Source organism: Sulfitobacter sp. M05 (genome assembly GCF_029285175.1).
Taxonomy (GTDB): Bacteria; Pseudomonadota; Alphaproteobacteria; order Rhodobacterales; family Rhodobacteraceae; genus Sulfitobacter.
In genome coordinates this window covers 512819-569465 of the sequence record NZ_JABEDH010000001.1, presented here as the reverse complement: position 1 = coordinate 569465, position 56647 = coordinate 512819, and the positions used below count along the sequence as shown (strand labels likewise).

Below are 56647 nucleotides of genomic sequence, written 5' to 3'. Positions count from 1 at the left end.
CCTTTCATTAATCCATTCTTCATGCGCCTGCGCCTGGGTCTCAAACTCGGCCAGGCCGGCCTGCGTCAGCCGCAAAACGATGGCACGCCGGTCTCCCGGCACGGCCACCCTTTCGACCAGCCCCTCATCGCTCAGCCGGTCGGCAATGCCCGTGACATTACCGTTAGAGACCCGCAAAACACCGCTCAGCTGGCTCATTTTCAGGCCTTGCGGATGGCGTGACAGGGCTGACATCACATCAAACCGCGGCAATGTCGTTTTGTGGTCACGCCGCAGCGTTTCGCGCAGGTCATTTTCAATTCCACGCACAGTCTTTAGCAGGCGCAGCCAAAGACGTACGCGATCCTTTGCCTCTGTCATATCTCGCCGCCGGAAACCGAAAGGTCATGCCCGTTGATCATCGACGCCTCTTTCGACGCCAGAAACCGCACAGCGGCAACCACTTCATCACAGGTAATCATCCGGCGCATCGGATTGCCGGAGACCAGCATCTTTTCCGCCTTCTCGCGGTCAATATCCATCATCTTCATGACGTTACGCACCGCGCCATCGGCCATTTCTGTGTCTACAAACCCCGGACAGACCGCATTGCAAGTGATGCCGGTTTTTGCCACCTCAATGGCCAAGGATCGCACCAGCCCCAGCACACCATGTTTGGCCGCCGAATAGGCTGCAAGGTTCCCGCCGCCTTTCAGGCTGGCGATTGACGCCATCGCAATCAACCGTCCGCCAGCCGGCATATCAGCAAGGGCAGCACGGAATGTCAGGAACACACCTGTCAGGTTAACCGCCAATGTGTCATTCCAAACCTCAATCGGCATCTTGGCAACCGGCATGGCATGTCCGGATCCCGCATTGGCAACAACAACGTCATAAGGCCGATCAAACATTGCCTTGACCGACTCCTCGTCGGTGACATCGACCTGAACCATGCGCATGTTGCCGCCGGCATTGGTTTCCTCCAGCGCCTCAAGACGGCGCCCTGCAATGGTGACCTCATCGCCCATGGCAGCAAAATCGCGCGCTACGGCCTGCCCGATGCCCGAACCACCTCCCGTAACAAGAACCTGTCTCATACTTTCTCCATTTCCGTCGCCTTATCGGCCAGTCGCCACATCTGATCCCGCCCTGCGGCATAGGGCAAGGGCCATTTCCCCTGCCGGTCGCCAATCGCCGCCGCTTCACGCAGCGTCCAGAACGGATCACTCAGGTGGGGGCGCCCGATACAAACCAAATCGGCCCGCCCTGCCATCAGAATGGAATTCACATGATCGGCCTCATAAATATTGCCCACGGCCATTGTCTTGATCCCGGCCTCGTTGCGGATACGGTCCGAAAACGGGGTCTGGAACATGCGGCCATAAACTGGTTGACCCTCGGTCGAGGTTTGTCCCGCCGAAACATCAATGATATCGGCACCGGCGGCCTCGAACATCTGTGCGATTTTCACAGCCTCCTGCGGGGTCACACCATCATCCCCTGTCCAGTCATTGGCCGAAATCCGCACCGACATCGGCTTGCCCTGCGGCCAGACAGCACGCATCGCGGCAAAGACCTCCAGAGGATAGCGCATCCGGTTTTCCAGACTGCCGCCGTATTCATCCGTGCGGGTGTTGGACAGCGGCGAAATGAAGGACGATATGAAATACCCGTGTGCGGCATGAAGCTCGATCATGTCAAAACCGGCGCGTTCGGCCATTTCCGCAGAAGAGACAAAGGCATCGCGAATCTGGTCCATATCAGCGCGGCTCGCCTCTTGTGGCACGGCATTTTCATCCGACCACGCGATTGCAGAGGCTGAACAGATCGGCCAGTTCCCCTCGGCCAGAGGTTTGTCCATGCCCTCCCAACCGATCCGCGTGGATCCCTTGCGGCCCGCATGGCCAATCTGGCAACAGATTTTCGCGTCAGTTTCCGCATGTACAAAGGATGTCAAACGCTGCCACGCAGCCTCATGTTCAGGCGCGTAAAGCCCCGGACAGCCCGGCGTAATGCGGCCATCCGGCGACACACATGTCATTTCGGTATAGACCAGCCCGGCCCCACCTTTGGCGCGTTCGCCGTAATGGATCAGGTGCCAGTCCGTTGGCGCACCGTCGACCGCCTTGTATTGTGCCATTGGGGAAACAACGATGCGGTTTTCAAGTGTCATATCCCGCAGCTGGAAAGGCGCGAACATCGGCGCACGGGCGGGGCCATCGGTCTGGACACCGGCCTGTTCCATGAACCATTTTTCGGCACCTGCCAGCCATTCTGGATCCCGTTCGCGCAGATTTTCATGGCTGATCCGCTGCGAGCGCGTCAACATGGAATAGTTCAACTGCACCGGGTCAAGATCCAGATAGCGCTCGACATCCTCGAACCATTCAAGCGAGTTGCGCGCAGCGGATTGCAGGCGCAGAACTTCAAGGCGGCGGGCCGCTTCGTATTTCTCGGCCGCCACGGCAATATCGGTTTCCGCGATGGTGTGATCGGCAAGTGAGATCGCCGATTCCAGCGCCAGTTTCGACCCCGACCCGATTGAGAAATGCGCAGTCGCCGCCGCATCCCCCAACAACACGACGTTCTCGTGGTGCCAAGTTTCGCACAGCACCCGCGGGAACTGTATCCAGGCAGAGCCGCGAATGTGGTTTGCGTTTGTCATCAAAGCGTTACCGTCAAGGTGATCCTTGAAAACCTCCTCGCAGATGGCGATTGTTTCCTGCTGACTCAGGTCCGCGAAACCGTAGTTCTCAAAGGTCTGCTGGCTGCATTCCACAATGAAAGTCGCGGTATCATCGTCAAATTGATAGGCATGTACCCAAAGCCATCCCTTGTCCGTCTCCTTGAAGATAAAGGTAAAGGCATCGTTGAATTTCTGATGGGTTCCCAGCCAGATGAACTGGCATTTTCGCACGTCGATGTCAGGCTTGAACGTATCTTGAAACTCCAGCCTGGTTTTCGAATTCAACCCGTCACAGGCGACCACCAGATCATAATCATCCTGATATGTCGATGCGGCCTCCACCTCGGTTTCGAATTGCAGGTCCACCCCCAGCTCGGCCGCCCGTGCCTGGAGGATTTGCAACAGCTTCTTGCGCCCAATGCCACAAAACCCGTGCCCCGTGCTGACGGTTTTCTGACCCTTGTAGATCAGAGCCATGTCATCCCAATAGGCGAAATTCTTGCGAATCTCGGCGGCTGAAACCGGATCGTTCGCCTCAAGATTATCAAGCGTCTCGTCTGACAATACGACGCCCCATCCAAAGGTGTCGTCGGGCTTGTTACGTTCAAGCACCGTCACCTCTGCGGATGGATCGCGCAGCTTTAATGAAATTCCAAAATAAAGGCCCGCAGGCCCGCCGCCCAGACAAATCGCACGCATTTCAGTCTCCCCAATTCCGCAGTCTTGAGATCAGGCTAGGGCCAAAGCAACCATGCTTCAAGTAAAAACATTTTATACGTAAAGGAAATGCTGCACTGCACTATGAAATCGCAAGAAACTGTTTTTAATGCCCAAGCACAGCCCGCCCTGACAGCAGGCATTTGACCAATCGCACGACTGGACAATCAGGCGGCACCGGATAGATTGACCGCGCATCCTTGAAAGGCGCTGGCCTGCCGCTGTCCGGAACTCTTGCGGGGGATAAACAGGCTTGGCCTTGGTCACAAAAGACGGCCCCATAAGGATGCCAGCCCGATAACAAAGACCAATGAAACAAACGGATACAGACAGGGTAAGACCAGAATGAATGTAACACCGGACTGGATCGCGCTAGACTGGGACAGCAATAGCCTGTGTGCCTGGGCAATGGCCGAAGGACGCGCACTGGCCAAAGCACACTCCAGCGACGAAATTGACGGATCAACCCGCGACGGTTTCGAACTGGCCCTGACGGCAGTTCTGGATGGCTGGCAGGTGTCACAACAGACCCCGGTTATCGCTTGCGGTTTGCTCGGCTCCTCTGGTGGCTGGATTGATGTCCCCCGTCACGCTGTGCCCTGCCCGCCTTTGGCTCAAGGGCCGGTTCCCGCCCCAAGCGCGCATTTCAACCTGCATGTCGTTGCCGGCCTGCGGCAAACCACACCCTCGGACATTATGCATGGCGAAGAAACCCGTATCGCCGGTTTCCTTGCGCTGAATCCAGAGTGGGACGGGGTGATCTGCCTGCCAGGTGCGCACACAAAATGGGCCCAGATTTCCGCTGGCGAAGTGGTCAGCTTCCAGACCTATATGAGCGGCACGCTAGCCAGCCTTCTGGCCGCGCATTCGGTGCTGCGCCCGTCGGTTGCGTCCGAAGATTGGGATCAGGGCACCTTTGACACCACCGTCGAGGAAGCCCTGAGTAAGCCCGAGAAACTTGCCGCCCGGCTGTTCACGCTTCACGCCGATCAGCTGTTGGATGATGCCCCCGTCGAAGTTGGGAGGGCGCGGCTGACCGGCCTGTTGATCGGTGCAGAACTGGCTGCCGCGCGCCCTTATTGGCTGGGCACCAACATCGCCATCATCGGGACCGACGCAGCGGCTGCGCCCTATGTCCGTGCCCTGCAAACACAAGGCGCACCGGCCACAGTTGCAAATGCCGAGCCCATGACATTGGCCGGGTTAAACGCAGCCTACCGGCGCTGGAAAGACGAAAACACCCCATCGGCCTGAGAGGCGGAGCAACGCAAGCACCGCTGGCGGCAATCTTGTTTCACTATGTATCCGCAGGTGTAACCGATCTCCACGGGTGGACCCAAGAGTAGCTAAACACGATAAATGCGGCAGTCAGATTTATCTGCCCCAAACCCATGTCGACGATGCCGTGTTGAGCGCTGCACCAAAGAGGCTATCCCGCCGCCTATGCCGTGACGACCGAACTGGCCCCGCAAATCGCGCACGACTTTGGCTGACGTCCCCCCTCGCACCTGTATTTGTCAGGGCGCGATCATGCGGACACCGTCCATCCGTTGAACCGTCATCATGTCCTCGTCGTAAAGCTCGGTCAGTTCATCGACCAGCGCTTCGGTCCAATCGGGCATATCGAGTTCTTCTTCAATCGCATCATCCAAAGCGAATTTGTCAAGAAACGCCCCGATGACCCTGCGCTTTTGCACTTCGGTGATGTCCTGATGCAGATGCATATAGCTGCGCAGCCGCTCCATCCCCTCTTTCGACATGATGCTCGACAAAAGATCAAAGCCGCCAACAATCTTTTGATGATGCTCAACGCCACCGAGTTCGCGAATAATCTGAGCCCAGATCAGTGGCGTATCCTCGCTACACCATACGGTGATGGCGATATTTGGTGCTGCCTCGCGGATGTCAGCAATGGTGTCGGACCAGCGCAGATCCTGCGGGTGGCGCCCGCCCCAAAACGCCGCGGCAGATTGATCAATCGCATTGCCGTAGATGATCGGGATAAAGGTGGCAGGATTGCGCACCGCCAGATAAATCTCGATCTCGTCATCGGGAAACAATGCCGCCATATGCGCCATGCGCCCGGCCGCCGCCGGATAAAGCACGCCTTCCTGAATTGCAGTGCCTGCCGTGCGGAAGAAGTTCGCATCCGACAGGATCAGGCGGTCAGCGGGCGACCCATCCAGCATCACATCCAGCAGGACCTCGCGCGCCTGCGGCGAGGCCGGCGTTTTGCGCATTGCATTCAACGTCTCACGCACCAACCCGCGATAGCTGTTTGGCCCCGGGACGATCACACCGCGTTTGGCAAAGGCCTCTTTGTTGCGCAGGACTGATTTGATCAGCCGCTCCTGCTCGGTAAAATGGGCGCCTGTCTGCAAAACCAGCTGCATAAATCCCTACCCGCTACGTGAAATAATGGCCTGTTGAATACAGGCTCGGGCTTTGGGTGTAAAACATCTAAATCGGATCGAATGGCGCAGAAAAAAACGATTTTAAAAATGATGCATTTTTGGTGTCGAGAGTGCTTGCATCCCAAAACATGATCTACTAAAGAACGCGCACACCTTAGGCAGATGCAAGTCAGTCGGAAGGTCGAGACGTCCCTAGGACGCCTGCCCCTATAGCTCAGCTGGTAGAGCAATTGATTTGTAATCAATAGGTCCGCGGTTCGAGTCCGTGTGGGGGCACCATTTCAAACTTTCCCAGCAGAATTTAAATTTATAAACAATGACTTGCCGGTGATACTGCATGTTTGATGTCCAAAACAGCTTTGCCGTTTCGGACATTGTTAATGGATGCGGATCTGTTTGAACATGCACCGTCCCCCGCGCGGCCACATAGCGCAGACCGGAATGTACTCACAGGCGGGATCATCAATAGGAAACCACGGCGCTAAAGCCGCAGGCAGGGCGCGGCGCTAGACGCAGAGCCGCGCGACGATGCTTTGGGCTGTGACCGTGCCTAGCACGCTGTCCCCTTCCATCACCCGAAGCGCCCCGGTTTCGCCGGTCAGTTGCTGGATCAACGCGGCAACGGGTGTCTCGGCCGCCACCAGAGGGGCCGTTTCATCGCTGGCCGGATCCATCACGTCGCGGGCCGTCAAGACACCCAAGGGGTTCATATTGGACACAAAGTCAGCGACATAATCCGATGCCGGGTTCGAGAAAATCTCGCGCGGGGTGCCCAGCTGCACGATGCGCCCGCCCTCCATAATCGCGATACGCCCCCCCAGTTTGAAGGCCTCGTCCAGATCATGGCTGACAAAAATAATCGTGCGTTTCAGATCCCGCTGGAGTTCCAGCAACTCGTCTTGCAGGCGGGTGCGGATCAACGGGTCCAGTGCGGAAAACGGTTCGTCCATCAGCAAAATTGGCGCTTCGGTCACAAAGGCACGCGCCAGCCCGACACGTTGTTGCATACCACCAGACAGATCGCCCACCTTGCGGTCAGCCCAATCGGACAGACCGACCAGTGCCAGTTGCTTTTCGGCACGGGCATTGCGCTCGGCCTTGGGGGTGTCGGAAAATTCCAGCGCCATCGCCACATTGTCACGTACGCTGCGCCACGGCAGCAGGCCGAATTGCTGAAACACCATCGACACACATTCACGCCGAACCTTGCGCAGATCGGCAGGGCTACATTCCTGCACGTTGGCGGACCATGCGCCGTCGTTGACCACCACATTGCCACGCGCCACCGGGTTCAGGCCGTTAACCGCCCGCAACAAGGTCGATTTGCCAGAGCCGGACAGGCCCATCAGCACAAGGATTTCCCCCTCGGCCACCTCAAGCGAGCAGTTGTGTACGCCAAGCACCTGCCCCGTGGCCGCCTCGATCTCGGGACGGTTCTGGCCCTGATCCATCAGTTCCAGCGCCGCCTTGGGTTTCTCGCCAAAGACGATGGAAACATTATCGAATTTTACAGCCGTGTTCATTTTTGTCCCACCCGCAACATCCGGTCCAACATGATGGCGACCACCACGATAATCAGACCGCTTTCAAATCCCAATCCGGTGTTCACCGAGTTCAACGCACGTACCACCGGCACGCCCAATCCGTCCGCCCCAACAAGGGCGGCAATCACCACCATCGACAGGGACAACATGATCGTCTGGTTCAACCCTGTCATGATCTGGGGCAGCGCATAGGGCAGTTCGATTTTCCACAGGGTCTGGCGCGGCGTTGCGCCAAAGGCCTGCGCCGCTTCCAGCAGAGATTTGGGGGTAGAAGCGATGCCAAGCTGGGTCAGGCGGATCGGGGCTGGCAGCACAAAGATCACCGTGGCAATCAGGCCGGGCACCATACCGATGCCAAAGAACACAATGGCAGGGATCAGATAAACAAATGTTGGCAGTGTCTGCATCAAGTCCAACACAGGCCGCATGAAACGGTAAAGGCGCGGACGATGCGCTGCGGCGATGCCGATCGGAACGCCGACGCCCATACAGACCACACAGGCGGAAAGCACCAGCGTCAAGCTTTCGGTGGTCTCCTCCCAGTAATCCTGATTAAGGATGAACAGAAAACCGATGACAATAAAGGCCACGGTTTTCCAATTGCGCTGAATACCCCAGGTAAGCGCGGCAAAAGCGGCAATCACCAGCAGAGGATGTGGCGTTTGCAGCACCCACAGGATGGCGTCAATCAACCATTCCATCACCTGCGCCAGCCCGTCAAAGAACCACTCGCCCTTGATCTGAAGCCAATCAAACGCCGCCTCCGCGATGTCATCAATCGGTATCTTGTTGTCCGTCAGCCAGTTCATCACGTCCCCCCGAAAACACAATGCCCGCCCCAAGGATCAGGGCGGGCATTTTTTACACTCTGTCGCGATTACTTCAGCGCGGCCGTCGCGGCCATCGCCTCACCACCGTCCTTGGTGGTCACACCGTCAAGCCATCCGCCAAGCACATCGGCGTTTGCCTTGATCCACATGGCAGCGGCCTCTTCGGGATCATTGCCGTCATCCAGAATCGCGCCCATGATTTCGTTTTCCATGGCCAGCGTGAATTCCATGTTACCCAACAGCTTGCCAACATTTGGACATTCGCTGACATATCCCGCACGGGTGTTGGTATGCACTGTCGCACCGCCCAGATCAGGGCCAAAGAAATCATCGCCACCTTCCAGATAGGTCAGGTCGAAATTGGCGTTCATCGGGTGGGGTTCCCAGCCAAGGAAGACAATCGGATCACCTTTACGGCTTAGGCGCTTAACCTGCGCCAACATGCCCTGCTCGGAGGATTCGACCACTTCGAACTCTTTCAGGTCGAACGCGTTGTCATCAATCATCGACTGGATCAGACGGTTGCCGTCATTGCCCGGTTCGATGCCATAGATCTTGCCGTCCAGCGCGTCGGCTTTGGCGGCGATGTCGGCAAATGAAGTGATGCCCATATCCGCAGCGGCTTTATTCACCGCCAGCGTGTATTTTGCGCCAGTCAGGTTGGCGCGCACGGTATCAACAGTGCCGGCCTCGCGATAAGGGGCGATATCGGCCTCCATTGTCGGCATCCAGTTGCCCAGAAAGACATCAATGTCGCCCGCCGCCATTGAGGTATAGGTGACCGGAACGGACAGGATCTTTGTTTCGGTTTCATAGCCCAATGCATCCAGTACAACAGAGGCGGCAGCCGTGGTTGCCGTGATGTCAGTCCAGCCAACATCAGAAAAGGTCACCTTGTCGCATCCAGCTGCGGACAAAGATGTGGCAAAGCCAAGGGCGACGGCTGTCGTGGCCAATAGACGTTTCATAAAATTCTCCCGGATTTTTTATTGATCGTTGCGTCAATAAAAAGCGATTGCGAGAGGCATTGCAACCAATATCATGCTGAAACACTGCTTTCATACGGAAAAGACCGCAAAACATGGCGTCACCCCCTGCCAAAGTGCCGGCCACACTAGATTGAGTTTTCAAATCAAGGTGATAGAATTGCAGTACCTGAAAAATGAAAGACCCGAGACATGAATCTGGCACATACCAGCGGCAACTTTGCATCCTGTGCAGATTGCAACATCAGAAACCGCGCAGTTTGCGCGACCTGTGATTCTGAAGAATTGAGCCGTTTGGAAGACATTAAATACTACCGTAGCTTTGATGCCGGCCAGCAGATCATGTTTCAGGGCGACGAAATGCACTTTGTAGCGTCTGTGGTGACGGGGGCAGCCAAACTGTCGCGGACCCTGCCCGACGGTCGCATCCAGATGCTGGGCCTTTTGCTGCCCTCCGACTTTATCGGCAGGCCTGGGCGTGACCATGTAAGCTATGATGTAGAGGCGATTCAGGACGTCACCCTGTGCTGCTTCCGGCGCAAACCCTTTGAGGCGCTGATCGATGTCACCCCCCATATCGGGCAGCGATTGTTGGTAATGTCGCTCGACGAGCTGGAAGTGGCACGCGAATGGATGATGCTGTTGGGCCGCAAGACCGCCCGCGAAAAGATCAGCTGTTTATTGTCGCTGATCGGGCGGCGGACAGCGTCGCTGCATCTTCAGAAAATTGGTGACGGGTTGTCGTTTGAAATGCCGATGTCACGCGAGGCGATGGGCGAATATCTGGGCCTGACCATCGAAACCGTTAGCCGTCAAATGACCGCACTGCGCAAAGACGGCGTGATCGGAATGACCGGCAGTCGCACCATTACCATCCCCGATCTGACCGTGCTCATGGCCGAAACCGGCGACGATACTGATGGCGGGATGCTGTACTAGGGCCCGCCAATTTCGACCCGCCAGTTTGTGAGATTTTTCGTTGGTCGGAAACCTCTGCGCAAGAATAGGGCCTCTATTCCAAAACGTTTGATTCAAGTTTTACTCGAAACGCTGTATGCCCCCGCCAATGGACGGGGCAATCGCCCTTGCGACTCCCCCGCCCCGGCATTTCGAAAGACCTCCCCTTCTTTCGAAAACCCGCTTGATCCCGAGGCTGCTCCTAATGCGCCATGAAAACGGGCAAGGTGGCGTTCGCTAGGATATTCCGGGTGGTGCCGCCGAAAATGGCCTCACGCAGGCGGGAATGACCGTAGGCCCCCATCACGATCATGCCGCAGCCCAATTCGGTTGCGCGCCGCTCCAGGGTGGACGAAATACTCCCATCGTTTTGATTACAAACCGAAAGTTCACATTTGATACCCTGTCGCGATAGGTATTGCGCTAAGGCCCCGCCGGGGTCGGAACGGTCCGGCGCATCTTTTGGCGGATCAACCATCACCACATGCACATAAGTGGCTTTGGTCAACAAAGGCATCGCCTGACGAACGGCACGCAGGGCCGTATCGCTTTCGTCCCATGACACAAGAACCTTGCTGGGCGGGGCGGCAATCTGCGTGGCGTCCGGAAGCAGCAACAGCGGCACCCCGGATTCAAACAACACAGTCTCGGCCAGCCGGCGGGTGCGGTCCTGATCCGCAGGACCACTCAGACGGTGCTGCACCACCAGATCGCTGAAACGGGTGTGCCGGGCGATTTCCGTGGCATTGCTGGCACCGCTGCCGACGGCGGTTTCAACATGCCAACGAATATCTTCTGCAGACAGCTGCGTGGTCGCCAGCTCCCCTAACTCTTTAGCCCGGGCCAGACTGTCCTCAACGCCAAGGCTTACAGGAATGGGATCAAGCGCTGCACCCATCATGGCGGCCTGATCCACCAACCCGCTGGCAAGGGCCAGAACATGCAAATGCGCATCCAGCGCCCGTGCCGTGCCAATGGCCGCCTCAAGCTGTGCTGGGGCCTGATCAATATCGGTAAGAATCGTTGTGACGGTCTGAATAGACATAGAGTGTCCTCCTGCTTCCGGTTCCATCCTAGATTGCTGCGATACGACGCCAATGTCTTTGACCTTGACCAAGCAAAAACCCTATAGACATTGACTCAGATCAAAGACCGCTGCACCCGTCCTTGGGAAAAGGCACAATAGGTATGAACACCCCGGCTCTGGTTATGGCCGAGGGTGAAAAGAGGGGCACCATTATGACATCTGACTATTTCAAGCTAATCCTGCTGGCGGGGATTACGCTTTTTGCCGCAATAGCCGCCAGTTGGGGCCGCGATGTGGCCTATCAGGTACATGCGTTCCTGATCATGGTCATCGCTGGCGGGATGTTCATCTGGGTGTTGCGGAACACTGACGAAGATCCACGTCCGCAAACCGATGCCAACGGGTATATGGATGACGTGATCCGCGCCGGTGTCATCGCCACCACCTTCTGGGGTGTTGTCGGTTTCCTTGTTGGCACGTTCATCGCCTTTCAGCTGGCCTTTCCGGTTCTGAATTTCGAATGGGCCCAACCCTATGCCAACTTCGGCCGGCTGCGTCCCCTGCACACCTCTGCGGTGATTTTTGCATTTGGCGGCAACGCCCTGATCATGTCCTCTTTCTACGTCGTACAGCGCACCTGCGGTACGCGTCTTTGGGGCGGCAACCTGCGCTGGTTCGTCTTCTGGGGCTACCAGCTGTTTATCGTTCTGGCTGCAACCGGCTATGTTCTGGGCTCGACCCAGTCGAAAGAATACGCCGAACCAGAATGGTATGTGGACATTTGGCTGACCATCATCTGGGTTGCCTATCTGGTGATCTACATGGGCACGCTGATCAAACGCCGCGAAAAGCACATCTATGTGGCCAACTGGTTCTTCCTGGCCTTCATCGTCACCGTGGCGATGCTGCACCTGATCAACAACCTGTCCCTGCCGGTTTCCATCTGGGGGTCAAACTCGATCCAGCTGTTCTCGGGCGTGCAAGACGCCATGACACAGTGGTGGTACGGGCATAACGCCGTTGGCTTCTTCCTGACGGCGGGCTTTTTGGGCATGATGTACTACTTCGTGCCAAAGCAGGCCGAACGTCCGGTGTTTTCCTACAAACTGTCCATCATCCACTTCTGGGCGCTGATCTTCCTGTATATCTGGGCGGGTCCACACCACCTGCACTACACCGCCCTGCCCGACTGGGCCGCGACCCTTGGCATGGTGTTCTCGATCATTCTTTGGATGCCAAGCTGGGGTGGTATGATCAATGGCCTGATGACGCTGAATGGCGCATGGGACAAGTTGCGTACCGATCCGATCATCCGGATGATGGTGATCAGCCTCGCCTTCTATGGCATGTCGACCTTTGAAGGCCCGATGATGTCCATTCGCGCGGTCAACTCCCTGTCGCATTACACCGACTGGACCATTGGCCACGTTCACTCCGGTGTTCTGGGCTGGAACGGCATGATCACCTTTGCCGCACTCTACTTCCTGACACCTAAACTCTGGGGGCGTGCGCAAATGTACTCCATGTCTGCAATCAACTGGCACTTCTGGTTGGCCACCATCGGCATCGTTCTTTATGCCGCAAGCATGTGGGTCACCGGCATCATGGAAGGTTTGATGTGGCGTGAAGTCGACGCACAGGGTTTCCTTGTGAACTCCTTTGCTGACACCGTTGCAGCCAAGTTCCCGATGTACATCGTCCGCGGCCTTGGCGGGGTCATGTACCTGAGTGGTGCGCTGATCATGGTATGGAACCTGTGGATGACCATCCGAGGCGGGAGCCGTGTTGTTGCCCCCGTCGGTGTGCCTGCTGAGTAAGGAAAAACAAATGTCTGATAACGAAAACACATCCCCGCAAAAGGGCTTCCTTGCCAAACACGCCATGATCGAACGCTCAGCAACCTTGCTGATGGTTTTGTCGCTGGTTGTGGTCTCGATTGGTGGGATCGTGGAGATTGCGCCACTGTTCTACCTTGAGAACACCATTGAGGATGTAGAGGGTATGCGCCCCTACACCCCGCTGGAACTGACCGGCCGCGAGATCTATGTGCGCGAGGGCTGCTATGTCTGTCACAGCCAGATGATCCGCCCCATGCGTGACGAGGTTGACCGTTATGGTCACTACTCCCTGGCGGCAGAAAGCATGTATGACCACCCACATCAGTGGGGGTCAAAACGCACTGGTCCCGATGTGGCACGTGTCGGGGGCCGCTACTCTGACACATGGCATGTGGATCACCTGTCCGATCCACAATCCGTTGTGCCGGAATCGATCATGCCGAAATACGCCTTTCTGGCGAAAACCCCGATTGACGGCAAATACGTCGAAGACCTGATCAAGACCCACCGCGCAGTTGGTGTGCCTTACACAGACGAGATGGTCGAAAACGCCCGCGCCGACTTTAAGGCACAGGCCGATCCCGACAGCGACTATGACGGGTTGATCGAACGCTATGGCGAAACCGCGAATGTCAGCAACTTTGACGGCCAGCCCGGGCTGACCGAAATGGATGCGATGGTCGCTTACTTGCAGATGCTGGGCACGCTGGTTGATTTCTCGACCTTCACCCCTGACGCAAGCCGGTAGGAGAATTCGCATGGAAACCTATTCATGGATGCGCGAGTTCGCAGACAGCTGGATGCTTTTGGCGATGACACTGTTCTTTCTGGGTGTCGTCCTCTGGGCCTTTCGCCCGGGCAGCAAAGCCACCCATAGCGACACGGCCAACATCCCGTTTCGTAACGAACAATCGCCCGATAGCCTCAAGAACGGAGACCCGTCATGAGCGACCCAACCGATAAGAAACCCGTCGACGAAGTAACCGGCACCGAAACCACCGGTCACGTCTGGGACGGCATCGAAGAACTGAATAACCCCCTGCCCCGTTGGTGGCTCTGGGCCCTGTATCTGACCATCATCTGGGGCATCGGATATGTGATTGCCTATCCAGCCTGGCCAATGATCAGCAAAGCCACACCCGGATTGCTGGGGTTTTCGACACGCGGTGAAGTTGCCCGCGACATCGATTCCTTCCGCGAGGCAAGTGCCGCCCGTGATGCACAACTGGCATCTGCGGACCTCAGCACGCTGGCGGATGATGTCGAACTGAACCGATATGCGGTATCCTCCGGGGCCGCGGTATTCCGCAACAACTGTTCACAGTGCCACGGGTCCGGTGCTGCCGGTGCCAAAGGGTATCCCAACCTGCTGGACGACGATTGGCTGTGGGGCGGCGATCATGCCTCTATCGCCTATACGGTGCGCCACGGTATCCGTAACGATTCCGACGAAGATGCCCGTTATTCCGAGATGCCCGCCTTTGGCGAACTGTTGGAAGACGGCGAAATTCCCGCACTGGTCGAATATGTCCGCCAACTGGCTGACGAGGAATATGACGCCTCACTGGCCAGCGCCGGTGAACCCTTGTTTGCCGACAATTGCAGTGCCTGCCACGGTGACGCAGGTACCGGGGACCGCGAACAAGGTGCGCCGAACCTGACCGATGCCATCTGGCTTTATGGCGGGGATCGTGAAAGCCTGACCCAGACCATCACCTATTCCCGCTTTGGCGTTATGCCACCATGGGGGACACGCCTGACCGAGGCGCAGGTGCAGGCGGTTGCGGCATATGTCTATCAACTGGGCGGCGGTGAAGCCGACACCCCCAGTAACTAGCACCCCTGCCCCCTTTAAAGGGTTGGTAACGTTGACGAAAAAGGAAGGGGCGCAGTGAGCGCCCCTTTTGCCAAAATCCAATTTGGTTGACCCAGATCAATGCCGCTGCCTGCCGCGGTCTGCATATACGGCACAGCGACACCAGACAGGAGCCTGTGATGGCCGATACCCCGCCTTCCCTCTACGCCGCGCGTGAGCCAATTTTTCCGCGCCGTGTCACCGGCTTTTTCCGTAGTTTCAAATGGTGGATCATGGGGCTGACCCTTGGCATCTACTACCTGCTGCCCTGGGTCCGCTGGGACCGTGGCCCGAACTTGCCCAATCAGGCGGTACTGTCCGACCTCGAACACCGGCGTTTCTTCTTCTTCTGGATCGAAATCTGGCCGCATGAATTCTATTTCGTCGCGGGCCTGTTGATCATGGCCGGGCTGGGGTTGTTCCTGTTCACCTCGGCCCTTGGACGGGTCTGGTGCGGCTATACCTGCCCTCAGACCGTCTGGACCGACCTGTTCCTGCTGGTGGAGCGCTGGGTCGAAGGCGACCGCAACGCGCAGCTGCGGCTGCATAAATCCAAATGGAACTTCAAGAAATGGCGGCTCAGGCTGACCAAATGGGTCGTCTGGCTGGCAATTTCCGTCGCCACCGGCGGTGCTTGGGTCTTTTACTTTACCGATGCGCCGACCCTTGCGGTCAATCTGGTCACGCTGAATGCCCCCGCCGTCGCCTATATGTCCATTGCCGTTCTGACCGCGACGACCTTTATCTTTGGCGGCTTCATGCGCGAACAGGTGTGCATCTATATGTGCCCATGGCCCCGCATTCAGGCGGCGATGATGGACGAAGGCACCCTGACCGTCGGTTATCGCAAATGGCGCGGCGAACCACGTGGCAAGCACAAAAAAGGGGCCAAGGCCGCTGCTGCCGCACAGGCCGCAACTGTTTATGACTTTGCCAACCTGCCCGAAGCGGACCAAGGCAGCGGCGATTGCATCGACTGTATGGCCTGCGTCAACGTCTGCCCGATGGGCATCGACATCCGCGACGGCCAGCAGATGGAATGTATTACCTGTGCCCTGTGTATCGACGCTTGCGATGACATCATGGACAAGATCGGCAAGCCGCGCGGGTTGATCGACTATCTTGCCCTTGAAGACGTGCCCCCGCCCCCGGAATCACCCGAGCGCGCCACGTGGAAACCGCGTCCGATCTGGCAGCATATTCTGAAACCCCGCACGATTCTCTATACTGCGTTGTGGTCCATCATTGGCGCAGGGTTGGTCTTTGCGCTGTTCATCCGGTCCGACATCGAACTGACCGTTTCGCCGGTACGTAACCCGACCTATGTGATGCAAAGCGATGGTTCGATCCGCAACATTTATGACGTGCGCCTACGCAACAAATCAGGTGATGACCGTTTGTTCCACCTGTCATTGACCTCCGAAGAGACCCTGCGCATCGGATTGGAAGGCACTGAAACGTTGAGCGTCGAAGTCCCGGCCAACCAAACCCTGTTGCAACGGGTCTATGTCACCGCGCGGCGCAAGGACGCAGCGGCCTCGACGGATCGCACCGATCTGCGTATTTGGGTAGAAGACCTCAGCACTCAGACCCGCACCAGCGCGGCCACGATCTTTAACGGAAAGGAAAAGTAACATGCAGCGTCCCCTCACAGGTTGGCATGTCTTTGCAATCTTTGCCGGATGCTTCAGCGTCATCATCGCAGTCAACCTGACGCTGGCCTTTCAAGCCGTGGGCACATTTCCCGGGCTGGTGACCAAGAACTCTTACATCGCCAGCCAGAGCTTTGACAAAGACCGCGCCGCACAGGACGGGTTGGGCTGGACCTTGAACACCGATCTGGCCAAAGGTGTGCTGACCCTCGCCATTACCGACGCCGAGGGCGCGCCGGTAAACCCCAAGGTGATGGCCGCCACTTTGGGCCGTGCCACCCATATTGCCGAAGATATGGATCCGGTGTTCACTTGGAACGGCACCGCCCTGACAGCACCTGCCCCCGTCGAAGTGGGATACTGGACACTTTGGCTAGAGCTGGAAGCTGCTGACGGCACCGCATTCCGGCGCCGCATTCCCCTACAGGTACGCGAGCCCGCATTATGAGCCTTGCCGAAAACCCTGGAATCGCGGCCTGTCCGGGATGCATAGCCCAGCCCGCCACCGGGGCAACTGGCGGATCAAACCAGTCTGGCGAAACACTGCACCTGTCCCTGCCGGCCATTCATTGCGCTGGGTGTATTGCCACGGTCGAACGGGGCCTTCTGGCCCGCAGCGATGTTTTCGCGGCCCGGGTGAACCTTAACCGCAAACAGGTTGAAATCACCCATGCGCCGCAAACTGCCCCTGAAACGCTAATTGAACAACTGACCGATCTGGGGATTGAGGCACGACTGCTGGACCGCGACGCCCTAGGCGACACCCGAGACATTCAGGGCCGTGCCCTGCTGTTTCGCATTGCTATCGCGGGCTTTGCGATGATGAACGTCATGTTGATGTCCGTCGCCATCTGGTCAGGGGCAAGCGACGCGACCCGCACCTTGTTTCACTGGCTGTCAGCGGCAATTTCCCTGCCGGCGGTTTTCTATGCCGCACAGCCGTTTTTTCACAATGCATGGACCGCCCTGCGTGTTGGTCGGTTGAACATGGATGTGCCGATCTCACTGGCGCTGATCCTCGCCTCGGGCATGTCGCTTTATGAAACTGCGGCGGGCGGGCATGACGCCTATTTCGACGCCGCCTTGTCGCTGACCTTCTTCCTGCTTTGCGGGCGGTATCTGGACCACCGTTGCCGCAGCACCGCCCGGTCCGCCGCGCGCGAGCTGGCCGCGTTGGAAGTACCACGTGTTTTGCGCGAAACCGCTCAGGGGCGCGAAACGGTGAAACTCAGCGAGGCGGCAATCGGCGATCATATCGTGGTTCTGGCCGGTGCCCGCGCACCTGTTGACGGAACGGTCATTGACGGGGCCAGCACGCTGGACCGCGCCATTCTGACAGGGGAAAGCCTGCCGGTTTCAGCTTCTGTTGGCAGCGATGTAAATGCGGGTGAATTGAACCTGAGCGGCCCGCTTGTCCTGCGGGCGACTGCCGTGGGTGCCGACACCAGCCTGCGCCGCATGGTCACAATGATTGATGCCGCCGAATCCGCTCGCAATCGTTACACTGCGCTGGCTGACCGCGCTGCACAAGTCTATGCCCCAGTGGTACATTTGCTGTCTTTTGCGGCCTTTGCCGGGTGGTTTTTCGCCACAGGCGACGTGCGTTTCTCGTTGAATATCGCTATTGCCACGCTGATCATCACCTGCCCCTGCGCCCTGGGTCTGGCCGTGCCTGCGGTATCCACCGCGGCGGCGGGCAAACTGTTTCGCGCCGGGCTGTTGGTCAAGAACGGCACCGCCCTTGAACGCATCGCCGAGACCGATGTGGTGGTTTTTGACAAGACCGGCACGTTGACCGAGGGCCAGCTTGAGGTTTCGACACTGGCGACATTGGATACAACCACCAAATCTGTTGCCCTTGCCCTGGCGCAAAGCTCGACCCATCCGGTGGCGCAAGCCCTCGCAATGGGGTTGACCAATGCCGATACCTCGCCTGCGGTTTTGACCGGTATTACCGAGCTGCCTGGACGAGGTCTGTGCGCAGAATTTGGCGGACAGAATGTGCTGCTTGGGTCTGCGGATTTCACACAGGCCACGCCGACCGATGCCCCCGGCGCATGGTTGCGCATTGGTTCCGAGGTCGCAATCCACCTGACCCTCAAAGGCAGTCTGCGCGAGGGTGCCCAAGACGTCATCGAAACGCTTTTGGCGAAAGGCACGCAAATCCACCTGATTTCCGGCGACACACCGGCCGCCACCCGTTCTGTTGCCGCCACCCTGGGGATCGCAGAATTCCGTGCGGGGCAAAGTCCGACGGATAAGATTGCCTATCTTGAGGCCCTTGCCGACAAAGGCCACAAGGTGCTGATGGTTGGGGACGGGTTGAACGATACCGGCGCTTTGGCAAGCGCTTATGCCTCGGTTGCGCCTGCCGCTGCTGCGGATGCCGCCCGCGCTGCCTCGGATGTGGTATTGCTGGGCCGCAGCTTGGCCCCCCTGCCCGATCTGATCCACACGGCGCGCAGTGCCAAACGGCGGATTCTGGAAAACTTCGGCATTGCCGCAGGTTATAACGCCTTGGTCATTCCGCTGGCCGTCGCCGGATTTGTGACCCCGTTGTTGGCCGCAATCGCGATGTCCACCTCTTCTATCACTGTCTTGCTGAATGCCATGCGTGTGACACGAAAGGCAGCAAAATGAACATTCTCGCCATCCTGATTCCCGTTTCGCTGACGCTTGGCGGTCTGGGGCTTGTCGCCTTCCTGTGGAGTTTGCGCGCCGAACAATATGACGATCTGGACGGGGCCGCGTGGCGTATCTTAATGGACGATGATGCACCACCACTTGATGTCGATCAAAGACAGGACGCCGAACATCCGAGAAGTTCGTGAAATGATGAATTTTGATACCCTAAAAGCACGCGGATTATTTGACGAACGGCTGCCCCGTTACACCAGCTATCCGCCTGCCCCCGCATTTTCAAAAGAGTGCGGTCCCGCATTTCAGGCCGAAGCCATTGCAGCTCTTGATCCTGACGCCCCGATTTCGCTTTATCTGCATATCCCGTTTTGCGAACGCCTATGCTGGTTTTGCGCTTGTCGCACCCAAGGGGTCCGCAGTCTGACCCCAGTACAGGCCTATCTGCAAACCCTGCGCAGTGAACTGGCGTTGATTGCCAGCTACCAACCCGAAAAACTGCGTCTGAAACAAATGCATTGGGGCGGTGGCACACCAACGATCCTGCCGCCGGACCTGATTGGCGAAGTTGCCGATATGCTAGGTGAAGTGTTTGTGATGGACGAGGACACCACGTTTTCCGTCGAGATCGACCCGACGCTGGTGGACGCCGATAAAATCGCCGCACTGAAGGCCGCAGGCATGACACGGGCCAGTATCGGGGTGCAGGATTTTGCCCCCGTTGTCCAAAAATGTATCGGCCGGCTACAAAGCTTTGAACAGACCCAAGATGCCGTGAACATGCTGCGGGACGCACAGGTGGCCTCGCTGAATGTTGATCTGGTCTACGGGCTGCCCTTCCAGTCCATTGAAGGATTTTCGCAGACATTGCAGCGGGTTAACATGTTGCGACCCGATCGCATTGCGCTGTTCGGCTATGCCCATGTGCCGCATATGGCAAAACGCCAAAGCCTGATCCCCGAAACCGCCCTGCCTGGTGATCGCGCCCGGTTTGCACTGTTTGAAAAGGCGACGGAACTGCTCTGTGCGGATGGGATGGTGGCGATTGGCATCGACCATTTTGCGCGCCCTGATGACAGCATGGCGCGCGCCGCTGCTGATGGTACTTTGCGGCGCAACTTTCAGGGCTACACAGTGGATGGCTGCGATACTTTGCTGGGGCTTGGGGCCTCCTCAATCTCACGGTTCAAAGAAGGGTTTGTTCAGAATGCAGCACAAACCGGGGATTATTCCCGTCAGATCAATTCGGGTACCTTGGCCGGTGTCCGAGGGTATCGTTTGACCCATGAAGATAGGTTGCGGGGGCGGATCATCGAGATGCTTATGTGCGATTTCGCAGTTAATTTCAAAGAGCTGAACTTAAGTGAACTGGATCGTGCCCGGATCACCCCGGCGCTAGATGCGCTGCGGCGGGAATGTGATGGCATGATCAGCGAAACTGCGGATCATCTGAAACTCCCCGCCGAGGCCCGCCCGTTGGTACGCAGGCTGGCGCATTTCTTTGATGCGTCAAACCCCGGTAACGCCGGCTATTCCCGGGTTTCCTAGGGATAGTCGCGCCAGACATTGCCCGTCTTCGTTGGCAAAGAGGCTAAGACTTGCCGCGGCTGCCCGTTTTACGACGATTGCCCCTGCCGCTGAACATCGCTGACTTTTTCCGAAATCACATAGGCCCATTCGGCATTCTGATCGGCCAGTTTTTTCATCTCTTCTGCAACAACGGCAAAACCCCGGCCGGCATCCCCACTGCGGGCCGCTTCAATTCTAGCATTGATGGACAGCATGGTCAGCTGGCGGATCGAGCCGGTAATCTTTCCGGTCAAGCCAATGATCTCAGAGTTAGATTCGCGGCTTTGCATCAGAATGGTTTCCATTTCACTGCGCAATGCCATTTCTTCGGTGGCGCTGACAATAAGACCCTGAAGGTGGGTCAATTCCCCTTTTTCATATAGGCCGCAGCCGCGTTCGCGGACCCAAACATAGGCACCATCTTCATGCAACATGCGGTAGGCCAAATCCCAGGGACCACGCTTTTCAACAGCGGCATCGACAGCTTCAAACAGCCGTTGCTTGTCATCAGGATGTGCAAGATCGGCGAAGGCATGCAACCGATTGCCAATCAGGTCTTCCGGACTATAGCCCAGCAATTCCCTAATGCCCCCCTCGATCACCTGAAGGGTATGTTCACTGTCATGCAGACATCGATAGGCAAACGCCTCAATATTCGAAAAAAGACTATCCAAGACATCGCTCATTACACGCCCTTCCGCCTGCCTTCTTGTCTGCAAGGGGTTAGCAGACGAAAGTTAACAAAGCTCTACCGTCAGAGTTTTCGATGTGATTGGCCGATTGGGGCGAAACCGAACGCACGCGATCGCTCACTATCTAACCATCGGGTGTGTCCCCAAACGGGCATCAGATAGAACGCTATCGCATTTAAACATTTGAAACGCATTGTTTCCAAACAGTTTAGTGGTGCGGGTGAAGGGACTCGAACCCCCACGCCATAGGCGCCAGAACCTAAATCTGGTGCGTCTACCAATTCCGCCACACCCGCACTGTTGCGCGTTCTGCGACGGCAACTTGGCTCCAATAGCAAAGTGTGAAACCTTTGGCGAGACCAAAAAAGGGCAAGACATTAACAAGATTTTCGCATAGGCTTCCCATAACCAGAGCAGGTTATAAAAACGAGAAAGTGACGCCCATGAAACCGAAAACGGTCGGGCGCGTGGGCGGCAATGATCGCCATGCGGGCCAATACTCTCCCTATGCTCCCCTTGATACGGGGCTTATTACCGGTGCCATGTTATTGACGCTGGATGGTGAAATGCCGGTCGAGTTTGTCTCGGTGGGCGACAGATTGATCACCCGGGACACCGGAATTTCCAAGGTTGTACATATCCAGCGCACAACTCGCGCCGTGCATAGCATTTCCGTTGCTGCGGGATCTCTGGGGCACACCCGTCCTGAACGCGATGCACTGCTGGCCGGTGACCAGATGATCCTGATCCGGGACTGGCGGGCGCGTGCATTGTTCAGTTCCGAAAGGGCATTGGTGGCGGCCCGGACCCTTGTGGATGGCGAGTTCATCACTGATCTGGGGATGCAGGAAACCACTCTTTATCAGGTGTTCTGTGACGGGCCGCATATCCTTTATTGCGACGGTCTGGAGCTGAGCACTGCCGATGGCGCCCGCGCACGCGGCGCAGTCTTGCGCGCGGCCTAAAGCGTCCGGCCCTTAACCTGAAGCATCTGGGTCGCCAATGCCCCGAGACCGCAAGGCGTGACTGACTATTGCGGATTCACTTTTCAGGTCTGGCGCCATGCAGCCCCCATTCGCGAAACAGCTTTGGCAATTCCTCCGGCAAGTCTTCTGCGATAAGGCCGGGACCAAAACTGCGCGCGGCCTCCACATGCAGGTAGGTTGCCAGCTCTGCCGCACAGAACAGGCTGCTACCGACCGTTGGCGCGGCCAAGCCGGCAATCAGCCCTGCCAGAACATCCCCCGCTCCGGCAGTTGCAAGCCAAGGAACCGCGCGCGCGGCGCTGGCGGCATGTACTGTTGCGCCCCCTTGCGGGTCTGCAATCACCGTGTCTGGCCCTTTTAGCAAAACCAGACATCCGGCCCGCGCTGCCGCCTGCCGGACGGCGTCAACCTTGGACAGGGACGCCCGCGCCGAACCAGACAGATCAGGGAACAGCCGCTCAAATTCGCCTTCATGGGGCGTCAGGATGGTACGGGCATGGGTGCGCGCAAACAGGGCATCGGGGTTCTGGGCGAAACTGCTCAGGGCATCTGCATCCAGCACCACCACAGGAACCTCTAAATCAAATTCCCCTGCCCGTCTGGCCAAAACCTCCTGCACCAGATCACGGGTGCGCTGTGACACGCCCATGCCCGGCCCCATACAGAAGGCCGTGACGCGATGATCGGCAACCTCGGCCAGCGGTTGGTCAGGTTTGAGTGCCCGCAGCATGATCGCGTTCAACTGGCAGGCATTCTCGATCAGGGCCGATGGCGGGCAAATCACTGTGACCACCCCTGCCCCAGACCGCAACGCGGCGCGCGCCGCCAGACGGGCCGCCCCGCCGCGCCCGACGCCACCGGCAAAAACGGCGACATGACCAAAGTTAAACTTATGGCCGGGCAGATCAGGTTTACCCATCACAGAGCGCAGCCAGCGGCCTGTCATATCCCGTCCATCAATATGCGGGTCTGCCAAACGGGTGCGCTGCGGTGCCGGGGTCTGGCCGACAATCTGTGGTTCCTGCCCGAGGTCCCCAAGACCGATATCGACCACCTGCACCTTGCCGCACATGGCGGGGCCAAGCGCTAGGTAATGCCCAAGTTTCGGCGCATGAAATGTCACCGTCAGATCGGCGGTGTTCAGCGTCGCAGGCCAGGCACTGCCGGCCTTGCTCACCGCTGCCAAATCCGCTGGAACCATACCCGTGTCCAGATCAAGACCAGAGGGACAATCCACAGCCACACGTTTGATTTTATGGGGTGATTTCCAAAACGTCATGCCCGCGATATCCAGCGCCTGTGCAATCTCAACAGGGACAGGGCGCGACAGGCCGATACCAAACACCGCATCGACAATCAGGTCAGGGCGGCTGCCTGTGAACACGGCTTCCGGCTTAAGCGGCAACACCTCACCTGCCTGCAACCAACGGTCATAATTAACCTTCGCATCCGGTGGCAGATTGGCCGCCTCCCCAAACAGATGTACCCGCACAGTCCAGCCTGCGTCGCGCAGCAGGCATGCGATCACAAATCCATCGCCACCGTTATTGCCCGGACCGCAGATCACCAGCGCTGTCCGCACGCCCTTGGTCAGTTTCGGCCAGCGGCACAGAATCGCGTCAACCACCCCTTGTCCGGCACGCGCCATCAGGTCGAGGCCTGTTGCATCGCCCCGCGATATTGCCGCTTGTTCCAAAGCCCGCATTTGATCCGCTGTCAGCAGTTCGGTCATCTCGACACCCCAAAGTTTTAAAACCGCCTAAAAATTAGACGCACTGGCACCAATTTAAGCAGCGTCACAGAATTCATCCCCGCAAAGGCGCTGTTTAATCCCGCCTTTATGGATTCCTGCGGCCCAAAATGAAATGACCCGCACAGCGACAGATTTCCTGGGAGGCGCATGTCATGAAAAAGATCGAAGCGATCATTAAACCGTTCAAATTGGACGAAGTGAAAGAAGCCCTTCAGGACGTCGGTGTTCAGGGGCTTTCCGTGATCGAGGTCAAAGGCTTTGGCCGTCAGAAAGGCCATACAGAACTGTATCGCGGTGCTGAATATGTGGTCGACTTCCTGCCCAAGGTCAAAGTCGAGGTGGTGCTAGACGATGATCAGGTCGACGCCGCCATTGAGGCCATCGTGGACGCCGCCAAAACCGAAAAGATCGGAGACGGCAAGATTTTCGTCTCCCCCGTAGAGCAAACCATCCGCATCCGTACCGGAGAAACCGGTTCAGACGCGCTGTAATCCAACTTTTCTATCAAAATTAAGAAGGAACCTCCCTGATGAATACCCAGGATTTTCTGAAGCGGATCAAAGATGAAGATATCGAATATGTCGACATCCGCTTTACCGACCCGCGCGGCAAGTTGCAGCACGTCACAGTTGTGAACGATTTGGTTGACGAGGACTTCCTTGAAGAAGGGTTCATGTTTGACGGATCTTCCATCGCCGGCTGGAAATCGATCGAAGCCTCCGACATGAAACTGATGCCAGACCTGAGCAGCGCCTATGTTGATCCGTTTTATGCCGAGAAGACAATCTGTGTGCATTGCTCCGTTGTCGAGCCGGACACCAACGAACCTTACGACCGTGACCCGCGTGGCACAGCCGAGAAAGCCGAAGCATACCTGAAGTCTTCCGGCATCGGTGATGTCGCCTATATGGGCCCGGAAGCCGAGTTCTTCCTGTTTGACGACGTGCGTTTCTCCAATTCTATCAACAAAGTATCATACGAAGTTGATGCATCCGATGCGTCTTGGAACACAGATACCGAGTACGAAATGGGCAACATGGGTCACCGTCCGGGCCTCAAGGGTGGTTACTTCCCGGTAAACCCAACCGACGAAGCCCATGATCTGCGCGCCGAAATGCTGTCGACCATGAAGCGTCTGGGCATGAAAGTGGACAAGCATCACCACGAGGTGGCGTCTTGCCAGCATGAATTGGGCCTGATCTTTGGCTCCCTGACCGAACAGGCCGACGAGCTTCAGAAGTACAAATACGTGATCCACAATGTGGCCCACGCCTATGGCAAATCCGCGACATTCATGCCCAAGCCGATCTATGGTGACAACGGGTCTGGCATGCACGTGAACATGTCGATCTGGAAAGACGGCAAGCCCTTGTTCGCAGGCGACAAATACGCTGATCTGTCACAGGAAGCCCTGTGGTTCATCGGCGGTATTCTGGGCCACGCCAAGGCATTGAACGCCTTCACCAACCCGGCGACCAACAGCTACAAGCGCCTGATCCCCGGTTTCGAAGCCCCGGTTCTGCGCGCCTATTCCGCCCGCAACCGTTCCGGCTGTGTGCGTATTCCATGGACTGAAAGCCCGAAAGCCAAGCGCGTCGAGGCGCGTTTCCCCGATCCGGCGGCAAACCCCTACCTGTGTTTTGCAGCACTCTTGATGGCCGGCCTTGACGGCATCAAGAACAAGATCGATCCGGGCGAAGCCATGGACAAGAACCTCTATGACCTGCCCGCAGAAGAGCTGGCCGATATCCCGACCGTTTGCGGTTCTCTGCGCGAAGCGCTGGAAGAGTTGCAGCTGGATATGGACTTCCTGTTGGCTGGCGACGTATTCACCCGCGATCAGGTCGAAGGCTACATCGAGTTGAAGATGGAAGAGGTTCACAACTACGAGCACACGCCACACCCTGTTGAATTCGGCATGTACTATAGCTGCTGATCTACTGAAATTGTGATCAGAAAGGGCGCGCCTTCGGGGGTGCCCTTTTTCTTTGTGTCCCGATGAAACCCCAGGCCCGCCGCAATTTCGCCCGAAATTCCCGGCAAGAGTTTGACACGACACCAAGGGAGACAGTTATGGCCGTATCGAGTACCACGTTTGAAGAACGTCTGGCGCGTATCAACAGCGGCACAACTGTCGATAAATCCTCTCTTGTGGGCCGCAAATTGAAACGCCAGTCGTTTCGCGCCCGTTGCCTTACTTTTCCATTTATGACCGGTGTTGGCATCCTGACCGCCGGCACGGCCCTTGCCTTGACCTCCACGCCCGTAGAATTGGGATGGGTCGTCGCACTTGCGGGCTAAACGCAGGGTCGATCAACATCTTCGGGGTCTGCGAAACTTGACAGAAATGTTCGCCCCTTCCCCTTTGCCCCTTGCGTAAACCTCGGTAAACTGTGCGCAACAGTTCAAGAGGTATCCCCATGCAACAAGTTAAATCATTCATTCTGGGCGGCGTTGTCAGCCTTGCCCTTGCGGTGCCGGCGATGGCTGCGCAATGCGGCAATAACGCGGGCGGTTTCGGTCAGTGGAAAGCCTCCTTTGCTGCCGAGGCCAAAGCTGCGGGCGTTGGGCAGCGCGGCCTTACCGCATTGGCAGGTGCGTCTTATGCCACCGGCACCATCAAGGCAGACCGCAATCAGAAGTCGTTTAAATACTCCTTGCCGAAATTTCTGAAAATCCGTGGTGCCGACACGATTGTTGCACAGGGCCGCAAACGCAAGGCCCGCAATGCCGGGTTCTACCAGTCGCTAGAACAACGCTATGGCGTGCCAGCGGGGGTTATTCTTGCAATCCACGGTATGGAAACCGGGTTTGGCGGGTTCATGGGCAAAAGCGCCGTGGTCTCGGCCATTACCACACTGGCCTATGATTGCCGCCGCTCGGCGTTTTTTGTTCCCCATGCGATCGGGGCGCTGAAACTGGTTGATCAGGGGGCAATCACCCCGGCCACCAAGGGCGCAAAACATGGCGAGTTGGGACATACCCAATTCCTCCCCGGCAATGCGTTGAAGTACGGTGTCGATGCGGATGGCAACGGGCGCGTCGATTTCTACAACCAGACAGATGCATTGGCCTCAACCGCGAATTTCCTGCGCAAGAAGGGCTGGAAACCCGGTAAAGGTTATCAGGAAGGTCAGCCGAACTTCAAAGTCATTAAGCAATGGAATGCGGCAACGGTCTATCAACAGGCCATCGCTATCATGGGTGCCAAGATCGACGGCTGACCCAAATGCCACATTAAAAACCAAGGCCTGCCTGTCCCAGACACGGCAGGCCTTGTGCATTTCAGGGTGCCCTCCTATATGCCTTTTCAAGGGTCAGGCCCCTGCCGTCCGCATTCTGGTGAAGTCCTGTATATCTGAACAAGCTCTCAATCTCGCTGATTGATTGGCAACGCGGACCCCTCTTTCACTTGCGAGCAGGAGTGTTTGACATGAACAATACAATACAGATCCCGTCGCGTGATGTGCTGAAGGCACAGGCGAAACGCTTGCGCAGTGATCTTGCAGCCAAGGGACAGACCATCAGCCATGCACAGGCGCTGGAAACCATTGCCCACCAATGGGGCGCGCGGGACTGGAACACCTTGAGTGCGCGGGCCGGCAATACCCACCCTGGGTGGTCACCCGGCCAGCGGGTCACAGGGCGCTATCTGGGCCATGCCTTTGCCGGCGAGGTCAAGGCGGCGCGCCAGCAGGCCAATGGTTTCTGGGCGCTGACCCTGCGCTTTGATGAGGCCGTTGACGTTGTCACCTCGACGCAATTCAGCGCGTTTCGACGGCAGGTAAACACAACCGTCAATGCCGACGGGCGTTCACCGCAGAAAACTTCGGACGGGCAGCCCCATATGGTGCTTCATCCGGGCTGATCTATGGTACGTGCTGCCGTCAAAAACCGGCGGCACGTATTCATCTGTTCATCCGATATTGGGAACGACATAGGTGTGGATTGTAAACGCAACTGCGTTGCTGCGGGGCAGACGCAGGATGCACTGGCGTTCCGAGCGGGTGAATTCCCCGGTGTTCCCACCCGCCTTGCGCACCGGCTGGTACAGATCGGCATCCACATAGTTAAGCCGGTTAAAACGCCAAAGCGGACGCCCGGCGCGTACCCCGTCGAACATCCGCTGCACCCGACGCCCTAGAGATTCGTCATATTCTGCGACCGGATCGTGTATCGCACTCAACGGGCGCTCGACCTTGTCCGCCAGCCGCCAACTTGCCGGGAAACACAATACCGCACCGGTCAGTACATGTTCAGTACCGCGTTTTTCAAGCAGGCAGACGTCCTGTTGCATCAAATGCCCCATAGTGCGCAGCGGGTCATCCCAATCCAAACTCACCCGCCTGTCATCAGGACAGATCACATGATCGCTCTGCACATCAAACCCCAAGGGCGGCAGGATGCCCAGCGCCTCGTGCAACACCTCCTGCGCGGCAGGCAAGGCATCAGGTGACAGCCACAAGACCTCCTTTGGCTTGTCGGCCATCAACACAATTCGATAGGCCATCTGCGCCGCATAGGCCTCATCCACCCGCAGCCAGTCATCAGCACCGCAAGGGGCCACACCGGGCAACACATGGGGCACCAGCATTTCAACAGGTAAGGCGTTTTGCAGGATCACAGTCATCGGGCAAATCTAGCGGCTTTCTCTCCGGTGTCTTGCGAAAACGACATCGAAAAGCGTCGCTCTTTGCCATTCACGCACCAAAAATTCATCCAAGCTGCTCCTGACCACAGCAAGAGGCCCGCAATGAACACGCATTACAGCGACTCCCGCAAGATTGACCCCAATCAAGGCAGCCATCTGCCAGACGGTTCCCCCAATGATGCAAACCGGGTCGAGATCGGCCCGCCCCTGCTGGCCCTGCGTGAATGGGAGACGGCGGGGCTGATCCCGCCCAATCTGGACCAGATGCGCCGTTTCCGTTGGGAACGGCTGACCCGGCATGTGGTGGAACGCGGCTATGGCGGGCTGCTGATCTTTGACCCGCTGAACATTCGCTATGCTACCGACAGCACCAACATGCAGCTGTGGAATACTCATAATCCGTTCCGCGCCGTATTGCTTTGCGCGGACGGATATATGGTCATCTGGGATTACAAGAACTCACCTTTCCTAAGTGAGTTCAACCCTTTGGTACGGGAACAACGCTCTGGTGCCGATCTGTTTTACTTTGATCGCGGTGATAAGGTAGATGTCGCCGCTGATGTATTCAGCAATGAAGTGCGCCAGTTGATCGAGGCACACGCAGGCGGGAACATGCGCCTCGCGGTGGACAAGGTCATGCTGCACGGTTTGCGCGCACTTGAGGCACAGGGGTTCGAAATCCTGGATGGCGAAGAGGTCACCGAGAAAAGCCGTTCGGTCAAAGGAGCGGATGAAATCCTTGCCATGCGCTGTGCCTCCCATGCCTGTGAAACCGCCGTACAAAGAATGGAGGAGTTCGCCCGGCGCGAAGTACCCAAGGGGCACACATCAGAGGATGACATCTGGGCTGTGCTGCACGCCGAGAACATCAAACGCGGCGGTGAATGGATTGAAACGCGGCTGCTGACCTCAGGCCCCCGCACCAACCCGTGGTTTCAGGAATGTGGCCCGCGTATTGTACAAAATAACGAGATCGTCGCCTTTGATACCGATCTGGTGGGCAGCTATGGCATCTGCATCGACATTTCGCGCACATGGTGGGTCGGCGATGAAAAACCCCGCGCTGACATGGTCTATGCGATGCAGCACGCCTATGAACATATCCAGACCAACAAGCAAATGCTGAAGGCAGGCGTGATGATCCCCGAGCTGTCTGCGAACACCCATGTGTTGGACGCCCAGTTTCAGGCGGGTAAATACGGCTGCCTGATGCATGGAGTGGGGTTATGTGATGAATGGCCGCTTGTCGCCTACCCCGATCACGTGGTCGCAGGGGCCTATGATTACCCGCTTGAGGCCGGCATGGTTCTCTGCGTCGAGGCACTGGTTCAGCCCGAAGGCGGCGATTTCGCAATCAAGCTGGAAGATCAGGTATTGGTGACCGAGGACGGGTTTGAGGATTTGACCAGCTACCCCTTCGATCCGGCGTTGATGGGGGCATCATAACCAAACTGGCGGCGCTGTTGGCAACAGCCCTGCCCCTTGGCCGCTATTGCCCCAAAGCCTGCCCCAGATCAGCAATCAGATCCTCCGCATCCTCAATCCCGACCGACAAACGCAACAAGCCTTCGGGGATGCCAGTGTGGGGTTCGATTGTATGGCGGTGTTCAACCAGGCTTTCGACCCCGCCCAAAGATGTGGCCCGGTGAAACAACTGCAACCGGCTGACCACACGCAGGGCCGCCGCGGCCTCGCCCTTTACAACAAAGGACAAAAGCCCACCAAAACCGCCATTCATCTGACGCTTGGCGATGTCGTGGCCCTTATGCGTTGGCAGGCCGGGATACAGTACCGCGTCCACACTTGGATGATCCGACAGGTACTGCGCCAATGTCATGGCATTGCGCGACATTTCTCGCATCCGCAGGGGCAATGTCCGCATGCCCCGCGTCAGCAGCCACGCCTCCATCGGGCCCAGCACCGCACCGGCCATATCACGATCCGCGCGGATGGCCTGCCACATCGGGCTGTCCTGATCGCCGACCGACAACGAACCGGCCAGCACATCGGAATGGCCGTTGATCCCTTTGGTGGCGGAATGCATCACAATATCAGCGCCCAGCGCCAAAGGTTGGCTTAGCACAGGTGACGCCGCCGTACTGTCCACCACCAATGTCGCGCCCACCCCATGGGCAATCTGCGCTGCCCCGGCCACATCGGTGATCCGCAGCCACGGGTTTGAAGGTGTTTCGATCCAGACCAGCACGGGCCGGTGGTCTGTGCAAACCCTTGCCAATGCATCTGCATCCGAAGCCTCAACCTCGTGCAGGGTGATCTGGCGTCTTTCACAAAAATCCCTGATCCAGGCCGTTGTGCCCCAGTAGATCTGGCTTTGCACTACCACCGCACCGCCAGTCGGCACGGTGCGAAACACCGCCGCGACTGCCGCCATGCCAGAGGGAAACAGCAATGTATTCGCCGCCCCCTCAAGCGCGGACAACAGGCGTTCAGCCACCCGCGTGTTTTCATTATGCGACCGCAAATAAACATTATCAGGGTTTTGCGGTTGATAATCCTCGCCGCGCAGAAAGGTCGTTGCCATATGAACCGCAGGCACAACCCCCGCAGTTTCATTGTCGAGCGCACCCGCAGCCTGAGCGGCTATCGTGGCGGGCTGCATCGGGGGGATCGCGGAATGGCCCAAAACTGTCTCCTTACGGTTCAAGCAACCCTGTGTTGCTACACCCGTGTTGTGCGGCAGGCAATCCTGCCCCACCATATCCCGATCTGTCACGCCCGCGTGAGAATGGTGTCATATGACTTGCGCGCGGGTGCGGTATCTCCCACCTTCCCCTTGTCCCACTGGAGAAGCCCATGACCCCTGAACGCATCACCTTTCCCGGCCACAACGGCAATACATTGGCTGCGCGTCTTGATCTGCCGGACGGGCCACATCTGGCCACGGCCCTATTTGCCCATTGTTTTACCTGCGGCAAAGACATCCCCGCCGCCCGCAGGATCGCCGCACGCCTCGCCGGAATGGGCATTGCCGTGTTGCGGTTCGATTTCACCGGTCTGGGCCACTCGGAAGGGGAATTTGCCAATACCTCCTTTACCTCAAACGTCGATGACCTGATTGCGGGCTGCACCTACCTTGAAAGCCGCGGCATGGCCCCGTCGCTGATGATCGGCCACTCACTGGGAGGCGCGGCTGTGTTGAAAGCCGCCGCCACGCTGGACGGGATCAAGGCGGTCGCCACACTCGGCGCGCCAGCCGACCCCGGCCATGTGACCCATAACTTCGAAGCGGCCCTGCCAGAGATCAATGCCAAGGGCGTCGCCGAAGTTTCACTAGGCGGACGCCCCTTCAAAATCGGCAAGACCTTTGTCGATGATGTCGCACAGGAAACGCTCAGCCCTGCCATCGCCGGCCTGAACGCTGCCCTTCTGGTGCTGCACGCGCCGCGCGATGCCATCGTTGGCATCGAAAACGCTGGCCAGATCTTCGCCGCCGCCAAACACCCCAAAAGCTTTGTCACATTGGACGACGCCGACCACCTGATCACCCGGCACAGTGATGCAGAATATGCCGCTGATGTGATTGCCACCTGGGCTACCCGCTATCTCAAGCTCGCCCAGCCCGCGCCGCCGCCGGTCACCCCCGAGGGAATTGTGCGCATCTCCGAGGCTGATCCTGACGGTTTTCAACAAGACATCAACGCTGGCCCCTCCCATCATGTCATTGCGGATGAGCCGCTGGCTTACGGCGGGACCAACCGCGGCATGTCACCCTATGGGTTTCTGTCGGCAGGTCTGGGGGCCTGCACCTCGATGACGATCCGCATGTATGCCCGCCGCAAGGGCTGGCCGCTGGAACATGTCAGCGTCGATGTCTGCCACGACAAAGTCCATGCACAGGATGCCGAGACCGGCAGCGGCAACAAGATCGACACATGGCGACGACGGATCAAACTGACCGGCCCGCTGGATGCCGCGCAACGCCAACGCCTGCTGGAAATCGCGGACAAATGTCCGGTCCATCGCACCCTGGAACAATCCTCACAAGTGCAGACCGAACTTCTCGACTGACGGCTCCTCTTTTTGGCCTTAAATACTGTCCGCACTCTCGGCTTGCCCCATCCGGCTGCGATGACCACCGTAACCCAATGCAAAGGCGTCCGGCCTTTAACCTGACGCATTTCGTCCCCCAATTTCCCGAAACCGCACAGCCTGTCGGGGGTATTGGGGGGGCTATGTTTTAGGCCGGGCACTATAAGCCGCGACTGCCACCTTGTCCTCAGGGCCCCATCAGTCTATGCCGCCGGTGACCCTGAAAACCGTCACAAAAAGGTGTGCCCCGCATGATCCTCCGTTATTCCCGCCCTGAAATGGTTAACATCTGGTCCGCCGCGACCAAGTTCCGCATCTGGTACGAGATCGAGGCACATGCCTGCGACGCCATGGCCGATCTGGGCGTGATCCCGCGCGAAAACGCCGACGCCGTGTGGAAAGCCAAGGACGTAGAATTCGACGTCGCACGGATCGACGAAATCGAGGCCGTGACCAAACATGACGTCATCGCCTTTCTGACCCATCTGGCCGAACATATCGGCAGCGACGAAGCGCGCTTTGTGCATCAGGGCATGACCAGCTCGGATGTGCTGGACACCTGTTTCAACGTACAGCTGACCCGCGCCGCCGATATTCTGATTGCCGATGTTGAGGCCCTGCTTGCGGCCCTGAAACGTCGCGCGATAGAACATAAAGACACGGTGCGTATTGGCCGCAGCCACGGCATCCACGCCGAGCCAACCACAATGGGCCTGACTTTTGCACGCTTTTACGCCGAAATGGACCGCAACCTTGCGCGCCTGCGCATCGCACGTGACGAGATTGCCACCGGCGCAATTTCCGGCGCTGTTGGCACTTTCGCCAATATCGACCCCCGGATCGAAGAGCATGTTTGCGAAAAGCTCGGCCTCAAGCCTGAACCAATTTCAACACAGGTCATCCCGCGCGATCGTCACGCAGCCTTCTTTGCCTGCCTCGGCGTTGTTGGCTCTTCCATCGAGAACATCGCCACCGAAATCCGCCACATGCAGCGCACCGAGGTGCTGGAAGCCGAAGAGTTCTTCTCGGCCGGTCAAAAGGGCTCAAGCGCAATGCCGCACAAGCGCAACCCCGTGCTGACCGAAAACCTGACCGGTCTGGCGCGTCTGTGTCGGATGGCTGTGGTGCCTGCAATGGAAAACGTCGCCCTCTGGCACGAGCGGGACATCTCTCACAGCTCGGTCGAACGCAACATCGGGCCCGACACAACAGTGACCCTTGATTTCGCCCTGTCACGTCTGACAGGCGTCATCGACAAGCTGGTGATTTATCCTGACAACATGCTGGCGAATATGAATAAATTCCGCGGCTTGGTTATGTCACAGCGGGTTCTTCTGGCCCTGACCCAAGCCGGTGTTTCGCGTGAGGATTCCTATAAACTGGTGCAGCGCAATGCGATGAAAGTTTGGGAAGAAGGCAAGGATTTCAAAACTGAATTGCTGGCAGACGAAGATGTGTTGAAATCCCTGAGCGTCGAAGAAATCGAAGAGAAATTCGATCTAGGGTATCACACCAAACATGTAGACACGATTTTCAAACGCGTGTTCGGCGCGTAAGCAACCGACGGGCCGGCGCAATTGTGCCGGCCCCTATCCAAGGTCACCTTGGGCATTTGAAAAATTCCGCATCCCCTGTACGGTTAAGGTCAGGACTTTAGTCCATCAAACCAAAGGAGACGGACCATGATGATCAGAACGCTCGCTGTTGCCCTCGCCTTGACCGCCGCCCCTGCGCTGGCCTTTGCCCAAGGGTGTTCCCATGGCAAACAAAAGCAGGCGATGTCTTGCGCCAGCGGAACATCTTATGACAGCGCCAGCCACAGCTGCGTACCCGTCAACACCTGACCACGAATAGCCCCCACTGCTGCGCAGGGCGCGCCCCCTTGTTTACCTATGCGTTTATAACCAAAGCCCCAACGTGGCGTTGCCCATTGCCCGCGTCGATCACACAGACGTGTGGCCGGGAAACAAACACTTGGCAGGCGTGTCGAATAGGCTACATTTCAAATTGCATTTTTAAGGAACGACATATGAAACAGCTTATTCTGACAACGGCCCTGACCTTGCCCTTTGCCGTAACCGGTGCCTGGGCTGCTGGCGGTGGTGATGAGGTCGCGCCCAGCAAACCGAAATGTGAAACCGGCCAGATCTATGACAAAAAGACAAAGTCCTGCGTTGCCGCGGAAGAAAGCAATCTCGATGTGGACGGTCTTTATGAGAACCTGCGTGAACTGGCCTATGCAGGGCGCTATGTGGATGCACAGATCGTTCTGGCCCAGATGCCCGCAAATGATGACCGCACCCTGACCTACAAGGGCTTTACCAGCCGCAAAACCGGCGATCTCAACGCCGCGATGACATATTACCACGCTGCGTTGCAGGTGAACCCCGCCAATGTGCTGGCACGTTCCTACATGGGGCAGGCATTGGTCGAACAAGGCCAGATGAAACAGGCGCTTGAACAGCTGCGCGCCATTCGGGACCATGGCGGCTCCGGCAGCTGGGCCGAGGCCTCGCTGCGCCGTGCCATCGCCACGGGAAAGACCTTTGATTACTGAGGAAGACCCAACCCGGTTTTAGCAAATATTCATCTTTCACGGCCATACCCGCGTTAAACCAAGGGGTTGTGAGAGATGAACGACATCGTTGCGATGAACAATTTCCCCCCACTGCCCGAACTTGCGGGGGGCGGCGCACCTGTTGCGCTTAGCCGGCGCGCCAAGGCGGCGATCGTTGTGCGGCTGTTACTGAACGAAGGGGCCGAGATCCCGCTGGAAGAACTGCCCGATGAGGCGCAGGTGGCTCTGACCCACCAAATGGGTGCCATGCGCACTGTGGACCGCGACACGCTGGATGCCGTTGTCGAGGAATTTGCTGCCGAGCTGGAGAAAATCGGTCTGTCCTTTCCTGCTGGCATGGCCGGGGCACTGGATGCGCTGGACGGCAAGATCAGCCCGCATACCGCCGCGCGTCTGCGCAAAGAGGCCGGCGTGCGCCAGTTTGGCGACCCCTGGGGGCGTTTGCGCGAACTGGGACCGGATCGCCTGTTGCCGGTCCTTGAGATTGAGAGCATCGAAGTTGCCGCAGTAATGCTGTCCAAACTGCCGGTTTCCATGGCAGCCGACCTGCTGGGGCGCATTCCAGGGCCGCAAGCGCGTAAAATCACCTATGCTGTTTCCCTGACCAACGCCGTCACGCCGGATGCGGTTGACAGAATCGGCTTGTCGCTGGCGGCGCAACTTGACGCTGTGCCGGCGCGTGCCTTTGCCGATGATCCAGTTGAACGGGTCGGCGCGATTCTGAATTCCTCAACCTCGCTGACCCGTGACGACGTTTTGACCGGACTGGATGAAACCGATCAGGGTTTTGCAAACGCGGTACGCAAGGCAATCTTTACCTTTGGCAATATTGCCACCCGCATTGCCGCCCGCGACATCCCGCGGGTCCTGCGCGAGGTCGATCAGGACAAATTGGTCATCGCACTGGCCAGTGCCGAAGCCGCCGGTTTTGCAACCTCGCGCGATTTCATGCTAGAAAATATGTCAGGCCGAATGGCAGACCAGCTTCGCGAAGATATGGAAAGTGCGGGCAAGATCAAACCCGCCGACGGCGAGGCTGCCATGTCGGATGTTGTTGATGTGATCCGCCGTATGGAACAGGACGGTGACCTGTTGCTAATCGTCGAAGATGATGAGGAGGAAGACGGATAATCTGCGACGCCGCGCCAGAGGTCGCATTGCCGACTTGTTGCGCTTTGGTCTGCGGGCTATGTCTGGCGCATCTTTCGCAACTGTCAGAGCCCTATGTCAGACCAACCCTCTCAGGATGATCCTCATGCTCAACCCGTCCAACGGCTGGGAGATTTCCTGAGCAATGCGCTGATCGTCGGTGTCATCCGTCTGGCGCTTGCCCTGCCCTATGCCACCCGTGTCCGCTTTGTCGGCTGGTTGGTCGAAAAGGTGATCGGCCCAATTGCAGGATACCGTAAACGTGCGCTGAACAATCTGGCGCTGATCTGGCCCGACATGCCGCCACAACGGCGCAGCGAAATCGCCAGCCGCTGCCTGAACAACGTCGGGCGCTCATTCATTGAAAACTATTCAGCCGAAGAGTTTCCGGCCCGCATGGCACAGAACACGCCGCAGGGCCCGGGGGCTGCGGCCTTGGAAGACGCGGTGAAAAACGACCGTCCGGTGATCCTTGTCAGTGGGCATTTCGGAAATTACGAGGCGACGCGGGCGGCGTTGGTGGCCCGGGGGCATGACATTGGCGGGCTCTACCGCGATATGAAGAACCCCTATTTCAACGCCCATTACGTCAAAACGATGGAAGCTTTCGGCGGGCCGGTGTTTCCGCAGGGCCGTAAAGGGACCGCCGGTTTTGTGCGTCACCTTAAGGGCGGTGGGCAGCTTGTCCTGCTGTTTGATCAGCATGTGCTTTATGCGCCGGTCCTTGATTTCATGGGTGAACCTGCGCGCACGGCCCTATCGGCAGCGGAACTTGCCCTGCGCTATGACGCTTTGTTGATCCCGTTCTATGGCATCCGGCAGGTGGACGGGCTGAGCTTTGAAACCGTTCTTGAGGCACCCGTGCCGCATTCGGATCCGACAACAATGACACAGGCCTTAAACGACAGCCTGTCCGCACGGATCAATCAAGCACCAGAACAATGGTTTTGGGTTCATAGAAGATGGCGGGCGGACGAGGATTAAGCTCGTACGCTTCTGCCGGTTAACCGCCAAGGCCGCCTGAAAGATACAGTTGCTAGCGCAAACGCGCCGCAGCGACGATCCGTCCAACCCGTGCCTCTTGCAAAATGACCACCGCCGGTTTGTCCCCTGTCAGGGGCACATTCATCTGCAATGGAGAGTTGCCGTCCCAAGCACCCAAAACGGCCCAACCCTCTACGATATTTGCATTTTCCAGGGTCTTTCCCCTGTTTTCCCCACGCTTGATCTGGGTCGTCTGACTAGGGGTGTAGCGCAACATATGAACCGTCAACGGACCGTTAACCTTGCCTAGCGCGGTCGCCGTGATTTGCAGGCTATCACCGCTGCGCGTCAGGTCCAACGCGACATCTTTCGGCAATTTTGCATGTTCAGCTATTGCCTTGGACAGTTTCATCGGTTTTGCCCCAACGATATCGGTCACCCCACCGACGATCATCTCGGGCGTATAAATCGACCGGCGATGCGCCGTTGCAGCATAGGCGCGCTGTCGCTCCGCATGGGCCGGATCGCCGAAGGGATCTTTCCATCCGATATAGTCCCAATAATCAACATGCAGCGCCAAAGCGATCACATCATCACGATTGGCAAGTTCATGCAGGATTGCATCAGCCGGCGGGCAACTGGAACACCCCTGCGAGGTATAAAGTTCGACAACAACGGGCGTGTCCTGCGCATTGGCAGTCGGTGCCAATGTCAGCATCGCAGAGAAAAGGGCCGGAATGATCTGTTTCATATGATTCCACTGACATGCGGGATAAGATGGAACCATTCCTAACCTTGGGTCGTTGAAATAACCAATCAAGGTTTCTTGAGAGAGATGTCATGAAAGTCGAATATTTTTTCGAATCTTCTGTACACCATGGTATACAAAATGCCAAAACCCTATAGCGAGTAGTTGATTAGCCATCACGTCAGTGCCATCTAATACACAACATCCCATAGCCAGCAGCCAAGAAAGGGACCGTTCCATGACCATCCAAGTCGGACAGGACACCGCCAAAACCCGAAAAACAATTTCCGCCGGGGATCAAAGCATCGCCTATTATTCCATTCCCGCCGCACAAGAGGCTGGCCTTGGCGACTTTTCCAAGCTGCCCGCCGCGCTCAAGGTGGTGCTGGAAAACATGCTGCGGTTCGAAGATGGCAAGACCGTCACGGTTGACGACATCAAGGCCTTTGCCGAATGGGGGGCCAAAGGCGGCAAGAACCCGCGCGAGATCGCCTATCGCCCTGCCCGCGTGTTGATGCAGGATTTCACCGGCGTTCCGGCGGTTGTTGATCTGGCCGCGATGCGCGACGGTTTGGTGGCACTGGGTGGTGACCCCGAAAAGATCAACCCGCTGAACCCCGTTGATCTGGTCATTGACCATTCCGTGATGATCGACGAATTCGGCAACCCGCGCGCCTTTCAGATGAACGTGGACCGCGAATATGAACGCAACATGGAGCGTTACACCTTCCTCAAATGGGGCCAGAAAGCGTTTAACAACTTTCGCGTGGTGCCTCCCGGCACTGGCATCTGCCATCAGGTGAACCTTGAATATCTCGCGCAAACCGTCTGGACAGACACAGATCAGAACGGTGAGGAAGTCGCCTACCCCGACACGCTGGTCGGCACGGACAGCCACACCACCATGGTCAACGGTATGGCCGTTCTGGGCTGGGGCGTTGGCGGGATCGAGGCCGAAGCCGCGATGCTGGGCCAGCCGATTTCAATGCTGATCCCCGAAGTTGTCGGCTTTGAGCTCACCGGTGCGATGATGGAAGGCACCACGGGTACCGACCTTGTGCTGAAGGTCGTCGAAATGCTGCGCGAAAAGGGTGTTGTCGGCAAATTCGTCGAATTCTTCGGCGCTGGCCTTGACAGTTTGCCACTGGCGGATCGCGCCACGATCGCCAACATGGCACCGGAATATGGCGCGACCTGTGGCTTCTTCCCGATCGACGGTGAAACCCTGCGTTACATGCGGACCACGGGCCGAGAAGAGGACCGCATTGCACTGGTCGAAGCCTATGCCAAGGAAAACGGCATGTGGCGCGGCGATGATTATGCGCCGATCTATACCGACACCCTCAGCCTTGACATGGGTACCATTGTGCCTGCGATATCCGGCCCGAAACGACCACAGGATTACATTGCACTGACTTCCGCGCACACAGCATTTGGCGAATACGTCAAAGGGGTGCGCGCCGGCGAAGACGCCTCTGTCAAAGAGGAAATCCGGTGGGAGGGTGAAGGCGGACAGCCAGAGCCACAGGAGATTCCTGGCGACGAAGGCAGCCACAAGCGCGGCTATGTCGCGACCGAGGATGGCAATTATCAGTTGCACGACGGTTCAATCGTCATTGCCTCGATCACCTCCTGTACCAATACATCCAACCCTTACGTGATGATCGGCGCGGGTCTGGTGGCACGCAAAGCGCGTGCACTGGGTCTCAACCGCAAACCGTGGGTGAAGACATCGCTGGCACCGGGATCGCAGGTCGTGTCCGCCTATCTCGAAGCGGCGAACCTTCAGGAAGATTTGGATGCCATCGGCTTCAACCTCGTGGGCTACGGCTGTACCACCTGCATCGGCAACTCCGGCCCGCTGGAAGCCCCGATCAGCAAGGCGATAAATGACTACGACCTGATCGGGACATCAATCCTGTCAGGCAACCGCAATTTCGAGGGCCGCATTTCACCAGATGTACGCGCCAACTACCTCGCCTCGCCGCCCCTCGTTGTGGCCTATGCACTGGTGGGTGACATGAACCACGACCTTGCCAACAGCCCGCTGGGTCAGGACAAGGACGGCAATGACGTCTATCTGCGCGACATCTGGCCGACGACACAGGAAGTCGCCGAACTGGTTGAACAAACCGTCACCCGCGAGGCGTTCCAGACCAAATATGCTGATGTCTTCAAAGGCGACGAAAAGTGGCAAGGCGTTGAGACAACAGAGGCCAAGACCTATGATTGGCCAGCGCAATCCACATATGTTCAAAACCCGCCCTATTTTCAGGGCATGTCACCAAAGCCGGGCGTGATCACCAACATCGAAGGCGCGAAAGTGCTGGCGGTTCTGGGCGACATGATCACCACAGACCACATCTCGCCCGCCGGCTCATTCAAAGAATCAACTCCGGCCGGTCAGTATCTGATCGAACGTCAGGTGCCGGTGCGTGAATTCAACTCCTACGGCTCGCGCCGTGGCAATCACGAGGTCATGATGCGCGGCACCTTCGCCAACATCCGCATCAAGAACGAAATGCTTGACGGGGTTGAAGGCGGCTATACCAAAGGCCCCGATGGCAATCAGACGTCGATTTTTGACGCCGCGATGGCCTATCAGGAAACTGACACCCCGCTGGTGATCTTTGGCGGTGAACAATATGGTGCCGGGTCTTCCAGGGACTGGGCCGCCAAAGGCACCGCGCTTTTGGGCGTCAAGGCCGTGATTGCCGAAAGCTTTGAGCGTATCCACCGCTCCAACCTTGTTGGCATGGGCGTCATCCCGTTTGAATTCACAAATGGCGACAGCCGCAAGTCGCTGGGTCTGACCGGGGAAGAGACCGTTTCCATCTCCGGTCTGGATACGATCCAACCGCTTCAGGAGGTGCCTTGCACGATCACCATGGCGGATGGTTCGGTCAAAGATATCATGATCAAATGCCGGATCGATACGGCCATCGAGATCGAATACATCGAACACGGTGGTGTGCTGCACTACGTGCTGCGTGACCTTGCCAAAAGTGATGCCATCGCTGCCGAATAAGCGGCGTAATTTAGTCCAACAAAAAGGCCCCTGTTACAGATTGTAGCGGGGGCCTTTTTTGCTATCCTGCTTGGAAACAAAGTGATCAAAGGAAACCAAATGAAACCTGTCGCCCTGATTACCGGTGGAGCCCGCGGCATTGGCCGTGCCATCGCCACCGAACTGGCGACAGACCATCATGTGGTTGTTACCTATAACGCCACCCAGCCGGACGACCTGCTGCGCGACTGTCCCGATATCCTGGCCCTGCCGGCCGATTTGTCTGCCCCCGATGCCGCGCGGCAGATCATTGATCAGGTCATGGACCGCCTCGGCACACTCGACATCATCGTCAACAACGCCGGTGCCATTGCAATGGATGATGCCAACCCGATGGCCACGCTTGCCGTGAACCTTGGCGCGCCGATGGCCCTGCTGGACGCGGCCCTGCCCCATCTGAAACGCGGCGCAAGCGTGATCAATATTTCCTCGATAAACGCTGATCTGCCAGCAATGGGCGCAGTTGGCTATTCAGCCAGCAAAGCGGCGCTGAACACCTGGACACGCGGCATGGCCAAGACGCTGGGCCCCAAAGGCATCCGCGTCAATGCCATCGCCCCCGGTGCCATTGAACGCGTTGAATCGCCCCGCCCACCAGAATTGGTCAAAGCTTTTGTCGACATGACCGCCCTTGGCCGATCTGGCACGCCACAAGACATCGCAAATGTGGTGCGCTTTCTGGCCACCGATGCCTCTGGCTTTATCACCGGTGAAACCATCAAGGTCTCCGGTGGCTACCGGCTGTAACCCGATGCTTCATCTTGCAAATTAAACTCATGCCGGCCCTCTCTGCTTGGGCCAGCGACCAGATACTACTCGGCCATCGCGGCCTTTAGCGCCGGCACGAAGCGCTGTTCATAATCGCTGCCCACCAAGGGGCCGGCGAAACGGAACAACACCGTCCCGTCTTTGCCTAAAATGAAGGTCTCCGGCGGCGCGGTAACGCCCCAGTCAATTGCGGTCCGCCCTGTTGGATCAAACCCGATGCCGGTAAACGGGTTGTCATCCTCGATCAGATACTTGGTCGCGTTGGCCCCCGTATCTTTGAAGTTAACGCCAATGATGGATTGCCCCTGCGCTTGCAGGCGCAACAGCTCGGGGTGTTCAGCCCGGCAAGGCGGGCACCAGCTGGCCCAGAAATTCACCAGCGTTACCTCGCCAGTAGCCAACATGCTCTGCGTTGCCTTGGGAAACCCCGAGAGGGTCTCAACAGGGAGTAGCGGTGCCATTTGCCCGATCAATGTCGACGGCAGCCCCTGCGGATCATCGCGATACATGCCCACAGCGGCCAAGGCAACAAATCCGGCAAAAACCACCGGCGGCACCAGCATCAAGGGTGAGAACCTAGCCATCCTTACGTACCTCCTGCTTTGCTTCGGACTCGATTTGTTCCAGATCTGCCCGCGCGGCGCGACCACGGCGTAGGGTAAGCCCCAGCAAAACTGCCAGCAAAACCAATGAGACCCCATAAGCCGAGATCACCTCGGTGGCGTATTTTCCCAGATCAGGCATCATAGTCCCCGCTCCTGCCGGGCGCGCAGTGCCTGCGCCCGCCGCAGTCTGATTTCCGTCCCGGTCCGGTAGAGAACAAGGGCCACGAACAACAGGCCAAACCCCACCATAGAGATTGCCAGCGGTACAAAGAAGACATCCGAAACCGACCGCCCCCCCGTTGCCACAGGAATGGATGTGCCCTGATGCAATCCCTGGTTCCAGAATTGCACGGCATAGCGCGACAGGGCTGCAAACACGGATCCAACCAGACAGAGAACCGCCGTCAGGTCCGCAGCAGTATCTGGATCTTCGACAGCTTCCCATAAGGCGATATAGCCCAGATAGAACAGAAACAGGATCAGGAACGAGGTCAGGCGCGGGTCCCAGGCCCACCATGTCCCCCACATCGGCTGCCCCCAGATTGCGCCGGTCACCAAGGCGATAACCGTCATGATCAACCCCACAGGGGCAGCGGCCCGTGCGGCCAGCGCACTGACATGGTGACGGCGTACCAGCCATATCAGCGATGTGAGCAGCATCATAAACCACGCATTGATCGCCATCAGCGCCGCCGGCACATGCAGATAGATAATCTTGACCGTTGATCCCTGACGATAGTCATCCGGTGTGCCGAAGAACCCCCAGATCAGCCCGGTACAGATACAGAGTGCGGCCGCCGCCCACAGATAGGGTTGCAGCTTGGCACTCAGGGCCAGAAATTTCACCGGATTTGCATAAGACCAAATGGACATAAGCCTATCTATTCTTCCTGCGTGGCAGCCTCAATGGGCAAATCATCGCAGTTGCGTGAGCCATCTACCGCAACCCCATGCGCAACACCGCAGCACTGGCAAAAGGCATCAGGGCAATGGTGCCCAATGTGATCCCGGCCAGCATCACCAAAGGCGTTGACGGGTCAAGCCCCGCCGCGCCGCGTCGTGCCGCTTCTGCCCCAAAAATCAACGTCGGCACATAGAGTGGCAGCACCAGCAAGGACAGCAGCAGCCCGCCCCGCTTAATTCCGACGGTCAGCGCCGCACCAAAGGTGCCGATCACCGACAGCGCCGGCGTTCCAAGCGCAAGAGACGCCACAAGCCAAGCGTAGCCCGAGGGCGGCAGGTTCAACAAAACCCCCAAAAGGGGTGCGGCCAGCACCAGTGGCAAGCCTGTGGTCAGCCAATGCGCCAGCGCTTTGACGCTAACCGCCGCCTCCAACGGCAGCGGGGCGGTCAGCAACAGATCAAGCGTGCCATCCTCGTAATCCAGCGCCAGCAACCGGTCGAGCGACAGCAAACAGGCCAGCAGCGCCCCCAGCCACAAGACACCCGGCGCAATGCTGCTCAGCAACTCTGGCGTCGGCCCCACGCTGAACGGCACCAATGTGGTCACAATCAAAAAGAACGCAAGGCCAAGGCCGAACCCTCCGCCAGCCCGCAGCGCCAGCCGTAAATCGCGCATCAACAAGGCAATCACAAGAAGGCCTCGTCGCTGGTGCCTGATCGTAAATCGGCGCGGGCCCGAAACGGCGCAATATCCAATACCGCAGCTTCGATCCCAAGATCGATATGAGTCGCAACCAATGCGGCACCACCGCCCGCCAGATGGCCACTTACCGCAGCGGCAAACATCGCCACTGCCTCGACATCCAGCGACACGGTCGGCTCGTCCAACACCCATACCGGACACCCGGTGACCAATAGGCGCGACAGGCCAAGACGGCGTTTCTGCCCCGCCGACAGGGTGCCCGCCAGACGATCTGCAAGCGGGTGCAGTTTGTAAGCCTCCAACGCCGGCGCTATGTCGTTATTGCCAAAAACCTGCGCCCAGAATAGCAGGTTCTCGCGCACGGTGAGCATCGCCTTGATCCCGTCCGCGTGTCCGGCATAGGCAATGGCATCCTCTGCCCCAGCGATCGTACCATCAACGGGGGCTTGCAGCCCTGCAATGGTGCGCAGCAAAGTGGTTTTACCAGCCCCGTTTGGGCCACGCAGGATCAACGCCTGCCCCGCCTCCAAGGTGAAGCTCAGCCCCGAAAGCACCGGCACACCGCCACGGGCAAGGGTCAGGTTTTGGGCACTTAATATCATTCAGGCTCAGACAGGGATCAGGGCAAGCGCCACCCTGCGTCCCTCGCTTAGCAAGACGTTATAGGTGCGGCAGGCCGCAGGCGAGGCCATTGTCTCGGCGGCCAGCCCGGCCTCTTGCAGGGAATCCGCAACCGCGTCAGGCAAATGCGCCACATCGGCGCCGGTGCCAACAAAGATCACATCGACATGTTCTTTCAAGGCAATCAGCGCATCCGTATCCGTAAACCCCTCCCAGCTTTTGGTGCCAAGAGGGCCCGTGATCACCGGCCCGTTGATCAGGGTGCCGCCAATCCGAAAAAAACCGGGGCCATAGCCATCAACCGGTGCCGAACCGTTATAGTCGATTTCGTTCAGGCGCATGGCAGGTCCTTTCCAAAAGCATCAGGCAGGCGCGTCGCGGTACTATGCGGTCGCGGATGGTCTCCCCTGCCCGTCTTCTTCAGCGTTCAGGCGTCGATATTGGCGTATTGGTTGCCCGTGTTCGCATCAGGCTTGGTCCAGTCACGCTTGACCCCCAGATACAACAGAATCGCAGAGGCCACAAAGATTGACGAATACGTCCCGACAATCACTCCCCAGATCATTGCGAAAACAAAACCGCGGATCACGTCACCGCCCAGCACAAAAAGCGCAATAAGAGCAATCAATGTGGTGAAAGACGTCATAAAGGTCCGCGCCATGGTTTCGTTGATTGACAGGTTCAGAACATCCTTCAGGTCGCGTTTCTTGTATTTGCGCAGGTTCTCGCGAACCCGGTCAAAGACCACAACCGTATCGTTCAACGAATACCCCACGATGGTCAGAAGTGCGGCAATGATGGCCAAATCGAAGCGAATCTGAAGTTCGGAGAAGATGCCAATGGTCAGGATCACGTCATGTACCAACGCCAGCACGGCACCGGCGGCGAACTGCCACTCGAACCGCAGCCAGATATAAATCAGAACCGCCCCAATGGCCAAAACCACAGCGATGACAGCGGTCTGGATCAGTTCTCCGGACACTTTCGGCCCGACAGATTCGACTGAGGTGAATTTGATATCAGGACGCACGGTCTGCAAAGCGGTCTCGACAGCTGCGATCACGTCGGTGGTGACCGCCTCTTGACCGTCTTGCGCCTGAATACGGATCATCGCAACGTTCTGATCCTCACGAAAGGACGGATCGAAGACTTCGGTGATGGTGATATCGCCCAACTCCAGCGTGTCAATGGCCCCGCGATAGGCGGCAATATCCACCGCCATCGGGCTTTCCGAGCGGATCGTGGTGCCGCCGCGAAAATCAATGCCATAGTTCAGGCCCTGCACCATAAAGGATGCAAAAGCGACAACCATCAGCAGGCCCGACACCCCCAGCCAGATTTTCCAATGGCTGAAGAAATCGAAATTCGGCGCTTCTTTGAACAGACGCAGACGCATGGCTTAGACCTCAATCGTTTTGGGACGTGCCCGTTCAAACCAGATGACCACCATCAGGCGGGTGACAAAGATTGCCGTGAACACGGATGTCACGATGCCGAACCCCAGTGTGATCGCAAAGCCGCGCACAGGGCCAGACCCCATAACAAACAGGATAACGGCGGTAATCAGCGTGGTGATATTGGCGTCGATGATCGCGCTCAGCGCTTTTTCATACCCCAGCGAAATCGCCCGTGCCGGGCCTTTTGCCGTTTTCAGTTCCTCGCGGATACGTTCGAAAATCAGCACGTTGGCATCCACCGCCATGCCGACGGTCAAGACGATCCCTGCAATACCCGGCAGGGTCAGCGTGGCACCCACAAGGCTCAGCAGGCCAAAGATCATCGCAACGTTGATGATCAGCGCGATATTGGCAAAGACACCGAACAAGCCATAGCTGACAAACATGAAAAACAGCACAGCGACAAAGGCAACAACCGTGGCCACCTTGCCGGCATCAATGCTGTCCTGCCCCAGCTCAGGACCGATGGTGCGTTCCTCTAGGAACTCAAGCCCGGCAGGCAATGCGCCGGCCCGCAGCAAGATTGCGAGGTTAGTCGAGGTTTCAACATCGAAGTTGCCAGTAATGATGCCAGAGCCGCCGGGGATATGGCTTTGGATGGTCGGGGCGCTGATCACCTCGTCATCCAGTACAATCGCAAAAGGCGAACCAATATTGGCGGCGGTGTAATCACCGAATTTGCGCGCACCGGAAGTGTTAAAGCGGAACGACACCGCAGGCCGCCCGTTCTGGTCAAAGCTGGGCTGCGCATCCACCAGTTCCTCACCGGTCACAACCGGCGCGGATTCGACAACGTAAAACGCCCCCGGTTCATCCACAGAAGGGATCAACTTGTTGCCGATACCGGGGTTGGCATTGGCGTCTGATCCGCGGCTGACAACCGGGCTGAAGGTCAACTGCGCAGTGGTGCCAATGATCTCTTTCAGTTCCGCCGCAGACCCAATGCCGGGCACCTGAATAAGGATACGATCCGCGCCCTGCCGCTGGATCGTCGGCTCGCGTGTGCCCACCTCGTCAATCCGGCGGCGAATGATTTCCAGCGATTGCTGCATTGTGCGCTCGTCGGTGGCCTGTTTTTCAGCCTCCGACAGGGTGACAATGATCATGCCGTCTTCGCCGCGCACACTGATGTCGGTTGATCCCGCCCCGGTCAACGTCGGCACAGGCCGCGCCAGACCGCGCACGATTTCCATCGCCTCGGCCATTTTGCTTGGGTCATTCAGACGCACGCGCAGTTCGTCATCCGGGGATTGTTGGCGGCGTACCGGCGTCAAATCACGCAGGGCATCGCGTACCTCTGGCCATTGCGCGGCCATGCGGTTGGCATAGACATCCTCGACCTTGACCTCCGCCAGCAGATGCGCCCCGCCGCGCAGGTCCAACCCCAAATTGACCAGCTGCGACGGCATCCAATCCGGCCAAAGCGCCTTTTGCGCCTCAAGCGTTTCGGTACTGCCTGACAATTCAATCGCGGCAACCGCGTCATTGTGCTGTTCAACAGGCCCGTAAAACGCATTCGGCAAGGCCAGCCAAACACCAAGCGCACAGGTCAGCGCGATCAAAATCCGTTTCCACAGATCAATCTGAAGCATATCAGCGCCCTCTCTCAGGCTGGCGGTTTTCGCGTGTGACGTGAATTACTTCGCAGGTTCGGTCTTGGACATAACCGTTGCGATGGTCGACTGGATCACGCGAATTTTGACACCATCGGCCACTTCGACCTCAAGTTCGCCGTCATCCTTGACCTTGACCACCTTGCCGATGATCCCGCCCTGGGTCACGACCTGATCACCGCGCCGCAGAGCTTTGACCATGGCGGCGTGTTCTTTGACCTTCTTTTGCTGCGGGCGGATCAACAGAAAATACATGATCGCAAAGATCAGAATAAGGGGGATGAATTGCTCAATACCGGCCATGGCTTGGGTCCTTTTGTGAGTCAGAAAGGGCCCGCATCTGCTGCCCGTTGAAGTTTGGCAGAACCTATGCACGGGCGCAGGGGGACGCAAGGTGCAAAGGGGGGATTTGGGTGGACAGTTTCAGACCAACAGGTAATCTCGGATAAGTTGTGGTTGGAAGATGTCGTTTGGAACAATACTTGTCGGAATACTTCGCGCACCCCTTGGCACCGGTAACAACCATTATCCTTGCGATGTTGGTGATCCTGTTTGCCCAGCGGACATGTGAAGGGCTTAGCCCCAGTGAATTGCAATCCAAACTCGGCGGTGACGGGTTCAGCGTCTTCTGGTTTTGGGTCGCGGCATCTTTCTGGGGAATCCTGTTTTTGCTGCTGTTTGGTGGATTGGTCTGGACGGTCATCGACATTATCGTCTCCCTCATTCCAAGCGAAGGGCAAGCCGATCAAATCTGGTCGTGGCGTTTCTCGGTTCTGAAACTCGCCTCCCTGACCGCCGTTTTGGGCGCGGTTGTTGCATTGCCCTTCACTTTGATGCGCCTCAATCTAACCAATACCCAAGTCGAAACCGCCTATGAAGCGCTGACGAATAACAAAATGGACATCTCCGTTGCCGATCTGCACGCGCAGCGCCAGATCACCAGATGGGATGGTGATACCGCCAGCAATGGCTGGCAGGACGACATCACCCGCCGCAACGGGGCCATCGACCGCTTGTTGGGGCTGGTGGAAGAGAACAAAGATCTGCGCCCGCGGGTAGACCGGTTGTTGACCGTCTATCTGCGCGAACTGACCCGCGAATTCCCTGCTGAACCAGTGCCAGAAGATGCCACGCCTAGAGCTTTGGCAACCTGGGCCAGTCGGTTAACTGCCAAACGATCAGACATGGAAAACGCGGTTCAGGTGTTAAGCCGCCTGCCCCGCCCCGATTGGGCAAAAGGCGAGCAACGCCTGCCCGATTTGCAAGGGATCAACATGCAGGGGTTCAAGCTGTCCCGTCTGTTCTTGCAACAGGCAAACCTCAGCGAGGCGCAGTTGCAGGGCGCAAGCCTCAGCTGGGCGCAGTTGCAGGGGGCAGACCTCAGCGGGGCGCAGTTGCAAGGGGCACACCTCAGCCGGACGCAGTTGCAGGGGGCACACCTCCTCGGGACGAAGTTGCAGGGGGCATACCTCAGCGGGGCGCAGTTGCAGGGAGCAAACCTCGTCGAGGCGCAGTTGCAGGGGGCACACTTCCTCGGGACGAAGTTGCAGGGGGCACACCTCAGCGGGACGAAGTTGCAGGGGGCAGACCTTAGCTGGGCACAGTTGCAGGGGGCAGACTTCCGCTGGGCGGAGTTTGACAGCGAAACGTCCTTCAGCGCCGCCGCACTTGACTGGGCGGCGCTGAAGGACGTTAATCTTAGCAAAACCCCACAAATCACTGAACATCTGAATGTTATGTTCGGCGACCGCTCGGTAACCCTGCCCGACGGCGCAGATTACCCGGATCATTGGCCCGAATCTGACATGGTTTGGATCGAATTTGAGGAAGCTTGGCATGACTGGCAACGCGCAGGCGGGTTTCATCCCGACAACCCACGATAACCCGCTCTACCCCTTCCCGTCACAATCCGGCATAACGCGCAGCAATACGACTCACATCCAAGGACCGCACCCATGCACGACATCCGCGCCATCCGCGACACGCCCGAAGCTCTTGACGCCGCCCTCGCGCGGCGCGGCGATGCGCCCATGTCCGCCGCCATTCTGAAACTCGACACGGCGCGGCGCGAAAAAATCGGTGCGGCAGAGGCGGCCCAAGCCGAGCAAAACAAAGCATCCAAGCTGGTCGGGGCCGCCAAGGCCAAGGGCGATGAGGCCGAATTTGAACGGCTGCGTGCGCTGGTCGGCGAAAAGAAAGAAGAAGTCGCCGCGATGCAGGCCGAGGCCAAGGCACTGGATGCCGAGCTGACGGACATGCTGGCCCGTATCCCCAACAACCCTGCCGAAGATGTGCCACAGGGTGCGGATGAAAACGACAATGCCGAGGTGAAAAAATGGGGCGACATCCCAGCGTTTGATTTCAAACCGGTTGAGCATTTCGAGATCAAAGGCGTCGCCGCCTCGATGGATTTTGAAACCGCCGCCAAGATTTCCGGCAGCCGCTTTGTTTTGCTAAGCGGTGCCGTGGCGCGCATTCATCGAGCCTTGTCGCAATTCATGCTCGACACCCATGTGGATGAAAACGGGCTGACCGAAGTGAACCCGCCCGTGCTGGTCGGGGATGATGCGATGTATGGCACGGACAAGCTGCCGAAATTCGGCGAGGACAGCTATCAGACTTCCGAAGGGATGTGGCTGGTGCCAACCTCCGAAGTGCCGCTGACCTATACCGTCGCCGGGGATGTGGTCGAGGAGGCAAGCCTGCCCCGCCGCTATACCGCGCATACCCTGTGTTTCCGCTCTGAGGCTGGATCGGCGGGGCGCGACACCTCAGGCATGTTGCGCCAGCACCAGTTCGAAAAGGTCGAGATGGTCAGCGTCACCCTGCCGGGGGAGAGCGACGATGAACAAAAACGTATGCTGCGCTGCGCCGAGGATATTCTGGAGCGGTTGGGCGTTCCTTACCGGACTGTTCTGTTGTGCACCGGCGATATGGGATTTGGCGCGCGCCGCACCTTCGACATCGAAGCATGGGTGCCCGGGCAAGATACTTATCGCGAGATTTCATCGGTTTCCACAACGGGCGATTTTCAGGCCCGCCGGATGAATGCGCGCTTCAAGCCCAAGGATGGCGGCAAACCGCAGTTTGTGCATACGTTGAACGGGTCCGGACTGGCCGTTGGTCGCTGTCTGATTGCAGTGCTTGAGAATGGCCAGCAAGCGGATGGATCGGTTACGCTGCCGGCGGTGCTTGCGCCTTATCTTGGGGGCAAGACCACACTGACCGCCGAGGGGAAACTGGCCTAAAGCGTCCCGCCTTCAGCCTGAGCCATCATATACCGCTTTTCGCGTTCGCCCAAAGGGAGAGATCACGAACAAGCGCTTCATATGTAAGGCGGGACACTCTAGGTCACTGCCACGGCGGTTTGAAATCCTGTTCTAACGTTCTAGGTTGAAACACAGATTTTGAACCAAAGGACATGACATGGCCAATGCCCGCTTTGCCTTCGCTCTTGGCTGCTTTTTGCTGAGCCTGCTCTTTGCGGCCTCTCCTTTTGTGATCGAAGATTTTGCAGGATTTGATCCCAACCAGTTCCCGGTGCCCCAAGAAAACCCGCCGGTACAACCCGCGGGCTATGCTTTTGCCATCTGGGGATTGATCTATGGCTGGTTGATCCTCGGAACCGGTTGGGGCCTGTTTCAGGCGCACCGCGACGGGCAATGGCATGATATGCGCAAACCTTTGGCAATTTCGCTGTTGGTCGGTGTGGGGTGGCTCGCCGTGGCTGTGGCCAGCCCGATCTGGGCCAGCGTGTTGATTTGGGTAATGTTGCTGGCGGCACTGGCCGCCCTGTTCCTTGCCCCGGTTGACGATCAGGTTTGGGCGGCGTGGCCGGTGGGGCTTTATGCCGGGTGGCTCTCCGCAGCGGCCTGCGTATCGCTGGGGCTTTTGACCGCGGGCTATGGAGTATTGAACCAGACCGCGGCCGCACTGGTGTTTGTCGGTCTGGCTATTGTCATCGGGTGCTTTGTGCAAAGCGCACTGGCCCGCGCGCCTACCTATGGCATTGCCGTGATATGGGCGCTGGTCGCCGTGGTGGTGCAGAATTTGGAAAGCGCACCACTGGTCGCCTATGTGGCGGGCGGCGGCGCACTGATCCTGCTGGTGCCCACGCTTAAGGCCTTTCGCGCGATGTAGGAACGGATCGCTTTCTTTGTAAGAAAGCGGTCGGAAACTTTCAAAGTTTCCGCTCCCCCTCAGTCCTTGCGCCGTCCGTCCGTATGTTTGCGCAGCTTGCTTGGCGGTGCTTTCTTGCGCCCCTTATAGGGGTTCGACTCATTCTGCCCCCGCATCCACAACCGGATCGGCGTGCCGGGCATATCGAAATCCAGCCGCAGGTTATTGACCAGATAGCGCGAGTAGCTTTCCGGCACCTTGTCAGGATGGCTGCACATCACCACGAACCCCGGCGGACGGGTCTTGGCCTGCGTCATATAACGCAGCTTGATACGTTTGCCCTGCGGTGCGGGCGGCGGGTGCGCCTCCATCATACCGGCAAGCCAGCGGTTCAGCTGGGCCGTGGTCACGCGGCGATTCCATGTTTCATAGGCCCGCATGATCGCTTCGTGTAAACGGTCCAGCCCCCTGCCCGTTTTGGCACTGACCGTAATCAGTGGCGCACCGCGCAACTGTGGCAACAGCCGCTCAAAACTCTCCTTCAGCCCCTTCAATTTGGCCTGACGGTCTTCCTCGATGTCCCATTTGTTCACCGCGATGATCACCGCACGACCTTCGCGTTCTGCCAGATCGGCAATCCGCAAATCCTGCTGTTCAAACGGGATTTCCGCATCCAGCAAAACAACAACCACCTCGGCGAATTTCACCGCACGCAGACCGTCGGAAACGCTAAGTTTTTCCAGCTTTTCCTGTACCTTGGCCTTTTTGCGCATACCCGCGGTATCAAAGATACGCATCGGCACGCCGTTCCATTCCTTGCGCAGGGAAATTGCATCACGGGTGATTCCCGCCTCGGGGCCGGTCAGCAGGCGGTCTTCGCCCAGAATCTGGTTGATCAAAGTCGATTTGCCCGCATTCGGACGGCCCACAACCGCGACCTGCAAAGGCTTGGCATTGGTGGGCACTGGCACCGCGTCGGGATCGTCTTCGTCGTCTTCGCTCAGGTCCACATCGGTTTCCGGCGCGTCTTCGATTGCGCGTTCGGCGTGGGCATCCGCCAGCGGCACCAACATGGAATAAAGATCGTTCAGACCTTCGCCATGTTCGGCGGACAGGCTGATCGGCTCGCCCAGCCCCAGCGAATAGGCCTCAAGCGCGCCGGCTTCGCCCGCTTTGCCCTCCGCTTTGTTGGCAGCGAGAATCACATTTGCCGAGCGTTTGCGCAGGATATCCGCGAACACCAGATCCGAAGGCGTGATGCCGACACGGGCGTCCACCATGAACAGGCAAACATCGGCCATGTCGACCGCCCGTTCCGTCAGACGGCGCATCCGGCCCTGAAGACTGTCATCGGTGACCTCTTCCAGACCAGCGGTATCAATAACGGTAAAGCGCAGATCAGCCAGCCGCGCAGCACCTTCGCGCAGATCGCGTGTCACACCGGGTTGGTCGTCGACCAAGGCAAGGCGCTTGCCGACAAGGCGGTTGAACAATGTGGATTTGCCCACATTCGGGCGGCCCACGATGGCTAGGGTAAAGGACATTTCACAGCTCCATCGGCCCAAAATACATCGCGCAGGGCCGGATCAAGCTTGGCCTTTAGACCATTTCGCGCTCAACGGAAAGCAAGCAATTGGCCTTTACGCGAAACCACGTAAAGCGTCCCAGCTACCACCACCGGCGCAGTGGTCGCCCCACCGGGAATTTCAACACTGCCTGCCAGTGCGCCGTTGACCGGATCAAAGCTGCGCAACATGCCATCATTCGAGGCGACAATCACACGCCCCCCCGCCACAATAGGACCATGATGTGCAAAGACGCTGGACTGACGTTTCGGACGCGATTTGGTAAAGTTGGGCAGTGGTGTGCCCCAGATTCGGCTACCGTCAGAGGCATCAAGGCGCAAAAGTTCGTTCAGATCGGAGATCACAAAAATGCTGTCGCCTGCTGGCCAGGCCGGCCCAATTGCACCGTCTCTGGCTGTCCAGATTTTTTCGCCACTGCCAAGGTTCAGCGCAGAGAGACGGCCCGACTGGTTGCCGACGAACACGCGGTCGCCAGAGATCACAGGCCCTGACGTCACGTCAGAGATAGAAGACAGCGCACGCCCCGGGCGTTTACCCAATACGGCAGAGGTCCAGCGCGACAATCCCCCTTGCCGGAACACCGCCTGAAGTTCGCCAGACCCAAAGGAAAAAATTGCCAGCTGGTCGGTCAAAACCGGCGCGGGTGTGCCCAACACGTTGTTCATACTGGTGCTGCCGCTGGTCTGCCATTCGATCCGGCCATCGGTCTTGTTCAGCGCCCATCCGGTATCGTCACCCGCTGTAAGATAAACCAGATCGCCATAGACCGTAGGCACGCCCGAACCGGAGGCATCAAGATCCTGCGTCCAGCGCACGCCGCCAGTTTCCACATCCAGCGCCGCCAGCACACCGTATCCGATCGAAACATAAAGGGTATCCCCCTGCACAGCCAGACCACCGCCTGATCCCTGCCCCTGCTTGTCACTTGCCGGTGTCAGATCACGAGTCCACAGCGTGGCCCCGGAGGCCGAAGTGGCGGAAACCTGTGCCCCCGCATCCAAGGTAAAAATACGTCCCGCATCCACCACAGGATCGGCCGTGATACGATAACGGCGGCTGTCGCCGTCTCCGATGTCCGCAGACCACGCCAGTTGCGGCGCACTGCGCATCGCGGGGTGGGATGTTCGGTATTTCGCGGTGCCCGTGCTGTGGGTCCAGCTGGCGTTGCTTTTGGCTGCGCCCAAGGAAATCGGGCGGCTGGTGTTTTCTCGCGCGCCCAAATCAACATCAGCAGCGACAAGCTCAGGGTTCTGCAATACCGCACTGACATCCTCGCGTGGGCCAGGCAGATAATCTTCGCGTTCGTTGCAGGCCCCAAGCGCCAGAGTTGCCGCCAACACTGGCAATCCCCAGAGTTTTGCTTTGCCCGAAACCGTCCCGAACACTGTCGAATTTGTCATGGCCCTGCTCACTTTAATTCTTACTCGCTCTTTTACCTCCGGCATTGGCCGCCGCTGAGGTCGTCGATTAGTTGCCTTGAATGACACCACCGTTTTGGCTCAAATCCGCTGAATTTGGCACCACTGGTTCGCCGCCCAGAGCCACAATTACCTGTAGGGCGCGTTGTTGCAAGTCCGCGCTCACCTCGGCGTCGTCAACAATGGCCTGATAGGCCGCAATTGCCGCCGCCGTGTCACCGGTTTCAATGTCGATCAGCGCCAGCTGCTCTTCGGCCAGCAAACGCAGGACGTTGCCCGGTTGCGCCAAGCCTTCAAAGGCTTGCCGGCGCTCAGCTACCGGCAAATCCCTGCCTTGCAGGGTTATCGCCTTGAAGGCTGCAATCTGGCGGTAAATCTGTGGCACCGCGCCATCAATGGCCAGCGCGTTCAGGGTCTCGACAGCCGCAGCGGTATCGCCAGCCTCAACTTGTTCCGTCGCTTTCATCATGCTCAGCACCGCAGAGGACGTGGGAGTGGATGCCTCGATGGCCTCCAACGCCGACACCCGCTCAGCGCGATCATCCATAGACAGGGCACCTAACATGGCATCCCCCAGCCGTTCGGCCCGGGCGCGTTCCTGCGCTTTGGTGTATTCAGAATACGCCGCACCGCCGACAATCGCGACAATCACCAGAACCGCGATCCAGCCATAACGGCGCAAAAGGCCGTAAAGACGGTCACGACGGACCTCTTCGTTTACCTCTTCGACAAAACCGTCTGTGCTGCTCATGAATTGCGCCCCGTATCCCTGTGTTTGGCCTCTCTTATCCTGTGCTGGCGGGCAAGCCAAGTCCTGCTGGCATCTGCCGGACCTCGTGCCGCCTGTTGTACACGCCAGCCAAAGAAAACCTGTCGGGCAAAAAATTTCAAATCTAAACTAGTTAGTTCATTTATCTTGTACTACATAACACCAAACGACGTCGGGTAAGGTGCCCGCCAGATGTGACCAGAGGGATCCTCATGCGCTTATTTTCAATCTTGGCCGCCGTGGCACTCACCATTATTCTGGCGATGTCCATTCTGGCGCGCCCACAACTTGCGGCGATGTTCTCCGGCCCACAAACAGAGGCCGATGCCGCAGACGTGACTGCAGAGGGGGCGGCTAGCCCAGAACCCGATACTGCACTGGAAAAGCGGGTCAAAGTCATGGTGCGCAAGGTTCAGGGGCAGGAAGTCGACAGTGCGGTTATCCTGCGCGGCGAGACCCAGGCGGCACGCCAGGTTGATGTACGCTCTGAAACCTCGGCAATTGTGACCTCTGAACCGCTGCGCAAGGGCGCAAGGGTCGAAGCTGGTGACGCCATGTGTGTGCTGGATCCGGGCACCCGGGGTGCCGGTCTGGACGAGGCCCGCGCCCGCCTCGCCGAAGCACAGTCCCGCATCCCGGAGGCCGAAGCCCGCGTTGAAGAGGCACGCGCGCGCTTGCAGGAGGCAGAGATCAACCAAAATGCAGCCTCCCGGTTGGGCAAAGACGGGTTTGCATC

Annotated in this window: 55 protein-coding genes and 2 tRNA genes (2 of these 57 cut by a window edge); 31 read left to right on the top strand and 26 right to left on the bottom strand. The window is 58.0% G+C overall.

The window, feature by feature from the left end:
* The 3 genes in view from HKX44_RS02860 to HKX44_RS02850 are tightly spaced (each overlapping or abutting the next) and all read right to left on the bottom strand, a layout consistent with a single transcriptional unit that may run on beyond the window.
* Positions 1 to 360 carry the 5' portion of a MarR family transcriptional regulator gene (locus tag HKX44_RS02860; protein WP_276149791.1) on the bottom strand. It extends 105 nt beyond the left edge of the window, so 360 of the gene's 465 nt are visible here — the first part of the coding sequence; the start codon lies at positions 358 to 360; its stop codon lies beyond the left edge, outside the window.
* Positions 357 to 1076: an SDR family NAD(P)-dependent oxidoreductase gene (locus HKX44_RS02855; RefSeq protein ID WP_276149790.1), complete on the bottom strand. Its 720-nt coding sequence runs from the start codon at positions 1074 to 1076 to the stop codon at positions 357 to 359. The genes HKX44_RS02860 and HKX44_RS02855 overlap by 4 nt, the downstream gene beginning before the upstream one ends.
* Positions 1073 to 3364, bottom strand: a complete 2292-nt coding sequence (locus HKX44_RS02850) for a bifunctional salicylyl-CoA 5-hydroxylase/oxidoreductase (protein ID WP_276149789.1) — start codon at positions 3362 to 3364, stop codon at positions 1073 to 1075. The genes HKX44_RS02855 and HKX44_RS02850 overlap by 4 nt, the downstream gene beginning before the upstream one ends.
* A 363-nt stretch (positions 3365 to 3727) precedes the next feature.
* Here HKX44_RS02850 and HKX44_RS02845 point away from each other — a divergent pair, with 363 nt between their 5' ends.
* A complete protein-coding gene (locus HKX44_RS02845) occupies positions 3728 to 4636 on the top strand; it encodes a 2-dehydro-3-deoxygalactonokinase (protein WP_276149788.1) in 909 nt (302 codons plus the stop codon).
* A 263-nt stretch (positions 4637 to 4899) separates the two neighbouring features.
* Here the strand turns inward: HKX44_RS02845 and HKX44_RS02840 are convergent, their stop codons facing one another.
* Positions 4900 to 5775, bottom strand: coding sequence for a hypothetical protein (locus HKX44_RS02840; protein ID WP_276149787.1), 876 nt, complete (start codon positions 5773 to 5775; stop codon positions 4900 to 4902).
* A 224-nt stretch (positions 5776 to 5999) separates the two neighbouring features.
* Between HKX44_RS02840 and HKX44_RS02835 the strand changes: the two genes are divergently transcribed.
* A tRNA-Thr gene (locus tag HKX44_RS02835) sits at positions 6000 to 6075 on the top strand.
* A gap of 227 nt (positions 6076 to 6302) precedes the next feature.
* On the opposite strand, the gene choV is transcribed toward HKX44_RS02835, so the two are convergent.
* From choV to HKX44_RS02820, 3 genes are all read right to left on the bottom strand, one after another.
* Complete coding sequence (gene choV, locus HKX44_RS02830; RefSeq protein WP_276149786.1) at positions 6303 to 7319, bottom strand: choline ABC transporter ATP-binding protein; 1017 nt, start codon at positions 7317 to 7319, stop codon at positions 6303 to 6305.
* Complete coding sequence (gene choW, locus HKX44_RS02825) at positions 7316 to 8149, bottom strand: choline ABC transporter permease subunit (RefSeq protein ID WP_276149785.1); 834 nt, start codon at positions 8147 to 8149, stop codon at positions 7316 to 7318. Before choW ends, choV begins: the two co-directional genes overlap by 4 nt.
* Before the next feature lie 68 nt (positions 8150 to 8217).
* The gene (locus HKX44_RS02820; protein ID WP_276149784.1) at positions 8218 to 9138 is read right to left on the bottom strand and encodes a choline ABC transporter substrate-binding protein; all 921 of its coding nucleotides are present in this window, start codon (positions 9136 to 9138) and stop codon (positions 8218 to 8220) included.
* Between the two features lie 210 nt (positions 9139 to 9348).
* Between HKX44_RS02820 and HKX44_RS02815 the strand changes: the two genes are divergently transcribed.
* Positions 9349 to 10095: a helix-turn-helix domain-containing protein gene (locus HKX44_RS02815; RefSeq protein ID WP_276149783.1), complete on the top strand. Its 747-nt coding sequence runs from the start codon at positions 9349 to 9351 to the stop codon at positions 10093 to 10095.
* Between the two features lie 220 nt (positions 10096 to 10315).
* Here the strand turns inward: HKX44_RS02815 and HKX44_RS02810 are convergent, their stop codons facing one another.
* Positions 10316 to 11158, bottom strand: coding sequence for a universal stress protein (locus HKX44_RS02810; protein ID WP_276149782.1), 843 nt, complete (start codon positions 11156 to 11158; stop codon positions 10316 to 10318).
* A 194-nt stretch (positions 11159 to 11352) separates the two neighbouring features.
* Between HKX44_RS02810 and ccoN the strand changes: the two genes are divergently transcribed.
* The 9 genes from ccoN (at position 11353) to hemN (ending at position 20670) form a co-directional block, all read left to right on the top strand.
* Positions 11353 to 12957, top strand: coding sequence for a cytochrome-c oxidase, cbb3-type subunit I (ccoN, locus tag HKX44_RS02805; protein WP_276150787.1), 1605 nt, complete (start codon positions 11353 to 11355; stop codon positions 12955 to 12957).
* Between the two features lie 10 nt (positions 12958 to 12967).
* Entirely contained in the window at positions 12968 to 13726 is a 759-nt protein-coding gene (gene ccoO, locus HKX44_RS02800; protein WP_276149781.1) for a cytochrome-c oxidase, cbb3-type subunit II, read from the top strand.
* A 10-nt stretch (positions 13727 to 13736) separates the two neighbouring features.
* The gene (locus HKX44_RS02795; RefSeq protein ID WP_276149780.1) at positions 13737 to 13925 is read left to right on the top strand and encodes a cbb3-type cytochrome c oxidase subunit 3; all 189 of its coding nucleotides are present in this window, start codon (positions 13737 to 13739) and stop codon (positions 13923 to 13925) included.
* Positions 13922 to 14815: a cytochrome-c oxidase, cbb3-type subunit III gene (gene ccoP, locus HKX44_RS02790; protein ID WP_276149779.1), complete on the top strand. Its 894-nt coding sequence runs from the start codon at positions 13922 to 13924 to the stop codon at positions 14813 to 14815. The genes HKX44_RS02795 and ccoP overlap by 4 nt, the downstream gene beginning before the upstream one ends.
* Positions 14816 to 14973: 158 nt before the next feature.
* Positions 14974 to 16467 carry a cytochrome c oxidase accessory protein CcoG gene (ccoG, locus tag HKX44_RS02785; RefSeq protein WP_276149778.1) on the top strand — a complete coding sequence of 498 codons (1494 nt, stop codon included), beginning with the start codon at positions 14974 to 14976 and terminating at the stop codon, positions 16465 to 16467.
* A gap of 1 nt (position 16468) precedes the next feature.
* Positions 16469 to 16933 (top strand): FixH family protein, encoded by a 465-nt coding sequence (locus HKX44_RS02780; protein WP_276149777.1) that lies wholly within the window; start codon positions 16469 to 16471, stop codon positions 16931 to 16933.
* Positions 16930 to 19125 (top strand): heavy metal translocating P-type ATPase, encoded by a 2196-nt coding sequence (locus HKX44_RS02775; RefSeq protein ID WP_276149776.1) that lies wholly within the window; start codon positions 16930 to 16932, stop codon positions 19123 to 19125. Before HKX44_RS02780 ends, HKX44_RS02775 begins: the two co-directional genes overlap by 4 nt.
* Positions 19122 to 19316 (top strand): cbb3-type cytochrome oxidase assembly protein CcoS, encoded by a 195-nt coding sequence (ccoS, locus tag HKX44_RS02770; RefSeq protein WP_276149775.1) that lies wholly within the window; start codon positions 19122 to 19124, stop codon positions 19314 to 19316. The genes HKX44_RS02775 and ccoS overlap by 4 nt, the downstream gene beginning before the upstream one ends.
* Position 19317: 1 nt before the next feature.
* A complete protein-coding gene (gene hemN / locus HKX44_RS02765; RefSeq protein ID WP_276149774.1) occupies positions 19318 to 20670 on the top strand; it encodes an oxygen-independent coproporphyrinogen III oxidase in 1353 nt (450 codons plus the stop codon).
* A 68-nt stretch (positions 20671 to 20738) separates the two neighbouring features.
* Here the strand turns inward: hemN and HKX44_RS19985 are convergent, their stop codons facing one another.
* On the bottom strand, positions 20739 to 21377 hold the full coding sequence (locus HKX44_RS19985) for a PAS domain-containing protein (RefSeq protein WP_346348163.1): 639 nt from the start codon (positions 21375 to 21377) through the stop codon (positions 20739 to 20741).
* 218 nt (positions 21378 to 21595) lie between these two features.
* Positions 21596 to 21679, bottom strand: a tRNA-Leu gene (locus HKX44_RS02750).
* Positions 21680 to 21826: 147 nt separating this feature from the next.
* Here HKX44_RS02750 and HKX44_RS02745 point away from each other — a divergent pair.
* Entirely contained in the window at positions 21827 to 22348 is a 522-nt protein-coding gene (locus HKX44_RS02745) for a Hint domain-containing protein (RefSeq protein WP_276149773.1), read from the top strand.
* Between the two features lie 76 nt (positions 22349 to 22424).
* Here the strand turns inward: HKX44_RS02745 and HKX44_RS02740 are convergent, their stop codons facing one another.
* A complete protein-coding gene (locus HKX44_RS02740; protein WP_276149772.1) occupies positions 22425 to 24101 on the bottom strand; it encodes an NAD(P)H-hydrate dehydratase in 1677 nt (558 codons plus the stop codon).
* 173 nt (positions 24102 to 24274) lie between these two features.
* Here HKX44_RS02740 and HKX44_RS02735 point away from each other — a divergent pair, with 173 nt between their 5' ends.
* The 5 genes from HKX44_RS02735 to HKX44_RS02715 all read left to right on the top strand — a co-directional run bounded on the left by HKX44_RS02735 (position 24275) and on the right by HKX44_RS02715 (position 27990).
* Positions 24275 to 24613 carry a P-II family nitrogen regulator gene (locus tag HKX44_RS02735; RefSeq protein ID WP_025044188.1) on the top strand — a complete coding sequence of 113 codons (339 nt, stop codon included), beginning with the start codon at positions 24275 to 24277 and terminating at the stop codon, positions 24611 to 24613.
* 38 nt (positions 24614 to 24651) lie between these two features.
* A complete protein-coding gene (glnA, locus tag HKX44_RS02730) occupies positions 24652 to 26058 on the top strand; it encodes a type I glutamate--ammonia ligase (protein ID WP_276149771.1) in 1407 nt (468 codons plus the stop codon).
* Positions 26059 to 26195: 137 nt separating this feature from the next.
* Positions 26196 to 26423, top strand: a complete 228-nt coding sequence (locus tag HKX44_RS02725) for a hypothetical protein (RefSeq protein ID WP_276149770.1) — start codon at positions 26196 to 26198, stop codon at positions 26421 to 26423.
* A gap of 119 nt (positions 26424 to 26542) precedes the next feature.
* Entirely contained in the window at positions 26543 to 27346 is an 804-nt protein-coding gene (locus HKX44_RS02720) for a lytic murein transglycosylase (protein WP_276149769.1), read from the top strand.
* A gap of 209 nt (positions 27347 to 27555) precedes the next feature.
* The gene (locus HKX44_RS02715; protein ID WP_276149768.1) at positions 27556 to 27990 is read left to right on the top strand and encodes a glyoxalase superfamily protein; all 435 of its coding nucleotides are present in this window, start codon (positions 27556 to 27558) and stop codon (positions 27988 to 27990) included.
* 48 nt (positions 27991 to 28038) lie between these two features.
* Here HKX44_RS02715 and HKX44_RS02710 read toward each other — a convergent pair whose 3' ends face one another.
* The gene (locus HKX44_RS02710; RefSeq protein WP_276149767.1) at positions 28039 to 28752 is read right to left on the bottom strand and encodes a DUF3445 domain-containing protein; all 714 of its coding nucleotides are present in this window, start codon (positions 28750 to 28752) and stop codon (positions 28039 to 28041) included.
* Between the two features lie 123 nt (positions 28753 to 28875).
* On the opposite strand from HKX44_RS02710, the gene dddP reads away from it, so the two are divergent.
* Positions 28876 to 30219, top strand: coding sequence for a dimethylsulfonioproprionate lyase DddP (gene dddP / locus HKX44_RS02705; protein WP_276149766.1), 1344 nt, complete (start codon positions 28876 to 28878; stop codon positions 30217 to 30219).
* A 43-nt stretch (positions 30220 to 30262) separates the two neighbouring features.
* Here dddP and HKX44_RS02700 read toward each other — a convergent pair whose 3' ends face one another.
* A complete protein-coding gene (locus HKX44_RS02700) occupies positions 30263 to 31393 on the bottom strand; it encodes a PLP-dependent aspartate aminotransferase family protein (RefSeq protein ID WP_276150785.1) in 1131 nt (376 codons plus the stop codon).
* Positions 31394 to 31587: 194 nt separating this feature from the next.
* Here HKX44_RS02700 and HKX44_RS02695 point away from each other — a divergent pair, with 194 nt between their 5' ends.
* The 6 genes from HKX44_RS02695 to HKX44_RS02670 all read left to right on the top strand — a co-directional run bounded on the left by HKX44_RS02695 (position 31588) and on the right by HKX44_RS02670 (position 37534).
* Positions 31588 to 32802, top strand: coding sequence for a bifunctional alpha/beta hydrolase/OsmC family protein (locus tag HKX44_RS02695; protein WP_276149765.1), 1215 nt, complete (start codon positions 31588 to 31590; stop codon positions 32800 to 32802).
* A gap of 272 nt (positions 32803 to 33074) precedes the next feature.
* On the top strand, positions 33075 to 34379 hold the full coding sequence (gene purB / locus HKX44_RS02690; RefSeq protein WP_276149764.1) for an adenylosuccinate lyase: 1305 nt from the start codon (positions 33075 to 33077) through the stop codon (positions 34377 to 34379).
* A 126-nt stretch (positions 34380 to 34505) separates the two neighbouring features.
* On the top strand, positions 34506 to 34667 hold the full coding sequence (locus tag HKX44_RS02685; RefSeq protein ID WP_276149763.1) for a hypothetical protein: 162 nt from the start codon (positions 34506 to 34508) through the stop codon (positions 34665 to 34667).
* Between the two features lie 185 nt (positions 34668 to 34852).
* Positions 34853 to 35380: a tetratricopeptide repeat protein gene (locus HKX44_RS02680; protein ID WP_276149762.1), complete on the top strand. Its 528-nt coding sequence runs from the start codon at positions 34853 to 34855 to the stop codon at positions 35378 to 35380.
* A gap of 75 nt (positions 35381 to 35455) precedes the next feature.
* On the top strand, positions 35456 to 36532 hold the full coding sequence (locus HKX44_RS02675; RefSeq protein WP_276149761.1) for a FliG C-terminal domain-containing protein: 1077 nt from the start codon (positions 35456 to 35458) through the stop codon (positions 36530 to 36532).
* A 93-nt stretch (positions 36533 to 36625) separates the two neighbouring features.
* The gene (locus HKX44_RS02670; RefSeq protein ID WP_276149760.1) at positions 36626 to 37534 is read left to right on the top strand and encodes a lysophospholipid acyltransferase family protein; all 909 of its coding nucleotides are present in this window, start codon (positions 36626 to 36628) and stop codon (positions 37532 to 37534) included.
* Between the two features lie 52 nt (positions 37535 to 37586).
* Here HKX44_RS02670 and HKX44_RS02665 read toward each other — a convergent pair whose 3' ends face one another.
* A complete protein-coding gene (locus HKX44_RS02665) occupies positions 37587 to 38285 on the bottom strand; it encodes a DUF1223 domain-containing protein (protein ID WP_276149759.1) in 699 nt (232 codons plus the stop codon).
* Positions 38286 to 38520: 235 nt separating this feature from the next.
* Here HKX44_RS02665 and acnA point away from each other — a divergent pair, with 235 nt between their 5' ends.
* Positions 38521 to 41310 carry an aconitate hydratase AcnA gene (gene acnA, locus HKX44_RS02660; protein ID WP_276149758.1) on the top strand — a complete coding sequence of 930 codons (2790 nt, stop codon included), beginning with the start codon at positions 38521 to 38523 and terminating at the stop codon, positions 41308 to 41310.
* A 99-nt stretch (positions 41311 to 41409) separates the two neighbouring features.
* On the top strand, positions 41410 to 42096 hold the full coding sequence (locus HKX44_RS02655) for an SDR family oxidoreductase (RefSeq protein ID WP_276149757.1): 687 nt from the start codon (positions 41410 to 41412) through the stop codon (positions 42094 to 42096).
* Positions 42097 to 42161: 65 nt separating this feature from the next.
* On the opposite strand, the gene HKX44_RS02650 is transcribed toward HKX44_RS02655, so the two are convergent.
* From HKX44_RS02650 to yajC, 9 genes are all read right to left on the bottom strand, one after another.
* A complete protein-coding gene (locus HKX44_RS02650) occupies positions 42162 to 42701 on the bottom strand; it encodes a DsbE family thiol:disulfide interchange protein (protein WP_276149756.1) in 540 nt (179 codons plus the stop codon).
* A complete protein-coding gene (gene ccmD, locus HKX44_RS02645) occupies positions 42694 to 42861 on the bottom strand; it encodes a heme exporter protein CcmD (protein WP_276150784.1) in 168 nt (55 codons plus the stop codon). Before ccmD ends, HKX44_RS02650 begins: the two co-directional genes overlap by 8 nt.
* Positions 42861 to 43595 carry a heme ABC transporter permease gene (locus tag HKX44_RS02640; protein WP_276149755.1) on the bottom strand — a complete coding sequence of 245 codons (735 nt, stop codon included), beginning with the start codon at positions 43593 to 43595 and terminating at the stop codon, positions 42861 to 42863. The genes ccmD and HKX44_RS02640 overlap by 1 nt, the downstream gene beginning before the upstream one ends.
* A 64-nt stretch (positions 43596 to 43659) precedes the next feature.
* Complete coding sequence (ccmB, locus tag HKX44_RS02635; RefSeq protein ID WP_276149754.1) at positions 43660 to 44316, bottom strand: heme exporter protein CcmB; 657 nt, start codon at positions 44314 to 44316, stop codon at positions 43660 to 43662.
* Positions 44313 to 44930, bottom strand: a complete 618-nt coding sequence (ccmA, locus tag HKX44_RS02630; protein WP_276149753.1) for a heme ABC exporter ATP-binding protein CcmA — start codon at positions 44928 to 44930, stop codon at positions 44313 to 44315. The genes ccmB and ccmA overlap by 4 nt, the downstream gene beginning before the upstream one ends.
* Positions 44931 to 44936: 6 nt before the next feature.
* Positions 44937 to 45290: an Mth938-like domain-containing protein gene (locus HKX44_RS02625; RefSeq protein ID WP_276149752.1), complete on the bottom strand. Its 354-nt coding sequence runs from the start codon at positions 45288 to 45290 to the stop codon at positions 44937 to 44939.
* Positions 45291 to 45376: 86 nt separating this feature from the next.
* On the bottom strand, positions 45377 to 46345 hold the full coding sequence (secF, locus tag HKX44_RS02620) for a protein translocase subunit SecF (protein WP_276149751.1): 969 nt from the start codon (positions 46343 to 46345) through the stop codon (positions 45377 to 45379).
* Between the two features lie 3 nt (positions 46346 to 46348).
* Complete coding sequence (gene secD, locus HKX44_RS02615; RefSeq protein ID WP_276149750.1) at positions 46349 to 47998, bottom strand: protein translocase subunit SecD; 1650 nt, start codon at positions 47996 to 47998, stop codon at positions 46349 to 46351.
* A 45-nt stretch (positions 47999 to 48043) separates the two neighbouring features.
* A complete protein-coding gene (yajC, locus tag HKX44_RS02610; RefSeq protein WP_276149749.1) occupies positions 48044 to 48322 on the bottom strand; it encodes a preprotein translocase subunit YajC in 279 nt (92 codons plus the stop codon).
* A 179-nt stretch (positions 48323 to 48501) separates the two neighbouring features.
* On the opposite strand from yajC, the gene HKX44_RS02605 reads away from it, so the two are divergent.
* From HKX44_RS02605 to HKX44_RS02595, 3 genes are all read left to right on the top strand, one after another.
* Positions 48502 to 49902 (top strand): pentapeptide repeat-containing protein, encoded by a 1401-nt coding sequence (locus HKX44_RS02605; RefSeq protein WP_276153182.1) that lies wholly within the window; start codon positions 48502 to 48504, stop codon positions 49900 to 49902.
* Positions 49903 to 49974: 72 nt separating this feature from the next.
* Positions 49975 to 51267: a serine--tRNA ligase gene (serS, locus tag HKX44_RS02600; protein ID WP_276149747.1), complete on the top strand. Its 1293-nt coding sequence runs from the start codon at positions 49975 to 49977 to the stop codon at positions 51265 to 51267.
* 178 nt (positions 51268 to 51445) lie between these two features.
* Positions 51446 to 52159, top strand: a complete 714-nt coding sequence (locus HKX44_RS02595) for a tryptophan-rich sensory protein (RefSeq protein WP_276149746.1) — start codon at positions 51446 to 51448, stop codon at positions 52157 to 52159.
* A gap of 59 nt (positions 52160 to 52218) precedes the next feature.
* Here HKX44_RS02595 and der read toward each other — a convergent pair whose 3' ends face one another.
* The 3 genes from der to HKX44_RS02580 form a co-directional block, all read right to left on the bottom strand.
* A complete protein-coding gene (der, locus tag HKX44_RS02590) occupies positions 52219 to 53682 on the bottom strand; it encodes a ribosome biogenesis GTPase Der (protein ID WP_276149745.1) in 1464 nt (487 codons plus the stop codon).
* A 71-nt stretch (positions 53683 to 53753) separates the two neighbouring features.
* Positions 53754 to 55124 carry a PQQ-like beta-propeller repeat protein gene (locus HKX44_RS02585; RefSeq protein ID WP_276149744.1) on the bottom strand — a complete coding sequence of 457 codons (1371 nt, stop codon included), beginning with the start codon at positions 55122 to 55124 and terminating at the stop codon, positions 53754 to 53756.
* A 67-nt stretch (positions 55125 to 55191) separates the two neighbouring features.
* Positions 55192 to 55893: a tetratricopeptide repeat protein gene (locus HKX44_RS02580; protein WP_276149743.1), complete on the bottom strand. Its 702-nt coding sequence runs from the start codon at positions 55891 to 55893 to the stop codon at positions 55192 to 55194.
* A gap of 230 nt (positions 55894 to 56123) precedes the next feature.
* On the opposite strand from HKX44_RS02580, the gene HKX44_RS02575 reads away from it, so the two are divergent.
* Positions 56124 to 56647, top strand: the start of a protein-coding gene (locus HKX44_RS02575) for an efflux RND transporter periplasmic adaptor subunit (RefSeq protein WP_276149742.1). The gene runs 724 nt beyond the window's last position; 524 of the gene's 1248 nt are visible here — the first part of the coding sequence; its start codon is at positions 56124 to 56126; its stop codon lies off the right edge, out of view.

Bases quoted from the DNA above. Each gene is read 5' to 3' on its own strand.
- HKX44_RS02685 (WP_276149763.1), top strand. From the start codon at position 34,506: ATGATGATCAGAACGCTCGCTGTTGCCCTCGCCTTGACCGCCGCCCCT.
- serS (WP_276149747.1), top strand. From the start codon at position 49,975: ATGCACGACATCCGCGCCATCCGCGACACGCCCGAAGCTCTTGACGCC.
- HKX44_RS02700 (WP_276150785.1), bottom strand. From the start codon at position 31,393: ATGCAGCCCGCCACGATAGCCGCTCAGGCTGCGGGTGCGCTCGACAAT.
- HKX44_RS02815 (WP_276149783.1), top strand. From the start codon at position 9,349: ATGAATCTGGCACATACCAGCGGCAACTTTGCATCCTGTGCAGATTGC.
- dddP (WP_276149766.1), top strand. From the start codon at position 28,876: ATGAACACGCATTACAGCGACTCCCGCAAGATTGACCCCAATCAAGGC.
- HKX44_RS02855 (WP_276149790.1), bottom strand. From the start codon at position 1,076: ATGAGACAGGTTCTTGTTACGGGAGGTGGTTCGGGCATCGGGCAGGCC.
- hemN (WP_276149774.1), top strand. From the start codon at position 19,318: ATGATGAATTTTGATACCCTAAAAGCACGCGGATTATTTGACGAACGG.
- HKX44_RS02780 (WP_276149777.1), top strand. From the start codon at position 16,469: ATGCAGCGTCCCCTCACAGGTTGGCATGTCTTTGCAATCTTTGCCGGA.
- ccmA (WP_276149753.1), bottom strand. From the start codon at position 44,930: ATGATATTAAGTGCCCAAAACCTGACCCTTGCCCGTGGCGGTGTGCCG.
- HKX44_RS19985 (WP_346348163.1), bottom strand. From the start codon at position 21,377: ATGAGCGATGTCTTGGATAGTCTTTTTTCGAATATTGAGGCGTTTGCC.
- HKX44_RS02595 (WP_276149746.1), top strand. From the start codon at position 51,446: ATGGCCAATGCCCGCTTTGCCTTCGCTCTTGGCTGCTTTTTGCTGAGC.
- purB (WP_276149764.1), top strand. From the start codon at position 33,075: ATGATCCTCCGTTATTCCCGCCCTGAAATGGTTAACATCTGGTCCGCC.
- HKX44_RS02845 (WP_276149788.1), top strand. From the start codon at position 3,728: ATGAATGTAACACCGGACTGGATCGCGCTAGACTGGGACAGCAATAGC.
- HKX44_RS02820 (WP_276149784.1), bottom strand. From the start codon at position 9,138: ATGAAACGTCTATTGGCCACGACAGCCGTCGCCCTTGGCTTTGCCACA.
- HKX44_RS02580 (WP_276149743.1), bottom strand. From the start codon at position 55,893: ATGAGCAGCACAGACGGTTTTGTCGAAGAGGTAAACGAAGAGGTCCGT.
- HKX44_RS02640 (WP_276149755.1), bottom strand. From the start codon at position 43,595: ATGTCCATTTGGTCTTATGCAAATCCGGTGAAATTTCTGGCCCTGAGT.
- HKX44_RS02665 (WP_276149759.1), bottom strand. From the start codon at position 38,285: ATGAAACAGATCATTCCGGCCCTTTTCTCTGCGATGCTGACATTGGCA.
- HKX44_RS02585 (WP_276149744.1), bottom strand. From the start codon at position 55,124: ATGACAAATTCGACAGTGTTCGGGACGGTTTCGGGCAAAGCAAAACTC.
- ccoP (WP_276149779.1), top strand. From the start codon at position 13,922: ATGAGCGACCCAACCGATAAGAAACCCGTCGACGAAGTAACCGGCACC.
- HKX44_RS02680 (WP_276149762.1), top strand. From the start codon at position 34,853: ATGAAACAGCTTATTCTGACAACGGCCCTGACCTTGCCCTTTGCCGTA.
- ccoG (WP_276149778.1), top strand. From the start codon at position 14,974: ATGGCCGATACCCCGCCTTCCCTCTACGCCGCGCGTGAGCCAATTTTT.
- HKX44_RS02795 (WP_276149780.1), top strand. From the start codon at position 13,737: ATGGAAACCTATTCATGGATGCGCGAGTTCGCAGACAGCTGGATGCTT.
- yajC (WP_276149749.1), bottom strand. From the start codon at position 48,322: ATGGCCGGTATTGAGCAATTCATCCCCCTTATTCTGATCTTTGCGATC.
- HKX44_RS02625 (WP_276149752.1), bottom strand. From the start codon at position 45,290: ATGCGCCTGAACGAAATCGACTATAACGGTTCGGCACCGGTTGATGGC.
- HKX44_RS02735 (WP_025044188.1), top strand. From the start codon at position 24,275: ATGAAAAAGATCGAAGCGATCATTAAACCGTTCAAATTGGACGAAGTG.
- HKX44_RS02710 (WP_276149767.1), bottom strand. From the start codon at position 28,752: ATGACTGTGATCCTGCAAAACGCCTTACCTGTTGAAATGCTGGTGCCC.
- HKX44_RS02850 (WP_276149789.1), bottom strand. From the start codon at position 3,364: ATGCGTGCGATTTGTCTGGGCGGCGGGCCTGCGGGCCTTTATTTTGGA.
- ccoO (WP_276149781.1), top strand. From the start codon at position 12,968: ATGTCTGATAACGAAAACACATCCCCGCAAAAGGGCTTCCTTGCCAAA.
- secF (WP_276149751.1), bottom strand. From the start codon at position 46,345: ATGCGTCTGCGTCTGTTCAAAGAAGCGCCGAATTTCGATTTCTTCAGC.
- ccoN (WP_276150787.1), top strand. From the start codon at position 11,353: ATGACATCTGACTATTTCAAGCTAATCCTGCTGGCGGGGATTACGCTT.
- der (WP_276149745.1), bottom strand. From the start codon at position 53,682: ATGTCCTTTACCCTAGCCATCGTGGGCCGCCCGAATGTGGGCAAATCC.
- HKX44_RS02740 (WP_276149772.1), bottom strand. From the start codon at position 24,101: ATGACCGAACTGCTGACAGCGGATCAAATGCGGGCTTTGGAACAAGCG.
- ccoS (WP_276149775.1), top strand. From the start codon at position 19,122: ATGAACATTCTCGCCATCCTGATTCCCGTTTCGCTGACGCTTGGCGGT.
- HKX44_RS02695 (WP_276149765.1), top strand. From the start codon at position 31,588: ATGACCCCTGAACGCATCACCTTTCCCGGCCACAACGGCAATACATTG.
- acnA (WP_276149758.1), top strand. From the start codon at position 38,521: ATGACCATCCAAGTCGGACAGGACACCGCCAAAACCCGAAAAACAATT.
- HKX44_RS02745 (WP_276149773.1), top strand. From the start codon at position 21,827: ATGAAACCGAAAACGGTCGGGCGCGTGGGCGGCAATGATCGCCATGCG.
- HKX44_RS02810 (WP_276149782.1), bottom strand. From the start codon at position 11,158: ATGTCTATTCAGACCGTCACAACGATTCTTACCGATATTGATCAGGCC.
- glnA (WP_276149771.1), top strand. From the start codon at position 24,652: ATGAATACCCAGGATTTTCTGAAGCGGATCAAAGATGAAGATATCGAA.
- choV (WP_276149786.1), bottom strand. From the start codon at position 7,319: ATGAACACGGCTGTAAAATTCGATAATGTTTCCATCGTCTTTGGCGAG.
- HKX44_RS02655 (WP_276149757.1), top strand. From the start codon at position 41,410: ATGAAACCTGTCGCCCTGATTACCGGTGGAGCCCGCGGCATTGGCCGT.
- HKX44_RS02840 (WP_276149787.1), bottom strand. From the start codon at position 5,775: ATGCAGCTGGTTTTGCAGACAGGCGCCCATTTTACCGAGCAGGAGCGG.
- secD (WP_276149750.1), bottom strand. From the start codon at position 47,998: ATGCTTCAGATTGATCTGTGGAAACGGATTTTGATCGCGCTGACCTGT.
- choW (WP_276149785.1), bottom strand. From the start codon at position 8,149: ATGAACTGGCTGACGGACAACAAGATACCGATTGATGACATCGCGGAG.
- HKX44_RS02775 (WP_276149776.1), top strand. From the start codon at position 16,930: ATGAGCCTTGCCGAAAACCCTGGAATCGCGGCCTGTCCGGGATGCATA.
- HKX44_RS02670 (WP_276149760.1), top strand. From the start codon at position 36,626: ATGTCAGACCAACCCTCTCAGGATGATCCTCATGCTCAACCCGTCCAA.
- HKX44_RS02650 (WP_276149756.1), bottom strand. From the start codon at position 42,701: ATGGCTAGGTTCTCACCCTTGATGCTGGTGCCGCCGGTGGTTTTTGCC.
- HKX44_RS02720 (WP_276149769.1), top strand. From the start codon at position 26,543: ATGCAACAAGTTAAATCATTCATTCTGGGCGGCGTTGTCAGCCTTGCC.
- ccmD (WP_276150784.1), bottom strand. From the start codon at position 42,861: ATGCCTGATCTGGGAAAATACGCCACCGAGGTGATCTCGGCTTATGGG.
- HKX44_RS02715 (WP_276149768.1), top strand. From the start codon at position 27,556: ATGAACAATACAATACAGATCCCGTCGCGTGATGTGCTGAAGGCACAG.
- HKX44_RS02675 (WP_276149761.1), top strand. From the start codon at position 35,456: ATGAACGACATCGTTGCGATGAACAATTTCCCCCCACTGCCCGAACTT.
- HKX44_RS02725 (WP_276149770.1), top strand. From the start codon at position 26,196: ATGGCCGTATCGAGTACCACGTTTGAAGAACGTCTGGCGCGTATCAAC.